We start from the raw sequence: 55,337 nt of genomic DNA, 5'->3' as shown, positions 1-55,337 counted from the left end.
GCGACGCGGAAGCCCACGAGCTTCCCGCCGGAGCGGCCCAGCCGGTCCCACAGCGGCATCACCAGCAGCGCCGGACCGACGAACCCGGCGAACAGCATCGACTGCAGGCCGGCGTCGCCCAGCACGTACCGGGCCACGTAGCTCACCCCGGCCAGCAGCGTCGCCACGCCCAGCGACTGGACGAAGTAGACACTCAGCAGCCAGCGGAAGGGCTTCCACTCCTTCATCGTGTCGAACAGCTCGCGCCAGGTCGGGCTCGGCTGCAGCAGCTTGCCCGCGGGCGCGCCCTTGATGCCGAAGTACACCGACAGCGTGCCCATGACGATCAGCACGGCGACGAATACGCCCATCACCCGGTAGCCGTCGACGCCGCCGATCGACTCGGCGATCGCCGGGGCCACGGCACCGGAGACGAGGATCGCCAGGGCCAGCACGCCGATCCGCCACGTGGTGATCCGGGTGCGCTCGTGATAGCCCTCGGTCAGCTCCGCGGGCAGCGCGTTGAACGGCACCTGGAAGAACGCGAACGCCGTGGCGCACACGAAGAACATCAGCACCACGTAGGCGGAGTCGAGGCCCACGTTGGCGAAGCCGGGGTGGGCGAACAACGCCGCGAAGAACACCGCCAGCACCAGCCCGCCGAGAAGCAGCGAGCGCCGCCTGCTGCCCCGCTTGGCCAGGCCCGCGTCGGAGATCCGGCCGGCGACGGGGTTGAACAGCACGTCCCACGCCTTGGGCAGCAGCACGATGGCGCCCGCCGCGGCGGCGGGCACGGCCATCGTGTCTGTCAGGTACGGCAGCAACAGCAACCCGGGCACCGTGCCGAAGGCGCCGGTGACGAACGAGCCGAGCGAGTAACCGAGACGGGTTCTCGTCCCCAGTGCCGACATGGTCCTCCTCGCCAGCGGATCAGGTGAGGGAATCGTTCCACCCTCCCGTGCTCGCCGGTGAGGCGGGCCACGGTCAGGACAGCACGTCGGCCACGGTGCGCAGGGTGGCCGCGTCGCCGCGCACGAGCAGCGTGGTCACCACCGACTCCTCCCATGCCGCCAGCTCGTCGCGGATCTTCGCGGGCGGGCCGATCAGCGCCGTGTCCTCCACGAGCTTCGTGGGGATGGCCGCGGTCGCCTCCGCCTTGTGCCCGCCGAGGTAGAGGTCCTGGACCTTGTCGGCCACCTCCTCGTAGCCCATGCGCGCGAACACGTCGTGGTGGAAGTTGACGTCCTTCGCGCCCATTCCGCCGATGTAGAGGGCGAGCGCGGGTTTGATCGCCTGTGCCGCCTCTTCCACGTCGTCGTGCACGATGACCGGCACCGACGCGGCCACCTCGAAGTCGCCGGCGGGCTCCGCGCGGCGGGCGAAGCCCTCCTCCAGCGCGGCGCGGTAGAAGCCGTTGGTGCGCGGCGAGAAGAACAGGGGCAGCCAACCGTCGCAGATCTCCGCCGACAGCGCCACGTTCTTCGGCCCCTCGGCCGCGAGGTAGATGGGGATGTGCTTGCGCAGCGGATGCACGGTCGACTTGAGCGGCTTGCCGAGCCCGGTGCCCCCGGCCAGCGGCAGCTGGTACTGCTTGCCGCTGTGGGTCACCGGCTCCTCGCGGGCGACGACCTTGCGCACGATCTCCACGTACTCGCGGGTGCGGGCGAGCGGCCGGGGATACGGCTGGCCGTACCAGCCCTCCACCACCTGCGGGCCGGAGGCGCCGAGGCCGAGCACGAACCGGCCGCCGCTGAGGTGGTCGAGCGTCATCGCGGCCATCGCGGTGGCGGTCGGCGTTCGCGCCGACATCTGGACGATGTTGGTGCCGAGCGTGACGCGCGAGGTCGACGCGCCCCACCACGCGAGCGGGGTCAGCGCGTCGGAGCCGTATCCCTCGGCCGTCCACACCGAGTCGAAGCCCAGTTCCTCGGCCGCGCGGATCGCCTCCAGCGCGCCCTCCGGCGGACCCGAGGACCAGTAACCGATGTGGTAGCCCAGCTTCACGTTGTCTCCTTCGACGGTCAGGCCGGCGAGTAGTGCGTCGGCGAGTCGCGTTCCTCGACAGGGGGTAGGTTACGCGCCGGCGTGTGCACCAGCGGGGCGTTCGCGGGGTCCTTGCCGAGTGCGCGGCGCCAGCCCGCGCGGGCGCGCGGGTGGTAGCGGCGCTCGAACGGCACGAACCGGAACGCGGCGCCGATCGCCTTGCCGACCAGCCGGTGCAGCCGTTCGTCGCGGGCGCTCCAGGTGTAGCCGAGCTTCTTCCGGATGGGCTCGTCGTACATCCCCACGGTGAGCCACACGAAGCCGCGCATCGCGGGCCCGCGCACGGCCCGCCACACCGCGTCCGGCAGCCAGGGCAGCGCGGCCGGCTTGGCGATCTCCTTGATGTCCAGCACGTCGCGCGTGGCCTTGTTGTCCTCCAGCACCTCGCGGCACATGTGGTCCCAGTACTCGCCGAACTCCTCCCACGTCTTCGGCACGGGGCGCATGGACATGTCGTACATCCGGTACCAGCGCACATGCTCGTCGAACAGCGTCCGCTTCTGCTGTTCGGTGAGCCCGCCCATGAAGTTCTCGGCGATCAGCAGGGTGCTGACGAAGAACGTGGCGTGCGCCCAGTAGAACGTGCCCGGGTTCAGCGCGTGGTAGCGGCGGCCCCGGGAGTCGACTCCCTTGATCGTGTCGTGGTAGCCGCGGACCTCCAGCGCGGTCTGGTGCGCCCGGTCGCCGTCGTAGACCACGCCGCCGATCGGGTAGAGCGACCGGAAGAGCCGTTCCCAGCGCTCGTTGAAAAACCGCGAGTGCTCCTCCACGCCCGCCCCCAGTTCGGGGTGCATGTTCTGCATGGAGCCCGCCCACAAGGCGATGAGCAGCCCACGCCAGTCGCCGAAGATCCGCCAGGTCAGCGAGTCGGGGCCCAGTGGCTCGACCTGTGTCATGTCCCACTCCCAAGTGACTACGTGTGTTGTCAGGCTAGGATTGACAACGTTCGTAGTCAATTGAGGGGCGAGGCGATGACCGTCGAGGGCCGCACGTGGGCGGGCACCACGCTGACCGACCGCAGGGCCATGCGGCGCCGCCAGCTGCTCGACGCCGGGCTCGACCTGCTCGGTTCCGGGGGCAGCGGCGCGGTGAGCGTGCGGGCCGTGTGCCGGCAGTCGAAGCTCACCGAGCGGTACTTCTACGAGAACTTCGCCGACCGCGACGAGCTGATCCTCGCCGTGTACGAAGGCGTGGTCCATGACGCCCACCGCACGCTGGTGGAGGCCGTGGACACCGCGGGGCGGGGCGCCGAGGCCAGGGCCGAGGCCGCCGTCACCGCGTTCGTCACCCTCATCCTCGACGACCCGCGCAAGGGCCGCGTGCTGCTGCTCGCCCCGCTCGCCGACCCCGCCCTCAACCGGCGCGGCACTGAGCGCATCCCGATGTTCGCCGAGCTCGTCAGAGAACAACTCTCCGACAAGGTGGACGAGGGCGACCGCGCCATGACCGCGACCGCCCTCGTCGGCGGCCTCGCCAACCTGTTCACCGCCTACCTCGGCGGCAGCCTCGACGTCAGCCGCGAGCGACTGATCGCGCACTGCGTGCGGCTCGTGCTCGGCGCCAACGCACTGCACAGCTGATCACGCGCTCTTGCTCTTCTTCTCCTCGGCCAGCTCCAGTGCGATGCCGATGATCATGTCCTCCTGGCCGCCGACGTAACGGCGCTCCCCCACCCGGTACAGGATCTCGTGAGCCGGCACGCCGTAGCGCTCGGCGGCGCGCTCGGCATGCAGCAGGAAGCTGGAGTACACGCCCGCGAAGCCCTGGACGATCGAGGATCGGTCCATCACGGGCAGGCGCGTGATGTAGGGCTTCACCACGCTCTCGGCCGCGTCCATCAGCACGTCCTTGTCCACACCGGTCTCGACGCCGAGCCGTTCGAACGTCGCCGCCAGGACCTCGGTCGGCGAGTTGCCCGCTCCCGCGCCGAGCGCGAGCAGGGACCCGTCGATCTGCCGGGCTCCAGCCCGGTAGGCGAGCACGGAGTTGGCGACGCCGAAGCTGAGGTTCTGGTGGCCGTGGTAGCCGACCTGGGCCTGGTCTCCGACCTCGGCGACCAGCGCCGCGACGCGGTCGGAGGCGTCCTCCAGGATCAGCGCGCCCGCCGAGTCCACGACGTACACGCACTGGCAGCCCGCGTCGACCATGATGCGGGCCTGCTTCGCGAGCGCCTCCGGCTCGGACATGTGGGCGAGCATCAGGAAGCCGACGGTCTCGAGCCCGAGCCCGCGCGCCTCGGTGAAATGCTGGATCGAGACGTCGGCCTCGGTGCAGTGGGTCGCGATGCGCACCGCTCCGGCGCCGAGATCCGCGGCGGCCTTCATGTCGGTGACCGTGCCGAGGCCGGGCAGCAGCAGCACGGCGATCTTCGCCTGCTTCGCCTCGTCGGCGGCCGCGGCGATCAGCTCCCGCTCGTCGACGAGCGAGAACCCGTAGTTGAACGTCGACCCGCCCAGCCCGTCGCCGTGGGTGACCTCGATGAGCGAGATCCCGGCGTCGTCGAGCGCGCGCACGGTGTCGCGCACGTTCCGTTCGGTGAACTGGTGTGCCATCGCGTGGCTGCCGTCACGCAGCGTCGTGTCGACCAGCCGGACCCGCCCGCTCATGCGCGCACCGCCTTGTTCTCGATGACCCGCCCGGCGAGCAGCTCGCCGACCCGCGCCGCCGCGGCGGTCATGATGTCGAGGTTGCCCGCGTACGTCGGCAGGTAGTCGCCGTTGCCTGCCACCTCCAGGAACACCGCGACCCTGGCCTTGCCGTTCCAGCCGGGCCGGGGGTCGTCGAACTGCGGGTCGGCCTTGAGGGTGTAGCCGGGAACGTAGGCCTGGACCTCGCCGACCCTGCGGTGGATCGACTCGCTGACGGCGTCCCGGTCGGCGTCGGGGTCGATCGCGCAGAACACGGTGTCCCGCATGATCATCGGCGGCTCCACCGGGTTGATGATGATGATCGCCTTGCCCTTGGCGGCCCCGCCGACCTGCTCGATGCCGTGCGCGGTGGTCTCGGTGAACTCGTCGATGTTGGCGCGGGTGCCGGGGCCTGCCGAGCGGGAGGAGACCGACGCGACGATCTCGGCGTAGGACACCGGCGTCACCGAGGAGACCGCGTGCACGATCGGGATCGTGGCCTGGCCGCCGCAGGTGATCATGTTGAGGTTCGGGGCGTCGAGCTGCTCGGGCAGGTTCACCACCGGGCACGTGAACGGGCCGACGGCGGCGGGGGTCAGGTCGATGGCCTGGATCCCCGCCTCGGCGTAGCGCGGCGCGCTCGCCAGGTGGGCTTTCGCCGACGTCGCCTCGAATACGAGGTCGGGCCGCTCGTCCTGAGCCAGCAGCCAGTCGACCCCCTCGGCCGAGGTGCGCACGCCCTGCGCCTCGGCGCGCGTGAGTCCCTCCGACGCCGGGTCGATGCCGACCATGTACCGCACGTCGATCCGCTCGCTGCGCCGCAGCTTGGCGAGCAGGTCGGTGCCGATGTTGCCGGGGCCGACGATCGCGGCCACCGCTCGGGCTTCGCTCATGGCCAAGGACGGTCCTCCAGGGCGTGAGGGATTATCAACGTATGTGTCCCGCTGACCGGAACGACTCGGACGCGTCCACCGCTGCGCGGCTGGCGGCGCTGCTGACCGCCTTCTCCCCCGGCGACGACGCGCTGGGGGTGTCCGAGCTGGCGCGCAGGACGGGCCTGCCGAAGTCCAGCGTCCACCGGCTGACGGGGCATCTCGTGACCCAAGGGCTGCTGGAACGGGAAGGCACGGGCGTACGGCTGGCGCTCAAGCTTTTCGAGATCGGCCAGCTCGCCGTGCGCCAGCGGGGCCTGGTGGACGCGGCGCGGCCGTACCTGGAGGACCTGCGGGAGGCAACGCGCAACACGGTGCACCTCGCCGTGCTGGAGGGCACCGAGGTGGTGTACCTCGACATCCTGCGCGGGCCCGACGCGCCCGCGTTGCCCTCGCGCGTCGGCGGCCGGTTCCCCGCGCACGCGACCGCCGTGGGCAAGGCGATACTGGCGTTCTCCCCGAAGTCCACTGTGGACACCGTGCTGGCGGCGGGGTTGCCGCGAGTGAGCGAGCGGACGGTGACGGCGCCGGGCATCCTGCGCAGGCAGCTGGCCAGGGTCCGTGAGGAGGGGCTCGCCTACGACCGCGAGGAGTCCGGTCTCGGCGTGGTGTGCGCGGCGAGCCCCTTGCGCGGTGCCGACGGCACCGCCCGCGCCGCGCTCTCCCTGTCGGGGTGGACGAACCGCCTGCGGCTGGACCGCGTCGCCCCCGCCGTCCGCACGGCGGCGCTGGCCCTGTCGCGCACCCTCCCCTGACGCGCGAGTCCCCCGCTCCAGCCCGCGAGTCCCCCGCTCCAGCCCGCGAGTCCCCCGCACCGGCCCGCGAGTCCCCCGCACCGGCCCGCGAGTCCCGCACTTCCGACCGCGAGTCGTGCGCTCCCGCAGCCAGAGACGCGGCGCATCGGCACGCCGCACCCACGCGCGACGCGAGCCACCGGCTCCGAGCGCACAACTCGGCGTCCCGAACGCACGACTCGCGGCTCTGGACGCACGACTCGCGAGCCTCAACGCACGACTCGCGCGGCTTCGAATCGGCAACTCGCGGCCGGGAGCGCGGAACTCGGCGACCCGAGCGCGGAACTCGGCGACCCGAGCGCGGAACTCGGCGACCCGAGCGCGGAACTCGGCGACCCGAGCGGGGAACTCGGCGGCCGGAGCGGGGGACTCGGCGGCCGGAGCGGGGGACTCGCGGGTCAGGCGGCTCCGACCAGGTGCTCGAAGGCCAGCTGTGACAGGGCGGCGAAGCCGTAGCCGCGGCGGCCCGCCGCCTCGGGGTCGAAGTCCTCGAAGGCGGTTCGGTCGGCGCGGAGGTCGGCCGGCGTCTCGCCGGGCGCCAGGGTCGGCGTCGCCAGCTCGGACACCCGCGACGCGGCCAGCGCCTCCTGCACGCGCGGGTCCGCGCGGTACGCCCGCGCCCGCTCCCGCAACAGCAGGTAGCTCCGCATGTTCGCCTCCGCGCTGGCCCACACGCCGTCGGCGTCCTCGGTGCGCAAGGGCTTGTAGTCGAAGTGCCTCGGTCCGTCGTAGCCGCCGTGCTCCAGGAGGTCGACGAGGAAGAACGCCGAGAGCACGTCGCCGTGCCCGAAGATCAGGTCCTGGTCGTAGCGCGGCCCGCGCTGCCCGTTGAGGTCGATGTGGAACAGCTTGCCCTGCCACAGCGCCTGCCCGATCCCGTGCACGAAGTTCAGCCCCGCCATCTGCTCGTGCCCGACCTCGGGGTTCACGCCAACCAGCTCGTGGTGCTCCAGCTGCGAGATGAACGCCAGCGCGTGGCCGATCGTCGGCAGGAAGATGTCGCCGCGCGGCTCGTTCGGCTTCGGCTCCAGCGCCAGCCGCAGCCCGTAGCCCTGGTCGAGCACATACTGGGCAAGCGTGTCGATCCCCTCGCGGTAGCGGTCGTACGCCGCCTTCACGTCCTTCGCCGCGTCCGTCTCCGAGCCCTCCCGGCCGCCCCACAGCACGTACGTCGACGCGCCCAGCTCCGCCGCCAGGTCCATGTTGCGCATGACCTTGCGCAGCGCGTACCGGCGGATGTCGCGGTCGTTGTTGGTGAGGGCACCCTCCTTGAAGACGGGCTGGCCGAACAGGTTCGTCGTCACCATCGGCACCACGAGCCCAGTGTCGTCGAGCGCCGCGCGGAACCGCTTGATGTGCTCCTCCCGCGCGGAATCGGTGCTGCCGAACGGGATCAGATCGTCGTCGTGGAACGTGATGCCCCACGCGCCAAGGTCCGAGAGCTTGTGCACCGCCTCCACCGGGTCGAGCGGCGCGCGCGTGGCGCCGCCGAAGGGGTCGACGGCCTGCCAGCCGACCGTCCAGAGCCCGAAGCTGAACCTGTCCTCGCGACGGGGTTGCACGACCACGATGCCCTCCAGGAGACAGAATAGTTTGGCGACTGAACTTATCGATCGGCGCGTCGCGAGGTCAAGGATTTCGTTCAGCGGGTGAACGATTATGCTCAGCCGATGCCACAGCCCGCAGGCCAGCACACCGTTCGCAGGCACAACTGCGCCCTCGTGCTCGGCGCCATCGCGGAGTCGCCCGGGCTGTCCCGGGCCGGTGTCGCCGCGCGCACCGGGCTCACCAAGGCCACCGTGTCCACCCTTGTCGACCGCCTCGCCGCCGCCTCGCTTGTCCGGGAGCAGGGCCCGCAGCACCGCGCAGGGCCGGGCAGGCGCGGCACCTCCCTGTCGCTGTCGCCGGAGGGCCCGCACGGGCTGGGGGTCGAGATCGCCGTCGACTACGTCGCTACGTGCCTGGTCGACCTCACCGGCGAGGTCCGCTGGTCCACGATCTCCCCCTCGGCCAACCGGGACCAGCCCACCAGCCGCGTCCTGACCCGCGCGGCCAAGGCCGTGCGCACCGCACTGGAGGAGTCAGGCAGGCGGGGCGTTGCCGTCGGCGGCGTCGGGGTCGCCGTGCCCGGTCTCGTCGAGGCCTCCACCGGGCTGGTGCGCCGCGCGCCGAACCTCGGCTGGCAGGACGTCGACGTGCCCGCCGAGCTGCGCCGCCGCACCGGGCTGGAGGCGGAGGTGCTGGTCGGCAACGAGGCCAACCTCGCCGCGCTCGCCGAGCTGAGGGCGGGCGGCCACGACGGATTGCGCGACTTCGTGCACGTCTCCGGCGAGATCGGCATCGGCGCCGGAATCGTCCTGAACGGTGAGCTCTACGACGGCACGCGCGGCTTCGGCGGCGAGCTCGGCCACTTCCCGGTGAGCTCACGCGGTCCGCTGTGCTCGTGCGGGGCGAAGGGCTGTCTCGAACGGCTAGCCGGGCAGGACGCGATCCTCGACCGCGCGGGCGCCACCGATCTCGGCACGCTGCTGAGCAGGCTGGAGGACGGCGACCGCAAGGCCGTCGCGGCGGTCCGGGCGGCGGCGCGCCCGCTCGGCTCGGCGCTGTCGGCCGTGCTCAACCTGCTCGACGTGCCCGCCGTCGTGCTCGGCGGCACCTACGCGCGGCTGTTCCCGTGGCTGGGCGAACCTCTGCGCACCGAGCTGAGCGGCCGGGTGCTGAGCGCGCCGTGGCAGCCGATCGGCGTGCTGCGCTCCCCGCTCGGCACCGAGGCCGCCGTGCGTGGCGCCGCGACGGCGGCCGTCCACACGATCGTCGCCGACCCCGAAACGTTCATCACCGCCGGTGTCCTCCCATAGGCTCCCGCACCACCAGCCCGGTGGGCAGCACGGTCGACGGGGCAGCTGCTCCTCCCCCGCCAGTACGCTGACCGCCATGCCGAGTGACGAGCTGATCGAGTTCTGGCGGGAGCGCCACCTGGGCACGCTCACGACCCTGCGCGCGGACGGCAGCCCGCACGTCGTGCCGGTGGGCGTGACCGTGGACGAGGCGCTCGAGGTCGCCAGGGTGATCTGCTCCCGAGGCAGCGTGAAGGCCCGCAACGTGCGGACGGCGGGAGCCGGCGGGGCGCGTGTCGCGGTCACCCAGGTCGACGGCAGGCGCTGGTCGACGCTCGAGGGCAGGGCCGTGGTGCGCGACGACCCTGAGTCGGTGCGGGACGCCGAGGCCCGCTACGCCGCGCGCTACCGAACCCCGCGGGTCAACCCGCAGCGGGTGGTCATCGAGATCACCATCGAACGCCGCCTCGGGCTGCGCTGAGCGTGAGCGCCCGGCTCAGCCGAACATCGCGCGCCACTGCTCCAGCGAGCTCGCACGGAACACGAAGTTGTCGCGCCGCACGTCAGACAGCGGCGCCGAGGGCTCGGCCGAGTACAGGTGCCCCGGGTAGACCACCGGGTCGCCGCTGAGGCCGGCGAGCCATTGCAGGCTGCGGAACATCGCGTCGGAGTCACCGCCGGGGAAGTCGGTCCGCCCGCAGCCCTCGAGGAAGAGCGTGTCGCCCGCGACGAGCCGCCCGCCGACGAGGAAGCACTGGCTGCCGGGTGTGTGGCCCGGCGTGTGCAGCAGCCGGATGCCGATCGCACCGACGTCGACCTGGTCGTCGTGGTCGTGCGCCACGAGGTCCGTGCCCGAGACACCGGTGGTGCGCCGCACCCACTCCGACTCGGCCCCGCTGACGTGCACCGGCACCTGCTCCTTCGCGAGCAGCTCGGCCAGCCCTGGCAGCGAGAAGCCCATGAGGTCGCCGCCGACGTGGTCGGGGTGGTGGTGGGTGACGAGCACGCCTGTGAGCCGCATGCCGTCGGCCGCGAGGACGCCGAGGAGGTCGTCGATCGCGTAGGCCGGGTCGACCACCACGGCCTCGCCGGTCTCGCGGTCGCCGATCAGGTAGGCGAAGTTGCGCATCTGCGTGGCGACGCGGTCGCCGACGGCGAAGTCGCGCCCCGCGAGCAGCTGACGGAAGTAGAGCCGGTCGGACATGGGCCGATCGTAGACGGCCTAGAGTGTCGCTCGATGAACGCGACCCGGCACTGGCGTGAGCAGCTGCAGGCGTGGCGGATCCCGGAGGAGATCCTCGCGCAGGCCGAGGACTCGCCGTGGGTGCTGCCCCGGCACGTCTTCTCCCGGCGGGCCGACGTGCTCGTGGCGGAGCCGGAGGGCGCGTCGTTCCCGGCGGCGTGGCGGGCGCTCGACCCGCCCGGCACCGTGCTCGACGTCGGCGCCGGAGCGGGCGCGGCGAGCCTGCCGCTGGCGGCGCGCAGCACGCTGATCACCGCGGTCGACCAGGACGAGGGGCTGCTCGCGGAGTTCCGCCGTCGCGCGGACGCGCTCGGGGTGGCCGCGCGTGAGGTCCAGGGCGGCTGGCCCGAGGTCGCGACCGGGGTACCACCCGCCGACGTCGTGGTGTGCCACCACGTGCTCTACAACGTCCCGGACATCGTCCCGTTCCTCACGGCGCTCACCGCACACGCGCGCAGGCTCGTGGTGGTGGAGCTGGCCGAGGCGCACCCGCTGACCTCGCTCAACGAGCTGTGGCTGCGGTTCCACGGCATCGTCCGCCCCGAGGGACCCACCGCCGGGGACGCCGTGGCGGTGCTCCGCGAACTGGGGATCGAGCCCGGGGTGTCGCGCTGGCGGCGAGGGCGGTCGGCCTCGGCGGGGCATCCCGACATGGCGACGCTCGCCGACGTCACACGGCGCCGGCTGTGCCTGCCCCGGTCCCGGCAGGAGGAGGTGGCCGAGGCGCTGCGCGAGGCGGGTGTGACGAGTGAGCACGACCTCGGCTCGTCCGGCGACGACATCGTCACCCTCACGTGGACTCCTTGACACGCCACGGATGGATCGGCCGCGGCGGATGCGACAATCCGTGAGCCTGGCCTCCGAGCGAAGGGAGCGCGCGAGTGGTGCGCGCGGTTCTCGCCGTCCTGATCGCCGTCGCCGTACTGGCGACCGGCGTGGCGAGCACGGCGTTCGCGCCGGCCGGGCGACAGCCCGCGGCCGCGCCGAAGCGCGCCCCACAGGCGCATGAGATCCGGATCATGGTGTCGGGACCCGACGACACGCTCATGCGCGTCGCGCGCGGCGCGTCCTGGACGCAGGTCGCGTTGCGCGGCAAGCCGTTCGACCACTCGTTCACCGAACCCGCGGGCGGCGACGGCTACCTCGGCATCCGGGTGGCGGCGGCCAGCGCACGCCCGGACGGCACACCGGTGCGGTGCGCGATCCGCGTGGACGGCGTCGTGGTGTCCGAGAAGTCGGCCGTTGAGCGTGACGAAAGCGGGCTCGCCCAGGTCCTGTGCACCATCCCGAGGCCCATCTAGCACCGTCTAGCACACTGCACGGCATGAGCGGAACGATTGTCGTCCTCGGCGGGCGAAGTGAGATCGGCCTCGCGGTGGCCACCAGGCTCGCGGCACAGGGCGCACGGGACTTCGTGCTTGCGGCGCGGCGCAGCGCCGATCTCGACGCCGAGGAGGCGGCGTTGCGGGAGGCGGGCGCCACCACGGTGACCCGCGTCGAGTTCGACGCCGACGACGTCGCCCGGCACGAGGAGGTGCTCGGCGCGATCATGACCGGGCACGGTCCGGTCGAGACCGTGGTGACGGCCTTCGGCATCCTGGGCGACCAGAGCAAGGCCGAGGCGGACGCGGGCCACGCGCTGGCGATCGTGCACACCGACTACACGGCGCACGTGAGCGTGCTGACGCACCTGGCGAACCTGCTGCGCGCGCAGGGCAGCGGCAACCTCGTGGTGTTCTCCTCCGTGGCCGGCATGCGCGTGCGCCGGGCCAACTACGTCTACGGCTCCGCCAAGGCTGGGCTCGACGGGTTCGCGAGCGGCCTGGCCGACGCGCTGCACGGCAGCGGCGTGCGCCTGCTGCTCGTGCGGCCGGGGTTCGTCATCGGGCGGATGACCGAGGGCATGTCGCCCGCGCCGTTCTCGTCCACGCCCGCGCAGGTGGCCGACGCGACGGTCGCCGCCCTGCGCAAGGGCCGCGACGTCGTGTGGGTGCCGGGGATCCTGCGCCTGGCGTTCGGCGTGCTGCGGCTGCTCCCCCGTCCGCTCTGGCGCCGCCTCCCCAGGTGACTCCGTCCGCAGTGAAGGCCACCTTCACTGCGTTCAATCGACACAGCTTCACTGCGTTCAATCGACACAGCGGCGCGCAGCGTCTCCGTTTGGGTGGCGGGGGGAGACGGGTGGGCGCAGGCAAGGTGGCCTTCACTGCGGTCAGCCGAGAGCTCGGTGCAGGGCGGGTTCCACCGCGGCGGGGTCGGTGAGCACGGCGGCGACGTGGGCGTCCGGGCGGATCACCCACACCTCGCCCTCCCCGGCTCCGAACGCGTCGGCGAGCGCGCCCGTGTGGTCGATCGCCGCCAGTTCGAGCACGCGCACGGGCGCGGCGCACGACTTGGCGGCGGCGGCCGCCGCCGCCAAGTCCGCACCGGGCGTGGTGAGCAACAGCAGGCCGTCGCGGGCGAGCTCCCGGAACCGGGTGTCACGCCCCTCGACCCGGACCGGACCGTCGGGCACGATCGTGCCCGGCCCCGCCGGGGGCACCGTGCCGCGCGGCGGCCTGCCCAGGAACGGCCTGCCGGGGCACGGCGTGGTCAGCGGCGAGTCGGCGTACCAGAACGGTTCCGCCAGCCTGCCGGAGTCCACTTCGGACCACGCGGCCCTTTCGGTGACGGCCCGGTCGAGCACCGCCCGCCGGTGCGCGTGTTGCTCTTCGTCCTGCGGCACCAGGAACCGCATCGTGGCGCTGGTGACGTCCAGGTTCTCCAGCGCCGCCGCGTGCCGTTCCGCGTGGTAGGAGTCCAGCAGCGACTCCGGCGCCCAGCCGCGCAGCACGAACGCCAGCTTCCACGCGGCGTTCTCCGCGTCGGCGACCCCGGAGTTGAGCCCGCGCGCCCCGAACGGAGCCACCAGGTGCGCGCAGTCCCCGGCGAGCAGCACCCGTCCGCATCGCATCCGGTCGGTGACCCGCGAGTGGAACCGGTACACCGACTTCCACACGATCTCGTAGTCCCGGTCGCCGATGATGGCCCGGATGCGCCGGTCGAGCCTGCCGTCGGCCTCCTCGGCGGCGAGGTCGTAGTCGCCGGGAACCTGCCAGTCGATGCGGAACGTCGAGCCGGGGCACGGGTGGATGAGCACCTGCCGCCCGGGATTCCACTGTGGATCGAAGTAGAACCGCCGCTCGGTGCTCCAGCCAGGCAGCTCGGTGCGGATGTCGCAGATGAGGAACCGGTCGTCGAAGGAGTGCCCTTCGAACGTGACGCCGAGCAGTGCCCGGACGTCCTCGCCGCGGGCGCCCGCGCACGCGAGCACGTAGGAGGCACGCAGGCTCGCCCCGTTCGCGCACCGCACGTCGACGCCGCCTTCGTTCTGCTCGAGGCCGGTGACGTCATGGCTCCAGCGCACGTCGATCAGCGGCTCGGCGGCGATGCGCTCGTCGAGGATCTGCTCGGTGCGCGCCTGCGAGACGTTGACGAACGGAGGGAAGCACGAGCTGCCGTGGTCGGGCAGCGTGTAGGCGAACAGCTCGCGGTCGCGGTAGAACGTGCGGGCCGTGGTCCACGTGACACCCTCGGCGGCGATGCGCCTGCCCGCGCCGACCGTCTCCCACACGTCCAGCACGTCCCGCTGCTGGCAGATCGCCTTCGACCCGATGGGGTCGCGTTCCGGACGGCGGTCCAGCAGCACGACCGGGACGCCCCAGCGGGCGAGCAGCAGCGCGGCGGTCTGCCCGACGGGACCGTTCCCGACGACGATGACGGGGTCGGCTGAGCCGATGGTGCTCATCATCAGCCCTGCAGCTGGTCCCAGACCTCGCGGTCGCGCTCAGCGGTCCAGATGACCGGGCGCTCGACCCCGGAGAGCTCGTCCCACAGCCGCGACACGTCGAAGGGCAGGCAGTGCTCGAAGATCGGCCACCGGCCGTAGCGCTCGTGCAGTGCCGCGTGGGCGTTCTCGAACGCCTCCTTGAGCGTGCCGCCGCGCGCGTGCACGGCGCCCACCTCGTCGATCATCACCCGCAGGAAGTGCCGGGTCTGCTCGATCGCCTCGTCCACGGCCTCGCGGCCCCGGCTCACCGCGCCGCGCCCGCCGATCAGCGCCTCCGCGCCGAACTCCTTGACCCGGTCGAGGGTGCCGCCCACCCAGTCGCGATGGAAGGCGTCGCCCGTGTAGAGCGCCGCCTGCGCCTCGACGAGGTCGCCCGCGAACAGGATCCTATGCTTCGGCAGCCAGCCCACGATGTCGCCCTCGGTGTGCCCGCGCCCGCAGTACTGCAGCACGAGGTCGCCGCGGTCGCCGCCGAGCTCGATGGTGAGCCGGTCGGAGAAGGTCAGCGTCGGCCAGGTCAGCCCCGGCACGGAATCGGCCTGCTTGGCGAGCCTCGGCATGCGGCCGAACTCGCTCTCCCAGTCCTCCTTGCCGCGTTCGGCGACGAGCGCGCGGGTGTTCTCGTGCGCCACGATCACCTCGGCGTCGAAGGCGGAGGCCCCGAGCACGCGCACGGCGTGGTAGTGCGAGAGCACGAGGTAGCGCACCGGCTTGTCGGTGTGCTCGCGCAGCTTCGCGAGCCACTCGCCGGCGGCGACGGGCGTGGCCATCGCCTCGAAGCAGACGAGGAAGTCCTCGCCCTCGATCGCTCCCACGTTGGGGTCGCCCTCGGCGGTGAGCGCGTAGACGCCGTCGGCGAGGACCTCGAGCGTCTGCTCCTTCTCCCCCAGGTCCGCCGACGACGCGAAAGCCTTCTGGGACACGGAGCCCCTCCTTTGATCAAAGCTTTGATTATCTGTCCCGGGAAGCGTAACGCCGTTGTCCGCGAAAGGGAAGGGGCTAGCCTGAACGCCATGACCGCGCACCCCGCCGAGCCCGACGAGCTCGACTTCCTGTCGTTCGTGGACTTCGCGGTGGCCAGGACGACCAGCGAGCTCGGCGCCGTGGATCCCGAGGCGATGCGGCTCGTGCTCACGCTGCACCGGCTGACCAGCGCGCTCGTCTACGACCTCGAGTCCGCGGTGCACCGGCCCCGTGGACTGAGCTGGCCCGGCTTCCGGGTGCTGTTCGTGCTGTGGCTCGCGGGGCCGCTGGAGTCCAAGCGAGTCGCGCAGCTGTCGGGGATGAGCCGGGCCGCGGTGTCCGCCCTGGTGAACACGTTGGAGAAGGGCGGGCTCGTTGAGCGGCGCCAGGCCGAGCACGACCGCCGCGCGGTGCTGCTCAGCCTCACCGAGGCCGGGCACGACACGATCACCAAGGACTACCAGGCCCACAACGAGCGTGAGCAGGCGTGGGCCAGCACGCTCAGCCCCGAGGAGCGAACGACCCTGATCGGCCTGCTGCACAAGCTGATGACCGGGTCCGCCGCGGCGGACGCCAAACGCCGTTTCTGACGGCGGGCTCAGCGGCGTCGCATGCTCCTGGCCGCGGCTCCCGCGCCGAACGCGATCAACAGCATCGTCAGTGCCCAGCGCCGCTTCTTCTCCGTCGGCGTCAGCTCGTCCGTCCGTCCCTGTTCCTCCGGCGGCGGTGGCGGCGCCGCGGCGGGCGGTGGCGCCGGTTCCGGAGGCCGGGGCGGTGGTGGCGGCGGCGCGGGTTCCGGCGGCCGGGGCGGTGACGGTTGGGGCGGCGGCTGGGGCGCCTCCGGCGATGGTGGCGGCCGCTCCGGGGTCGGGGCCGGTGGAGCGGGAAGGCGTGAGGGCGGCGTCGGCTCCGAGGTCGGAGCCGACGGGGCCGGGGGCGGTGGAGGCGGTGGCGGGGCCGGTCGCGGCGTGGTGGACGGGGGCGCCGGGTCCGGCTCGGGGATCGCGAGGCACGCCGTCGCGTCCGACCCACGCAGCGCCGGCCCGTCCGACAGCTCGATGACCTCCCCGGCGCCGTCCAGCGGGACGCGGTACAGCCTGCTGCGGCCACCGGCCACGTTCGCCGTCGCGTAGAGCGCGCCGTCGGGACCGAACGCCACGGCGCCGTACGCGGTGCTCGGCGGCAGCGCTGGCCCCGGCACCACGGACGCGGTGCCGCTGCCCGGGTCGATCCGCACCACGGGGCTGCGCGGGTAGTCCGCCGCGACCCCGTACAGCAGGCCCGTGCGCGGATCGACGTCGATGTCGTCGACCGCGCCGGAGAGGCCCTCCGGGGTCAACGGCACCGCCTCGGTCACGCGGAGGTAGTCCGGGCCGGCCGGATCGATGGCCACTGTGTACAGAACTTCGTCGTCGAGCAGGAACCACCGGTTCCCGCTGACCGCGGCCGCGGTCGGCCGCACCAGCCCGCCGCCCCTCGGCTCGTCCGGCAGCTCCCCGGCGACCGTGAGGTCACCGACGCGGTCGAACGTCACAACGTGAATCCCGGAGACACCGTAGGCCAGTTCCTGCTCGCGGGAGTAGCCGACGGCGTTGACCCGGTCGTCCAGCACGCCGATCGGCGTGAGCTCCCCGCCGGGCAGGCCCACGCGGCTCAGTCGCGAGTGACCTGCGGCCCAGCCGGTCTCGACGCGCAGGATCGAGCACGCGAACGCCTGCCCCGGCCGCGCGGGCCCGGCATTGAGAATCAACACCAGCAACACCAGCAACACCAGCGGCAGCGCCGGCAGCGCAGGCGACCACCGGGTGCGCACGCCCTCAGCCCAGCCGCTCGCGCGCGAGCTCGAACGCGTCCGGCCCGAGCTTCGCGTCGTCGCCGAAGGGGTTCTGCAGCTGGTAGATCGCGAACAGCAGCAGCATGATCATGCCGGCGAGCGTGGTCACGAGGATCATGTGCGTCCACAGCCGGGTACCTCCGAACAAGTTCGACAGCACCACCGTGATGAAGCTGCCGAGCGCCAGCACGAACCACACGACCGGCCCGAGCCCGCGGTCTGCCGACTCGGCGACCCTCGCCTCCCGTTGCTCGTAGAGCGTCACCAGCTGCGTCTGCGCCTCGGCCTTGCGCCCGGACTCCCACTCGTCGCCGGTGTCGATGCGGGCGTCGGCGATCGCGACGCGCATCCGGTCGAGTTGTGTCCACCCCGGACCGGTCACCTCCTGTTCCGCCTGCAGCTGCGGCCATTCCCGTTCGATCACCGTCTCCGCGTACTCGCGACTGAGCCGGAGCACCTCGGAGCGGGCCGGTTCGGGCAGCGCGTCGGCCGCCCACGCCGTGGCCACCAAGCTGTGCGCCTCACTGCTCGCGCCGTCACCGGCCTGCGTGACGCCGTCGAAAAGGGAGATCAGCACGAAGGACACGAGCACCGCCTGTAGCCCGCCGACGATCGTGAACACCTGCCCGGCCGCCTCATTGTTGTCCGGACGCCCCTCGTCGAGCCCGACCCGGCGCACCAGGAAAGCGATTCCCGCGCCCAGCGCCACGGCGCCGGCAACCCACAGCAGACCGGTCACGTAGACATTCAACGGGAATTTCCTTCCGCATCGGAAAGCGATATCCGCAGGTTAATGACAGCCGTCGGCGAGCACAAGGAGAAAATGGGAATACTCGTAAGGTGATGGACCGGTGCCGCCGAACCGGCGACGCACGCGGCGGCATCGGGCCCGAACGGGGCACACCGGCGGCCGCCCTCACCCGGGGTGACAAGTCCGCGCCCAAACCCTTTTGGAGCAACGGAATTACGGAGAGTCCACCGAGTCCCCACCGGCCGGCGCAGCCTCCCGGCATCCGGGGAGCACGACACGCCGCGCCTGCACCTGCGGCTCTACCCTGCCCAGTACCGCAAGCCTGCGAATCGAGTGAGAATTGCCCTCAATTCGAATTGATTCATTCGTGGCGGCGGGCATCGGCACCTTCGGGCGACTGTACGGTCGTCGCCGACCGCTGCTAGTGTCCATTCCATCGGCATTCGCCCCAGATATTCACGCCGGTTGCGGACCTGTCCTTGCCGCAGCCTTTCTCGAAAAAGCACACAGAAATGGTGGTGTGAATTGTGACGGTGACAGACCCCGGGACAGGCACCGAGCAGCAGAACCCGCTGAGCCTCGGCACGGCGGCGGCGCGCAACCTGGCGACCACGACCAAGACCCAGCCGCAGATGCAGAGCATCTCCTCGCGCTGGCTGATCCGCCTCCTGCCGTGGGTCCAGGCCTCCGGCGGCACCTACCGCGTCAACCGGCGGCTCACGTGCGTGGTCGGCAACAAGCGGGTGACCTTCACCGGCTCGGACACCGACCTGCGCGTGGTCCCGCCCGAGCTGCGGGAGTTCGCCGTGCTGCGCGAGTTCCCCGACACCGCGGTGCTCGACGCGCTCGCCGACCGGTTCGAGCAGCGCGAATACCAGCCGGGGGACGTGCTCGCCGAGTTCGGCGACCGTGCGGACGAGGTGGTGCTGATCGCACACGGCAAGGTGAACAAGATCGGCCCCGGCGAGTACGGCGACCACGTGGTGCTCGACGTGCTCGCCGGCGGCGAGTACCTCGGCGACGAGAGCCTGGCCGAACCGGACGCGCTGTGGGAGTACACGGCCAAGGCGGTCACCAGGTGCACGGCACTCGTGCTACCGCACCGGGCTTTCGAGGAGGTCCTCCAACGCTCGCCCGAGCTGCGCGCGCACGTGGACCAGGTGCGCAGCAGCCCGCAGGCCGCGGCCAACGACCACGGCGAGGCGGCAGTGGAGGTCACGTCCGGACACGAGGGCGAGGTCGCGCTGACCGGGACGTTCGTCGACTACGAGCTGCACCCGCGCGAATACGAGCTGAGCGTCGCTCAGACCGTGCTGCGCATGCACACGCGCGTCTCCGACCTCTACAACCAGCCGATGAGCCAGCTGGAGCAGCAGCTGCGGCTCACCATCGAGGCACTGCGCGAGCGCCAGGAGAACGAGCTGGTCAACAACCCCGGCTTCGGGCTGCTGCACAACGCCGACCTCGGCATGCGCAAGCCGACCCGGAACGGGCCGCCGACGCCCGACGACCTCGACGACCTGCTCGCGCTGGTCTGGAAGGAGCCCTCGTTCTTCCTCGCGCACCCGCGCGCGATCGCCGCGTTCGGCAGGGAGTGCAGCCGCCGGGGCATCTATCCGTCCAGTGTGGACGTCGGCGGGCACAGCGTGCCGGCGTGGCGCGGCGTGCCGATCTTCCCGTGCAACAAGATCCCGGTGAGCCGCACGCGCACCAGCTCCATCATGCTCATGCGCACCGGCGAGGAGCGGCAGGGCGTCGTCGGGCTGCACCAGACCGGCATCCCCGACGAGTACCAGCCCGGGCTCTCAGTGCGGTTCATGGGCATCAACGACAAGGCCATCACGTCCTATCTCGTCACGGCCTACTACTCGGCGGCCGTGCTGGTGCCCGACGCGCTCGGCGTCCTCGACGACGCCGAGCTCGGCAGGGAGAGCTGACCACACCGATCCCAGGAGGTTTTCCGGTGACCGTCACCGAAGAGGCCGTCGAGACCGCACCGAGGCAGAGCCTCGCCCCCGACGCCGCGCGCAACCTCGCCACCACCACGAAGACCGTCCCCCAGATGCAGGGCGTCTCGCCCCGCTGGCTGTTGCGCGTGCTGCCGTGGGTCGAGGCCTCCGGCGGCGCGTACCGGGTCAACCGGCGGCTCACCTACGCGCTCGGCGACGGCAGGGTCACGTGCGTCAACACCGGCTCCGAGGTGTCGGTGATCGCGGCCGAGCTGCGGGAACTGCCGCCGCTGCGCGGCTTCACCGACGAGGAGGTGCTCACCGCGCTGGCCGGCCGGTTCGAGCAACGCGAGTACGAGCCCGGCGAGGTGATCGTCGAGTTCGGACACGCGGCCGGCGAGGTCGTGGTGCTCGCCCACGGCAAGGTGAACAAGATCGGCACTGGCGAGTACGGCGGTGACACCGTGCTCGACGTGCTGGGCGACGGCCGGTTCGTCGGCGAGCAGGTGCTGCTCGACGCGCACGCGATCTGGGACTTCACCGTCAAGGCCGTCACCCCGTGCACGGTGCTGACCCTGCCGAGGCGGGCCGTCGAGGAGATCGCGGACGGCGCCGGCGGCCTGCGGGCCCACCTCGACGGGGTGCGGGCGGAGGTGCGGCCCGCCCACAACAAGCAGGGTGAGGCGGCCATCGAGCTGGCCTCTGGGCACACCGGCGAATCCGCGGTGCCCGGCACGTTCGCCGACTACGAGACCACGCCGCGCGAGTACGAGCTGACCGTGGCACAGACCGTGCTGCGCGTCCACAGCCGCGTCGCCGACCTCTACAACCAGCCGATGAACCAGCTGGAGCAGCAGCTGCGGCTCACCATCGAGGCACTGCGCGAGCGCCAGGAGAACGACCTGGTCAACAATCCGGACTTCGGGCTGCTGCACAACGCCGATCTTCGCCAGCGCCTCTACACCCGCACCGGCCCGCCGACCCCGGACGACCTGGACGAGCTGCTCAGCAGGCGCCGCAAGTCGGAGTTCTTCCTCGCCCACCCCCGCACCATCGCGGCGTTCGGCCGGGAGTGCACCCGGCTCGGCGTCTACCCGCAGACGGTGCAGGTGGAGTCGGCGACCGCGGTCGCATGGCGGGGCGTGCCGATCCTGCCGTGCGACAAGATCCCCATCTCCCGCACGGGCACCAGCTCGATCATCGTCATGCGCACCGGCGCCGACGAGCAGGGCGTGGTTGGACTGCACCAGACCGGCATCCCCGACGAGTACCGGCCCGGGCTCTCGGTGAGGTTCATGGGCATCGACGACCGGGCGATCCTCTCCTACCTCGTCAGCGCTTACTACTCGGCGGCGATCCTCGTCCCCGACGCGCTCGGCGTGCTGGAGAACGTCGAGATCGGACGGTGAGCGGAGATGTCCACAACCGAAGCGGCGCCGGGAATCCGTTCGGCGAAAGAGGTTCTCGGCTACGCGAAGTCCATCGTGGACCCCGCGTTGCGAACCGTGCTCGGCGGGCTGCCAGGGCCGATGCGCCACATCGGCGGCTACCACCTCGGCTGGTGGGACGAGCACGGCAGCGACACCGGCGGCTCCGGCGGCAAGGCGCTGCGTCCGGCGCTGGTGCTGCTGGCCGCGGAGGCCGTCGGCGGCAGGGCGGGCCGAGCCGTGCCCGGCGCGGTCGCCGTGGAGCTGGTGCACAACTTCTCACTGCTGCACGACGACGTGATGGACGGCGATGTGACCCGCAGGCACCGGGCCACGGCGTGGAGCGTCTTCGGCGCCGGTCCGGCGATCCTGGCCGGTGACTCGCTGCTGGCGCTCGCCTTCGACGCGCTCACCGAGGGCGGCGCGGGCGCCACCGCCGTGCGGACGCTGCACGCGGCCGTGCAGGACCTGATGGACGGCCAGCACGCGGACCTGGAGTTCGAGCGGCGCACCGACGTCACCCTGCCCGAGTGCGTCCGCATGGCCGAACGGAAGACGGGCGCGCTGGTGGGCTGCGCGTGCGCGCTCGGCGCGCTCGCCGGCGGGGCGGGTCCCGAGCAGGTCCTGCTGCTGCGCCGCTTCGGTGAGCGGCTCGGCCTCGCGTTCCAGCTGGTCGACGACCTGCTGGGGATCTGGGGCACGGAGTCGGTCACCGGCAAGCCGGCCTTCTCGGACCTGCGCAACCACAAGAAGTCCCTGCCGGTGGTGGCCGCGCTGACCTCTGGCACCCCGGCCGGCCGCGAGCTGGCCCGCCTCTACCTGCGCGAGGAACCGCTGGAAGGTGACGACCTGACCCGTGCGGCCGAGCTCATCGCCACCGCGGGCGGGCGGGGCTGGACCCAAGCCCGTGCCGACGCCCTGCTGGAGCAGGCCTGGCGCGACCTGACCTCCGCGGGCGTCGTGCCGAGGGCGACGGCCGAGCTCGGCGCGCTCGCCCGGCTCGTGACCCGCCGCGACCACTGAGCCCGCACCGACCGCGCACGACAGCAAGGAGCACGACGCGATGCCGTTCACCGCAGCGCAAAGCATCATGGCCGCGAACCGGCCAGGGCGCCCCGGCGCCGACGGGGTGCTCGTCGCCGACGAGCTGCTCACCCCTGGAGCCCCGCCGATCCCCTGCCCCGCCGCCGTCCTGCTCGCGGGTGAGCTGCGCCGCCGGGGCGTGCCACCGGTGCGCGGCAGGCTCCGGGCCGACAGCGCGCCCGGCCGCGGCGACAACGGGCTCACGCTGTGCGCCGTCCTGCCGGGGCGGGACGGCCCCTCGGGGCTGGGCCTGGCCGCGGCGGGCCAGGACGACGGCGTGCCGCCGGACGTGGTCACGGCGGCGGGCTCGGCGATGGCGTCGTGCCTGTCCGCCGCCGGGCCCCGCACGGTGCTACTGGCCTCGCCGCGCTCGTTCTGCGCCGGGGTGGAGCGGGCGATCGAGATCGTCGAGAGAGTGCTCGACCAGCGCGGCGCGCCGGTGTACGTGCGCAAGCAGATCGTGCACAACAGCCACGTCGTGCGCGGGCTGGAGCAACGGGGCGCGGTCTTCGTCGACGAGCTCGACGCGGTGCCCGACGGCGCGACGGTGGTGTTCTCCGCCCACGGCGTGTCCCCCGCCGTCCACGCTCAGGCCGCGCACAAGGGCCTCGACGTCATCGACGCGACGTGCCCGCTCGTGACGAAGGTGCACGCGGAGGCCCGCCGGTTCGCCGCCAGGGGGGACACGGTGGTGCTCATCGGGCACGAGGGGCACGAGGAGGTGGAGGGCACGCTCGGCGAGGCGCCCGCCCGCACGGTGCTGGTCCAGAACGCCGACGAGGTCGCGGGGCTGGAAGTGGAGGACCCGGAGCGGGTGTCGTACCTGACGCAGACGACGCTCGCCGTCGACGAGACGGCCGAGGTCGTCGACGCACTGCGGGAGCGCTTCCCCGCGCTGCGGGGCCCGGTGTCCGACGACATCTGCTACGCCACCACCAACCGCCAGCACGCCCTGTCCGCCATCGCCGGGGAGTCCGACCTGGTGCTGGTGGTCGGCTCCGGCAACTCCTCGAACTCGGCGCGGCTGGTGGAGCTGGCGCGCCGAGCCGGCACCGAGGCGCACCTCGTCGACGACGCCGGGGACATCGAGGCGGGCTGGCTCGCCGGGGCGGGCGTGGTGGGACTGACGGCGGGCGCCTCGGCGCCGCCCCGGCTGGTCTCGGCCGTGATCGCGGCGCTCGGCGGGCTCGGGCCCGTGACCGTCACCGAACGCGAGATCACCAGGGAGACCGTCCATTTCGCCCTCCCGTCGGCCGTCGCCCGTCGCTGACAAACCAGCGGGTCCAACGGCCCTACCGGAGCGGGCACGCGCGCAGCACCGTGAGTCGTGATCTTCGACCACAGGGGCTGTGCGTGATGCTGGACTCGTTCGGTCTCGAGGTGCTCCATCGCGACGAGTGCATCACGCTGCTCGGCGCGGTACACCTCGGGCGCGTGGTGTTCACCAGCCGGGGGCTGCCCGCCGTGCAGCCCGTGCGGTTCGCGGTGCGCGGTGAGGCCGTGCTGTGCGGCGCTCCCGTCGGCAGCGCCCTGTTCGCCGCCGCGAACGACAGCGTCCTCGCCTTCGAGGCCGAGGCCTTCTCCCCCGACCTCACCAGCGGCTGGTTCGTCACGGTGCTGGGCAGGGCGGGCGAACTGCGCGACGAGTACGTGGAAGCGGGCCTGCCGGAGCTGAGCTGGCGGCCCGGCCCCGACGACCGGCATCTGCGCATCCCGGTCGAGGTCATCTCGGGGCGCAGGCTCGGCTGACCCGGCGTTTTTCCCGGTTCCGGGCGGGCGCGGGCGCGCCTAGACTCGGGCGAGCACCTGCGCCGGCCGAGTTGGGGGGCGTCGTGAGCGAAGCCAGCGTCCGCCGCCTGCTCGCCGCGGTCACGACCGTCGGCGGCGACCTCAGCGCGCCCGAGGTCCTGCGCAGGCTCGTGCGCTCGGCGGTCGAGCTCACCGGCGCAGACCACGGCGCGTTCGTCGCGCACGGCGCCGAGCACGGGCTTCCCCCGCTCGTCGCCGAGGGCGGGGACGACCCGCCGCGCGACCGGCTGAGGGACGGCCTCGGCCGGTTGCTCGACGAGCGGCCGGGCCCTCGGCGGCTGACCGACGTGCGCGAACACCCCGTCGGCCCCGCGCTGGCGCCGCTGCGCTCCCTGCTCGTCGTGCCCGTGCGGGGCAGGGGCACCGTGTTCGGGCACGTGTGCCTCGGCGACGAGCGCGCGAGCCGCTTCGGCCAGGACGACGAGGACTCCGTCGGCGTGCTCGCCGCGGCCGCGGCCACGGCGCTGCGCCACGCCGCGCGGCTCGAGCGCACCGCTCTGCGCTCGCGCTGGCTGGAGGCCGCCCACGAGGTGACGACCGCGCTGCTCAGCGGTGAGGACCCCTCGGCGGCCCTGCACCTCATCGCCGAACGCGCCCGCGAGGTGTCCGGGGCGTCGGTCGGGGCGATCGCCCGCCCGAGCTCCGGCGACGAGGTCCGGCTGGTGTTCGACATCGTGGAGACCACCGACTCGACGGCCGAGCGCGTGACCGGCCTGTCCGTCTCAGCGCACGGCACGGCTACCGGCGAGGCGTTCAGCACGGGAAAGCCGGTGGTCGTGCGCGACTACGGCCGCAGGGCCGCCGACTACCAGCGGGACTCGGCGGGCGTGCGCGTGCCGCCCCCGGTGGCCGATCTCGACTCGGCCGTGGCCGTCCCGCTCACCGTGGGCTCCGCGACACTCGGCGTGCTGCTCGTCGCCAAGGTCAACGACAAGGTCCCCTTCTCCGACGAGGACGTGCGGCTCGTGCAGACCTTCGCCGGCCAGGCCGCGCTGGCCCTGGAGTTCGCCAGGGCCGGCGAGGACCGGCAGCGGCTCGCCGTGTTCGAGGACCGCGAGCGCATCGCGCACGATCTGCACGACCTGGTGATCCAGCGGCTGTTCGCGATCGGGCTCGGGCTGGAGGCGCTCGGCAGGCTGACCACCGACCCGAGGACGTCCGGGCAGGTCAGCGGCTTCGTCACCGACCTCGACCGGACCATCCGCGACATCCGCAACAGCATCTTCTCGCTCCAGGAGCCTGCGGAGGCGCCGGGCAGCCTGCGCTCGGAGCTGCTGCGGGTAGCGCTGGACCACGCGCCCGCGCTGGGCTTCGAGCCGAGGATCGGCTTCGAGGGCCCGCTCGACACCGCGGTGCCCGAGGTCGTACGGCCCGACCTGCTGGCGGCGCTTCGCGAGGGGCTGGCCAACGCCGCCCGGCACGCGCGGGCCACGTCCGTCGCCGTCGAGGTGTCGGTGGACCGTTCGGGCCACACGGTCACGCTCACCGTCACCGACGACGGCGCCGGCGTGCCTGAGGACCTGCCGCCGCGCGACGGGCTGCGGGAGCTCGCCGGGCGCGCGGCCCGCTGGAGCGGCACGTCGTCGGTGCGCCCGGCCCCCGGGCGTGGTACCAAGCTGGAATGGACGGCCCGCCTGCCGCGGTCAGGAGAGTGAGCCATGACGATCTCGGTGTTCCTGCTCGACGACCACGAGGTGGTGCGCGCGGGCCTGCGCACGGTGCTGGAGGCCGAGGGCGACATCCGGGTGACCGGTGAGGCGGGCACGGCGGCGGAGGCGCTCGCGCGCATCCCGCTGGTGCTGCCGGACGTCGCGATCCTCGACGTGCGGCTGCCCGACGGCGAGGGCGTCACGGTGTGCCGCGACATCCGGGCGTCGATCGACCATCCGCCGGCGTGCCTGATGCTGACGTCGTTCTCCGACGACGACGCGCTTTTCGGCGCGGTGATGGCGGGGGCGGCGGGCTATCTCCTCAAGCAGGTGTCGGGCGCCTCGGTGGTGTCGGCGGTGCGCACGGTCGCCGAGGGAGGCACCCTGCTCGACGCGCACCTGACGGAGTCCGTGCTGAGCAGGCTGCGGGGCGAACGCGAACCGGACCCGCGCTACGCGGCGCTGAGCCCGCAGGAGCGGCGGGTGCTCGACCTGGTCGCGAAGGGCCTCACCAACCGGCAGATCGCCGAGCAGCTCGTGCTCGCCGAGAAGACGGTGAAGAACTACGTGTCGTCGGTGCTGCACAAGCTCGGCTTCGAGCGCCGCACCGAGGCCGCCGTCTTCGCAACCCGCCGCCGCCAGCACTTCGGCCACTGAACGCTCCCCAAGGTCACCTTTGTTGCGTTGAACGCACCCAAGGCCACCTTTGTTGCGTTGAACGCACCGAAGGTGGCCTTGGGGGACGGTCAACGGGCGGTGGGGCTCCGTTCACAGCGCGTCGCGGTCGAGCAGTTCCCGGATCGCGCGGCGGGGGCTTCGCGGCACCGCGACGGCGGGGTGGCCGACGCGCATGAGCAGTTGCGGGTACCCCGGCAGGCCCAGGTTCTCGATCAACGCCGAACGGGCTTCCGCCAGGTGCAGCGGCTGCGTCTGGACGGCGGCGGCGAGCCCCATGTCCACCGCGGCGAGCCAGGTCTGCTCCATCGCGACGCCGGTGCGCACGTGGTCGAGCCGCGTGTCGTCGGTGGTCACGAACACGAGCACGGTCTCCCGGCCCAGCCTGGCCGCGAGCGTCTCCCGGTCGGGCAGCGCCGTGCCGGGCCGCACGAGCCCGGCCCACGGCAGCGTCGACGCCACCGCCGCGAGCGCGAGGCCGTCCCCGGCGCGCTCAATGTCGCGGGCCGTCCACAGCGCGAGCTCCCGCTGGTAGCCGTCGTCCTGCCGCACCGCGGCCCCGGCGTACTCCAGCACGTCGGCCAGGGCGGTCAGCTCGGCGGCGCCCCGCAGTGGGCGCGCCGTGACGCCCTCGGCCGGTGAGGCGGCCACCAGGTCGGCGAGGTCGTAGTCCGACACGCACTGCCCGGTGAACGCGTGCCGGTAACTGCGCCTGCGCGCGATCGCCGAGTACCGGTGCAGGTCAATCCCGCTCGGCAGGCGCACCTCCCCCGCCGTGATCCGCGCGACCAGGTCCGGCCGGTCCGGGTCGGGCAGCAGCGCGAGCCGGGTCGCCCGCCCCAGTACCCGCATGCCGAGCTCGAGGTTGGCGGCCGCGGCGCCGCAGGAGACCGCCCGGTCCCGGCCCGCCGGGTCGTGGCACGGCAGTGCGAGATCCGTGCGCTCGACCAGCAGTGCCTCACCGTCGGGCAGCTCCAGCGACCAGGGCTGCATGTTGTGCACCGACGGCGCGTGGACCACCGCTCTGGCGAGGACGTCGATTTCACCGGCCGACCACTCGGCCGCCGCGCTCTCCATACCCTGAGAATCCCGCAATCACGCCGCGTCAGCACCATCCGGAAGTCCCTTCCCCTAGGGCCTTCCGGCCCTCGGCCGGACAGCGGCGGGTGTGCGTGGCCGCGATCGGCGCTATGGTGGCTGAGATGTCCATCCGAGTCTTCCTCGTGGACGACCACGAGATCGTCCGCCGAGGCCTCGCGGACCTGCTCGACGACGAGTCCGACATGGAGATCGTCGGCGAGGCGGCCTCGGTGAGCGAGGCGCTGACGCGGATTCCCTCCTCCGGAGCCACCGTCGCGGTGCTGGACGTGCGGCTGCCCGACGGCAACGGCGTGGAGCTGTGCCGCGAGCTGCTCTCGCGGTTTCCCGGCCTGCGCTGCCTGATGCTCACGTCCTACGCCGACGACGAGGCGCTGTTCAACGCGATCATGGCGGGGGCTTCGGGTTTCGTGCTCAAGCAGGTGCTGGGCTCGGACCTGGTCTCGGCGGTCCGCACCGTCGGCTCAGGAGGCTCCCTGCTGGACAGCCGCACCACCGCTGCGCTCATGAGCCGGATCCGGCGGGAGCGCGCCGACGCCGATCCGGTCGCCGCGCTCTCGGAGCAGGAGCGCGCCGTGTTCGACCTGATCGGCGAGGGGCTCACCAACCGGGAGATCGCCGAGCGGTTGTTCCTCGCGGAGAAGACCGTCAAGAACTACGTGTCGCGGCTGCTCGGCAAGCTCGGCATGCAGCGCAGGACGCAGGCCGCGGTGCTGGCGACGGAGCTGCGCCGCCCGGCAGGCCCCAAGCCGCAGGTGGAGTAACCGCCTCAGCCGCCCAGGACCAAAGCCGCCCAGGGCCTCAGCCACCCAGGGGTGCCCGCCACAGCACCCTGGTGCCGCCCTCCCGCGCGGCCCTGATCGCCGCGCTCCCCCCGCACTGGCGGGCCCGGCGCTCGATGTTGTCCAGGCCGCTGCGGGCGACGCCCGGCGGGATGCCGACGCCGTTGTCGGTCACCTCGATGCGCAGCTCCTCGGCGGTGGCCTCGACCGACACCGCGACCTCGTCGCCGCCGGAGTGCCGCAGCGCGTTGCTCAGCCCCTCCCGCAGCACCGCCTCGGCGTGCTCGGCGACCCGCTGCGGCACGAACGTGTCCACCGCGCCGGAGATCCGGATCGACGGCGACACCACGGAGTCGGCGGTGAGGTCGGCGGCCACGTCGAGCAGCCTGCGCCGCAGGCTCGCCGGCCTGTCCGCGGCCGTGGTGTGCAGGTCGAAGATCGACGTCCGGATCTCGCGCACCGTGCGGTCGAGCTGCTCGACCGAGTGCTGGACCCGCCCCCGCGCGTGCTCGTCGGTGATCCTGCGCAGGGTGCCCTGCAGGCTCATGCCGGTGGCGAACAGGCGCTGGATCACGTGGTCGTGCAGGTCCTGCGCGATGCGGTCGCGGTCGGCGAGCAGGTCGAGCAGCCGCTGGTTGCGCTGCTTGTCGGCGAACTCGAGCGCGACCGCGGCCTGGTCGGCCAGCGACGCGAGCATCGGCAGCTGCTCGTCGACGAACGCGGCCGAGCCCTTCGGGCGTGCGACGACGAGCATCCCGCCCGCGCCCGACGCGCTGCTCACCGGCACCGCGACGGCGGGCCCGAACCCGCCGGAGCTGACCCCCGGCTCGGACAGCGCCAACGAGAGATCGGGCAGGATGCGCGGGTCGCCCCCGCGCAGGATCTCGGCCAGCACGGACCCGCCCCGCGTGTCCACCGCCAGCCCGGAGAGCCCCTCGGCCCTCGGCCCGGAGACCACGCTGACCGACACGACGTCCAGCGCCTCGCCGGGCAGCAGCAGGAGCGCGTCCTCGGCCCCGGCCAGCTCGCGAACGCGCCGCACGATCAGCGCCAGCGTCGCGTCGACGGAGGCTCCCCCGAGCAGCTCGCCGTTGATCTCGGCGACCGCGCCGAGCCAGCGCTCCCGCATCCTCGACTTCTCGAACAGCCTGGCGTTGTCGACCGCGACCCCGGCCGCGGCGGCGAGCGCCTGCAGCACCACCTCGTCGTCGGCCGTGAACTCGGCACCGTCCCGCTTCTCGGTGAGGTAGAGGTTGCCGAAGACCTTGTCACGCACGCGGATCGGCACGCCGAGGAAGCTGTGCATCGGCGGGTGGTTGCGGGGAAAACCCACGGAAGCCCGGTGTTTCGACAGGTCCGCGACGCGCACCGGCCGCGGGTCCTCGATCAGCACGCCGAGCAGGCCCCGCCCCTCTGGCAGGTGCCCCATCGACGCCCTGGTCTCCTCGTCGATGCCGACGTAGACGAACTCCGACAGCCCGCCCTCGTCCGACAGCACGCCGAGCGCGCCGTACTGGGCGTCCACCAGGTCCGCGGCGGCCTGCACGATCCGCTGCAGCGTGGAGTCCAGTTCCAGCCCGGTCGCGACCGCGAGGACGGCGTCGAGCAGGCCCTGCAGGCGGTCCCGCGTCCTGACGATTTCCGCGAGCCGTTCCTGCACCTCGTGCAGCAGCTCGTCCAGCCGCAGCCCGGCGAGCGCGCTCGCCTCGGGCTTGCGGCCGCCGGTGTCCCCCGACGGCGCCGAATCTGTGGGCATGCGGTCTCCGATCGTGCAATGGCCCCCTGCTTCACACCACCATTGACGTCGTGCGCTGCGCTCACGTTATGCCTGTCCGCACGCCTGCTCAACCATCGTCACCTACCCAGTCGCAGGAGCAGCTGAGGACTGCCGCCCAGCCCGCACGAGCGGACCAGCCGCTGCCGGAACTCCCGGAACTGAAACGGGCTGATCTGGGGGGCCGCGGTGAAGCCGAGCGCACGGGCGGCGAGTGACGCCTCCTGCATGGCGGCACCGGCGAGCACCTGGTCCCTTCGCCCGTCGGACGTGGTGACGACGAGCAGCCCGGCCTCGAGGGTCTGCTTGCGACGCGCCGGGGCGAACGAGCGCACCGGCACCAGCCGCACGCCCGGCATCGTGCCGGTCCGCACCACCTCGGCGAGGGGCTCCTCGGGCAGTTCGGCGAGATCGACGGCGTGCCGGTGCCGCGTGCGGTCGAAGATCGCGCGAAACCGGCGGACGTCGGTGCCGGTGGGGCGATGCCTGCCCGGCGCCGTGACCCTGGCGACCAGCGCGGGCCGCCCGGGCTCACCCAGCAGGACCGTCTCGGGAAGCCAGCCCAGCACCCGCGCGGCCACCACCACACCGGCAAGGGCCGCGCCGCAGGCGATGACCCGGTCGCGGCCCACGCCCTCGGGGTGCCAGCTCGACGCGCCGAACCGCTCGGAGAGCTCGGCCCGGTCGCCGCGGACCTCGAGTGACCACGGGCGGCCGACACCGCAGGGGTAGGAGTTCATCGCCGCGCGCACCAGCACGTCGCGCTCCTGGGCCGACCACGCGTGCAGCGCGGGGCGGGTGAGCAGGGGGCCGGTCGTCATCGGCTCGCTCCTTCTGCCGGGGGGCTGCGTCCCTGGTCACCAGGATCGGCTTTCCCCGGCCGTCAGGGCAGCGGCACTCGTCACCGGCCACCAGGGCACAAGGTCCCTACCGGCCGCCGCGTGACCGTCCACAATGGTGTGGCCGGCCGCCTGCCCGCGCGGCCGCCGGGCTTCGGGCGCGAGAAACACGTACCGTGCGTAGTAGTGCCAGCAAGATCACGCGCGAAGGGCGACGATGACTCCGAACACAGCCACCGTCGAGCGCATGGGGACGGGCGACCTCATGACGCTGGCGTCCGATCTGGGCGTACCACCCATGCAGATCGCCGGGATCCTGGTGCTCGACGGCGGGGCCGCGCTCGACGTCGACGCCGTGCGCAAGGCCATCGCGGAGCGGGTGCGGGGCGTCCGCCGCTTCCGGCAGCGCCTCGTGCGCACCCCACCGGGGTTCGGCAGGCCGTACTGGACCGACCACGCCGGGTTCCGCGTGGACGACCACGTGCGGCACGTGCACTGCCCGGAGCCGGGTGACGACACGGCACTGCTCGCCGTCGCCACGGACGCCGTCACCGAGCGGCTGCCCCGCGACCGGCCGCTCTGGTCGGCCACGTTCGTCACCGGGCTGGCCGGCGGCGACGCGGCGCTCGTGTTCGTCCTCCACCACGTGCTCACCGACGGCATCGGCGGGCTCGCCGCGCTCGCGCGGATCGCCGACGGCATACCCGCGCCGGACGACCCGGCGTTCCCCCGACGACCGCCCGGCAGGTGGCAGCTGCTCACCGACGCCACGCGCGACCGTGTGCGGGCGCTGCGCGGGCTCGGCGCCGTGCCGCGGCGGGTGAGAGGCGCGCTGAGGGAACTGCGGCTGCGGGAGACCTCGTCGGCGCCCCGCTCGTCACTGAACCGGCCGACCAGCCCGAACCGGCGCTTCGCCGTGGCAAGGGCCGACGTCAAGGCGCTGCGGGCCACCGCGCGGACGCACGGCGGGACGCTCAACGACGCCGTGCTCGCCGCGGGGACCGGCGCGCTGCACGGGCTGCTGCGTGCCCGCGGCGAGCACGTGGACAACCTCGTCGTGTCGATGCCGGTGTCCACCCGGGGCCGCGACGCGGGCGCGCACCTGGGCAACCACGCGTTCTCGGTACCGATCGAGCTGCCCGCGGCCGGGGACACGCTGGAGCGGCTGACCTCGATCGCGTGGCTGACCCGGCGCCGCGTCGGCGTCGCCCGCGGCGCCTCGGGCCGGCTCGTGAGCCCGGTCTTCCGGCTGCTGGCGCGGCTCAAGCTGCTGCAGTGGTTCGTGGACCACCAGACCGTGCTGTCGACGTCGATCACCTACCTGCGCGGCCCGTCGGCGCGGCTGTCGTTCCTCGGCGCGCCGATCCGGGAGGTCATCCCGATCTCCACGGTCAAGGGCAACATGACGGTGTCGTTCGTGGCCCTGTCCTACGGCGGGCGGCTGACCGTCACGGCGGTCACCGACCCCGAGCAGGTCACCGACCTGCCGGTGCTGATGGACGCGCTGCGCGACGAGCTGGCCACGCTCTCCGGCGGGCCGGGCACGGGGGCCCCGGCCACGCCGGCCACCACCGAGCACGCCGACGCAGAGAAGGAGCGATCGTGAGCATCCCCGAGCTGGGCAGCGGCCCCGTCGTCGCCGGAGTCGACGGCTCGTCGGCGGCGCTGCGGGCCGTGCGGTGGGCCGCCGACGCGGCGGCGCGCCACCGCGTCCCGCTGTACCTCGTGCACGCCGCGGGCTACCCCGACCTCTACGCGGGCGAGAGCATCCCGCCCCCCGCGGCGTTCAGGGAGGACCTGCGCAGGCAGCGGTGGGAGTTCCTGCACACAGCACGCGCGACGGCCGCGGAGGCGGAGCCGGGACTGGACGTCCACACACTGTTCGAGACCGACCCGCCCATTCCCACACTGATCCACGCGTCGAAGTCGGCGCGCATGCTCGTGCTGGGCTCGTCGGGGCACGGCGGGCTCTACGGCCTGCTGGTCGGCTCCACCACGCTGGCGCTGGTGAGCCACGCGCACTGCCCTGTGGTGTCGGTGCGCGGCGACGGTCCGCCGCTGCCCGCCAGGGACGACCAGCGACCCGTGGTCGTCGGCATCGATGGCAGCCCGCTGAGCGAGCGGGCCATCGGCCATGCGTTCGACGAGGCGTGCTTCCGCGGCGTGGAGCTGGTGGCCGTGCACACGTGGAGCGACGCCGACACAGAGGTCTTCAGCGAGGCACGGATGGCCTTCGACTGGGAGCCGATGCGCGACGCCGAGGAGCGCCGCCTCGCCGAGCGGCTCGCGGGTTGGCGAGAGCACTACCCCGACGTGAGCGTGCGGCGGGTGCTGGTGAAGGACCGGCCGAGGCACGAGCTGCTGGAGTGGAGCCGGCGGGCGCAGCTCGTGGTGGTCGGCAGCAGGGGCCGGGGCGGTTTCCGCGGCCTGCTGCTCGGATCCACGAGCCAGGCTCTGATCCACAACGCCGAGTGCCCGGTGATGATCGCCCGCCCTCGTCCCGCGAAGGGCTGAACCCGCCGGTCAGCGCGGCACGAGCAGGATCCACACGGGGCCTTCCGCGAGCGGCAGCGGCTCGCCGGAGGCGGTCGTGAACGTGGTGCCCTCCCCCGCCGAGGGCCGCGACCACGTGCCCGGGAAGGCCCTGCCGTCGCGCAGGACGGTCACGGGGCCGGTGCCGACCGTCCGCGCGACCGGCGACACGGAGCCCGCCGCGTCCTCGACGGCGCCCTGGCGGATCGCGACCCGTTGCACGACCACGGTCGCGGCGGCCGCCTGCCCTGCCTCCGTCGTGAGCAGCGGCGATCCGTCGAGCCACACGTGCCAGCGGGCGTCCCGCCGCGCCCAGCGGAACTCGTAGGAGGCGGCCCGGAAGCCGACCGCGTGGCTCGCGGTGGGCGTTCCTCCGCCCGGGGCGGGACCGGTGTCGAGGACGTGGCGCGGCCCCGGCCCGGTGCCCGCCGGCAGCAGGTCCGGCCGCGCGAAGAGGTTGTGCGGCCTGGGCCGGGCACCGTCCCGGAAGTACGCGCGGGGCACGCGCCGCTCGGTCACCGTGGTCATCGAGGCGCGGCGCAGCAGCGGCAGGATCTCGGGTGCGGCGCCGGAGAAGGCCAGCGTGGGATGCCCGTACTGGGCGAGCAGCTCGACGTCGGTCTCCCGCGCGCTGCGCACCGGGCCCACGACCCGCGGCAACCGCGAGGAGTACACGGCGGCGAGCCGGGTCAGGCCGCCCTCGACCGGTTCGACGTAGACGACGTCGGCGGCGGAGAGCCCGGTCTGCGGGCGCGCAGCGGCGACGTTGTCGATCTTCACGACGAGGACGCGGTCGGCGGGCGCGGGCGTGGTGACCGCCGAGGAGCCCCGCTGGGGCGCGCCGGGGCGGGTGGGGGCGTCGTCGCCGAACAGCAGGAGCGCGGCGACGGCGGCGCCCACGACGGCGAAGACGGAGACCGCGGCGATGAGCTGGCGGATGGGCTTGCCGGGCACGGGCCACCTCCTCCCGGATGCTGTCCGCTCACTAGCACGACAACGAGCGAGCGGACGGCCGGATCCGCTCGGTGGGGTTTCCGGGAGCGTGGGCGCCGGGTTCACCCGGTCGGCGGCAGAGGTCTCGACCACCGCCGGTGTGTCAGCGGCGGCTCCACTCGCGCTCGACCCGCGCCCATTCGCGTGCCCACTGCGCCGCGCGCAGCCGCGCGAGCACGCCGCGCACGGCGAGGAACACCAGCCCGCACAGGGCGACGACGCCGAGCCATGCCGAGATCGCGACGCTCGCGGCGTCGGTGGCCGCACCGGCCCTGGTGATCGGCGGGCTCGTCAGCTCGCCGCTGTCGTCGAGCCAGACGGGGACCTCCGTGCCGCGCGTGCTGCCCCGGTAGGCGCTCACCTCGCCGACCTGCTCGGTGCCGTCGGGCCGTTCCCAGCGCGCGAGGACCCCAACGCTCTCCAGCTCGCCCGTGGTCATGCTCACGGGCGCGTCGGCCAGCAGCACCGCCGTGGCCCGGTGTTTGGACTCCGCCTCCTGCTCGGCAACCGCGAGCCTGCTCGCGTAGGTCTCGCTGCCCAGCGAGGCGACCACGGGGATCGAGAACAGGACGAGCAGGAGGAGAATCACGAGCAACCGCGACTCGAGGCGGTCCCCCGGCCTCGCCAGCGGATTACGGCCGACGAACAGCCGCCGCCACAACCGCGCGGTTCTTCCAGATGATGCCACCAGTGACCGACCCCCTTCGCCCGGCGGCCCCATCGTCAGTCGCCGGTTCAACATCCGACACCGACATTATTCCCGGGACGAGGTCTGGTGTTTCAACGTAATCGTCCGCTGGACCACACCAATGTGTTGTGAGAATGGCGACAGACACACGCTGTGTCACCGCTTTGGCCCAATCGCAGCCCGCTCAGAGAAGTGTCCACAATGGATCGGACCAGCGTCGGGGCCGGACGACGGCGACCGGGCAGCGCGCCCCGTGCACCAGTTCACGGGCCGCGGCCGGCTCGGGCGCGACGCGCGGATCGAGCGGCGGCACGTCGCACACGTGCGTCAGGCGCAGGGCGGCGCCGGTCCGCGCGGCCTCGAACGCCGTCCAGCGCACCGCGGCGAGCGCGGCGGCCGAGCCGTCGACGCCGACCACGATCGGCAGCGGCAGCGGGCTCTCGCGGGCCGGCGCCTCCAGCGGAGCGGACTGGTCCAGCGGGGTCAGGGTGCTCAGAGGGTCCAGCTCTCACCTCGCGCTCTCCGCGTCCAGGCTCCCGTCCCAGCCGGAGCGCGACTTAGGCGCTGTCCGGCGGATCATGTACTTGTGATGGCGCCGAGTTGCTTATCGCAGGCCTGGTCGCGCTCAGCGGCAAGGCTTCCTTTCCCCGGGTGCGGGCAGGACGGCCAGTACGGTGTCCGCGATGTTCCGCAGTGTCTCCGGGGTCAAACCGGCCTTGCCTACCGCCTCGATACCGCGAACCACCGACAACAGCAGTGCCCCCAACTGCTCGGGGTCTGCGGCCCTATCGATGTCGCCATGACGCTGGGCGGCGCTGACCTCCGCTCGCAGCAGGGCCAGGAGTCTCGTCATGGTATCGGCCGTACGTCCGGCGATCGCCGGATCGTGCTGGGCCAACTCCGCTGCACCTTTGGCCACCAGGCACCCCCGGCGTTCGGTGTCGGAAGCGGCGTTTTCAGCCATCAGGCGCACGTATCCCGACAGCCGGGCCAGTGCCTCTGCGTCCGGGCCGCCTGTCAGTTGCCCTTCGGCCACCTCGACGACTGAGGCACACCAGTCATCGAACACGCGATGGAACAGCTCGCGCTTCCCTCCGAAGGCGCCGTACAAGCTGCCTTTGCCCAGGCCGGTCGCCTGGGCAATGTCATCCATCCGCGTTCCGGCGTAGCCGGTCGTCCAGAACTGCTCCCGGGCCCTGGCTAGGACTTGCTGTTCGTCGAATGCGCGTGGCCTGGGCATGGCCTGAGCCTACCCATTCTTGACTCGATCGTCCATTACGCTTACGTTGTGGACGATCCATTCCATAACTTGAGGGGTTCGACATGCCGGGTGTACTGCGGGAGAAGGTCGCTGTGATCACCGGAGGGACCAGCGGGATCGGACTGGCCATAGCCCACCGCTTCGCCCGAGAGGGCGCACGGGTCTTTGTGACAGGCCGGGACGCCGACCGCCTCGATGCGGCGGTCAAGGAGATGGGTCCGGCGGCCACCGGCGTACGAGCGGACGTCTCGGCGCTGGCCGACCTGGACGCCCTCTACACGCGAGTCCGTGACGAGGCTGGACGCATCGACGTGCTGGTGGCAAATGCGGGAATCGCCGCGGACGCCGCTCTCGGCTCTCACACCGAGGCGAACGTTGATCTGGTCCTCGCTGTCAACGTCAAGGGCCCGCTGTTCACCGTTCAGAAGGCGCTTCCGCTGCTGGCGGAGAACGCCTCCATCCTGGTCATCGGCTCAAGCAACAGCGTGCGGCCCAATGAGGGCCTCGAGGTTTACAGCGCCTCGAAGGCGGCGGTGAGCAACCTCGTGCACAACTGGGCGCGCCAGTCACGGGAACGTCGGTTCCGGGTGAATGTGCTCAGCCCGGGACCCACCAGGACCCCTGGCCTGCTGAGCGCCGCAGGGTCGGCTGCCGACCAGTTCGCCGAAGCCACCGTGCCACTGGGGCGGCTGGCCGAGCCCGAGGAAATCGCCGATGCTGCCCTGTTCCTGGCTTCGGACGCCTCGTCGTTCATCACCGGTGCCGAACTCTTCGCCGACGGCGGCTACACCCGGGCCTGAACGACGGAAATGCCCTAGGCGCGACCCATGCCCCACCCAACGAGCGGCTGGTCGGAAAGTCACATGATCCCGCCGGACGATGCCTGGGGACGAACTGCCCTGGTTCGCCCACGTCCCGGCCTGGCGGCCAAGGCCGAGCGGTATAGGGCGTTATACGGGCCATTTCGGTACTCGGCAGATCTTCCCGTGTCACTCACAACGGTGACAGACTGTTGACCTGTTCCAGTCCTGGCCGGTTCACGCATGGCACGAGGGAGTGCCCCATGACCCAGGCACGTGCACTGATCTCCGGACCCCGACGGTTTCTCTCGGCCGCGGCCGCCCTGCTGGCCACGCTCACGGTCACCACCGCCTGCGGAGGTGACGGGGGCGGCGGCGACCAGCAGGGCGAGGGTCCGGTCACCGTCCGCGTCGGGGTCATCCCCATCTCCGATGTCGCCCCGCTCTACGTCGGCAGGGAGCAGGGCTTCTTCGCCGACGAAGGCCTGCGGGTGGAACCGCAGGAGTTCGCGGGCGGCGCCGAGATCCTGCCCGCCGTGCAGAGCGGCGACCTGCAGTTCGGCTTCTCCAACACCACGTCGCTGCTGATCGCGGCGAGCCGGGGCCTGCCCGTGCGCATCCTCACGCAGGGCGTGCAGGAGGCGGCCACCGAGCAGCAGTCGTGGTCGCACATCTGGGTCCGCGCCGACAGCGGCATCACCACGCCGAAGGACCTGGAGGGCAAACGGATCAGCCTCAACACCCTGCGCAACATCACCGAGGTGACCGCAAAGGCGGCGCTGGAGAAGCACGGCGTGGACATCTCGACGCTGCAGTTCGTGGAGGTGCCATTCCCCGAGGCGAACGCCGCGCTCGAACAGGGCGAGGTGGACGCCATCTACGTCGTCGAGCCGTTCGACACGGTCGCCAGGCAGAGCGGCGCGCGCCCGATCGTCGCACCGCTGTACGAGACGGAGCCGAGCCTCACGGTCGCCACGTACTTCACCACCGAGCAGTACCTCGCGGACAACGCCGACGTGGCTGAGCGCTTCGCGCGGGCCATGAACAGGTCGCTGGAGTACGCCGGCAGCCACCCCGGCGCCGTGCGTGAGGCGCTGGGCACCTACACCCAGATCCCGGACGAGCTGATCGGCGAGGTCCGGCTCGCGCAGTGGGGCACCGACCTCAACCGGCCCTCCATCGAGCTGATGAGCGAGCTGAGCCAGAAGTACGGCCTGCTGGAGCAGCCGCCGGACCTCGACGAGCTGATCTGGACCCCCGGCGGGAACTGATGGTGGCCCAGCGGGTGCGTGCCGCCCGGCCGCGGGCGCGCACCGTCGCGCAGACGTGGTCCGGGGTCGCGGCCGTGCTGTTGCTCGCCGAGGTGGCCGCCCGGACCGGACTGCTGCCCCGGCGCTACTTCCCGCCGGTGACCGAGATGTTCGCGGAGCTGGGCCGGCAGACCACCGAGACGTCGTTCTGGTCGGCGGTCGGGCAGACGCTGCAGGGGTGGGCGCTCGGGCTCGGAATCGCGGCGGCGTTCGCCGTGCCGATCGGGATGCTGCTCGGCACGAGCGCCGTGCGGTACCGGGCGTTCCGGGTGATCATCGAGTTCCTCCGGCCCATCCCGTCGGTGGCGCTCGTCCCGCTCGCGATCCTGGTCTACGGCGTGGGGCTGGAGAGCAAGGTGTTCCTCGCGGCCTTCGCCGCTTTCTGGCCGCTGCTGATCCAGACCCTCTACGGGATGCAGGACGTCGACCCGGTCGCGCTCGACACCGCGCGCGTGTTCCGGCTCGGCCGCGTCGAACGGCTCACGCGCGTGGTGCTGCCGGGCGCGGTGCCCTACGTCGCGACGGGCCTGCGCATCTCGTCGTCGGTGGCGCTGATCCTCGCGGTGACGGCCGAGCTCGTGATCGGCTCCCCCGGACTCGGCAGGGAGATCAACGCCGCGCGCGTCGGCGGGGCCACGGACCTGCTGTACGCGCTCATCATCGTCACCGGCCTGCTCGGCTGGGTGCTCAACGCGCTCTTCGCCGCGGGCGAGCGGCGCGTCCTGCACTGGCATCCGTCCCAGCGGGGTGCGCGATGAGGGGATCCCGCCGCGGGTTGCTGCTCATCGCACTCGAGATCGCCGTGCCGCTCGCCGCGCTCGCGGCGTGGTGGGTGTGGTCGGCGGGCGCGGACAGCTTCTACTTCCCGCCGCTGGCGGACATCCTCGTGACGTTCGCGGACACGTGGGTGTTCGAACGGGTCGGCAGCGACGTGGTGCCGAGCCTCGCGCGCCTGGCCGCCGGGTTCGGAATCGCCGTGCTGGCCGGGGTCGCGCTCGGCACCGCGCTCGGGCTCTCGGAGACGGCCCGCCGTGTCGCCGGCCCGATCGTCGAGTTCGGCCGGGCCGTGCCGCCGCCCGCGCTGCTGCCGTTCGGGATGCTCGTGCTCGGCGTCGGCGACACCATGAAGATCTTCGTCATCGCCGTGGTGTGTGTCTGGCCGGTCCTGCTCAACACCGTCGACGGCGTGCGCGGGGTCGACCCGACGATGCTCGACACGGCGCGGGTCTACGGCATCACGGGCACGGAGCGGCTGCTGCGCATCGTCTGGCCCTCGGCGCTGCCGCAAGTGTTCGCGGGCATGCGCACGAGCCTGTCGCTCGCGCTGATCCTCATGGTGATCAGCGAGATGGTGGCCAGCACCGAGGGAATCGGCTACTTCGTGCTGGAGTCACAGCGCTCGTTCGCGATCCCGGAGATGTGGTCCGGAATCCTGCTGCTCGGCCTGCTCGGCTACCTGCTCAACGCGGGGCTTGCGCTCGTCGAGCGGCGCGTGCTCAGGTGGCATCGAGGGGCCAGGGCCAGTGCGCTGCGGTGACTGCGAGGAAAGGGTCCGTCGATGCTCGACGTGAGCGGTCTGTCCAAGACGTACGGCGAGGGCGAGCGGGTGACGCACGCCATCGCCGAGCTGAGCTTCTCCGTCGCCGAGGGCGAGTTCGTGTGCGTGGTCGGGCCGTCCGGCTGCGGCAAGACCACGCTGCTGCGATGCATGGCGGGGCTGCTGGCGCCGACGTCGGGGCGGGTCACCCTGCGCGGGCACGTGGTGGACGGGCCGCCGGAGCAGATCGGCTTCGTGTTCCAGGAGTACAGCCGCTCGCTCATGCCGTGGCTGTCCCTGCGCGACAACATCGCCCTGCCGCTGCGGCACAAGGCGCTCGGCAGGGACGAGCGGAACCGGCTCGTCGAGGACGCCGTCGAGTCGGTGGGGCTCACCGGGTTCATGGACCACTACCCGTGGGAGCTCTCCGGCGGCATGCAGCAACGCGTCGCGATCGCGCGGGCGCTGGCCTACCAGCCCGAGATCCTGCTCATGGACGAGCCGTTCGCGTCCGTGGACGCGCAGACCAGGGCCGACCTGGAGGATCTGGTGCTGCGCGTGCGCACCGCCTACGGCGTCACCGTCGTGTTCGTGACCCATGACATCGACGAGGCCGTCTACCTCGGCGACCGCGTCGTGGTGCTCACCCCGCCGCCCACGGCGGTGCAGGAAGTGCTGCCCGTCGGCCTGCCGGAGCCGAGGGACCAGGTGGAGACCAAGGAACTGCCCGAGTTCGCCCACCTGCGCGCGCACATCTTCCGTTCCATCAAACGCAAACAGCCCGACGCCCCAGACCTCCCGACCCCCACCTGAACCCGCGAGTCCCCCGCTCCAGCCCGCGAGTCCCCCGCTCCAGCCCGCGAGTCCTGCGTTCCCGACCGCGAGTCGTGCGATAACGAACTGGACAGTCGGCTTTACACCCCTCTGTGTGAAGGCCAGACTGCTGGGCGTCACCGTCAAGGGCCGACGTACTTGGGGGGAACCGTGTCATCGCCGAGTCCCGCGCGGGGTGGCGCTCCGCGCAGGAGTGTGGCCGCCGGTGCCGCGCTCGCCGCACTCGTGCTGCCCGTCGCCGGCGCACTGGTACCGGAGGCGGCCGGCACCGTCGCGGTCGCCCTCGCCGGCCGCGGCCAGGCGGTGCCGCTGCCGCCGGAGACCGCGGACGCGGCCTGGTGGAACCTGCTGTTACTCGCCTGCGTCGGCACCGCGCTGTGGCTGGGCGCCTCCGCGGCCCGGTGGTGCGCGTGCGGGCCGAGGTCGTTCCAGGCCGCGTGGCTCGCCCGGGTCGCGACGGTCGTCACCGTGGCCGCCGGGGCGCTCGCGAACCTCCTCCTTCTGCTGGTGACCTCGTGGCCTGGCACCGCGGCATGGGCGCTGGACGGCGCGGCCGCCGCGACCGTGCTGGAGTTCAGCGCGCTGCTGCCGGCCGCCGCGATCGGCCTCGCCGGAGTCGGCGCACTGCTGTGGCGCTGCGTCGCCCACTCCCCCCGATCACTCGCGGAACGCACCGCGCAGCGGCCGCGGACGTGCCCGCCCCGGCCGCTGGAGGCCGACGACCCGCCCGCCCCGCGCGACGGCGAGCCGGGCGCGACCCGCTGGCGCGACGCCTACACCGTGCCCGGTGTCGACCCCGCCGAGATCAGCAGGAAGTGGGCGGAAGGCACCGACACCAGCGGCGTGTGCCTGTCCGGCGGAGGGATCCGCGCGGCGAGCGTCGCGATGGGCGCGCTCCAGTCGCTGCGCACCGAGCTGCTCGAGGCCGACCACCTCGTGTCGGTCTCGGGCGGCGGCTACACGGCGGGTGCGCTGCAGCAGGCGCTGACCGACGCCGGCGCTCCGCCGCCGGGCGAGCCGGTGCGCGATCCCGCCACCGTGTTCACCGAGGGCAGCGCCGAGCTGCACCACGTGCGCAGGCACTCCAGCTACCTCGCCGACACCCCGGCCCGCATGCTGGCCGCGCTCGGCCGGATCGCCAGGGGCCTGCTGCTCTCCCTGACCGTCCTGTTCGGACCCGCCGTGGTGCTCGGCGTCCTCATCGGACTCTTCTACCACGCCGTGCCGCTGACCGAGCTCACGCTCGACCCGCTGCGCTATCCGGTACCGCGCACGGGCTCGCTCGTCGCGCTCGGCGTGCTGTCGGCGGGCACGTTCCTGCTCGCGCTGTTCACGCGCGGCGCCGCCGATCGCCGAGCGCGCTCGGCCCGCGTCGTGCCGCCGCTCGTCGCGATCACGGTCGTGCTCGCCGCCCTCACCCTCGTGGTGCCGCTGCTGGTGTGGACGGCCGAGTGGCTGCTGACGCACGCGGGCCGGGTCGCCGGAATCGGCGGTCCACTCGGGACGGTGATGCTGACCTACCTCGCCGCCGTCGCGTCGATGTTCTGGCGGCACCGGGCGTTCCTCGGCAGGCAGGCGCGAGGACTGTTCCGGCGGGGCACCGGCGGCATTCCCGCTGCGCTACCGGGCGGGGTCCTGCAACGGCTGCTGGTGATCGTCACCACCGGCGTGCTCGCGGTGGTGTGGCTGCTGCTGTTCGCGGGCTCGGCGACGACGCTGGGCGACGAGGCCGCGCTGTGGTCAGCCGCGCTCGTCGCGGCGGTGGTGCTCGTGCTCGGCGGGGTGTTCGACGTGACGTCGCTGAGCCTGCACCCCTTCTACCGGCAGCGGCTCGCGTCGGCATTCGCCGTGCGGAGGGTCCGCCGCGACGCCGACGGCCAGGTGGTCGCCGTGCCCTACGACCCCGCCGAGCGCACGTCGTTGTCGCACTACGGCGCCAGGCCACGGGGGTTCCCCGAGGTCGTGTTCGCCGCGTCGGCGAACCTCACCGGCGAGAACCGCACTCCCCCGGGTCTCGACGCGGTGTCCTACACGATGAGCGCCGAGTGGACGGGCGGGCCGGACGTCGGCTGGGTCCGCACCGGCGACCTCGAGGCGGCGGTGACGCCCCGCTTCCGCCGCGACCTCACCGTGCAGGGCGCGGTGGCGGTGAGCGGTGCCGCGTTCGCCTCGGCGATGGGTAGGTCGAGCCGCTGGTTCCAGGTGCTGCTGGCCGTGTCCGGCGCCCGGCTCGGCGCGTGGCTGCCGAACCCGAAGTTCGTGCGGCACGCCCACCAGGCCGCCGAGGAGGGCAACTGGGCGCATCCGTGGTTGCCGAGGGCGCGCAGGCTGCCGTACCTGCTGCGGGAGGTCTTCGGCGTCCATCCGCACCGCGACCCGCTGCTGCACGTCACCGACGGCGGGCACTACGACAACCTCGGCCTCGTCGAGCTCTTCCGCCGCCGCTGCACGCTCATCTACTGCGTCGACGCGAGCAACGACGCGCCACCGACCGCGGGCACGCTGGCCCAGGCGCTCACACTGGCCAGGCACGAGCTGGGCGTGCGCGTGGAGCTCGACGACCCGTGGCCGGCCGAACCCGGCCAGGTGGACCACGTGCCCGGAGCCGAGCAGCTCACCCTCGCGGGCAGGCTCACGGCCTCGCCGCTCATCACGGGCACGGTCCACTACCCGCCGGAGAGCGGGCTCGCGGCCGAGGTCACGGGCAGGCTCGTGGTGGCAAGGGCCGTGCTGTTCCCGGAGCTGCCGTACCAGCTGCTCTCCTACGCCGCGCACCATCCCGAGTTCCCGAACGACAGCACGGGCGACCAGTGGTTCGACGACGCCAAGTTCTCCGCCTACGCCGAGCTGGGCAGGCGCATCGGCGCGAAGGCCCGCGAGGCCGCGCGGCCCCCGGTGGAGCCGAGCCCGGAGCCGGCGCTGGCCACGCCCTGACCGCGGCGTGCGCTGGGCGACTCCGGCCTGGTCGAAATCACCGGTGATGGCTACCGGCTCGCCGTGGCCGCGAGCGCCAGGCAGCCTGGGGGCCCCTGCAGTGAAGGCCACCATCACTGCGTTGAACGCAGTGATGGTGGCCTTCACTGCACAGCGCTTGCCCCTAGTTGAGGCTTGCCAGATACCGCTGCAGCTTCTCCGGCTCGAAGAACCACTCCGCGAGGTCGGCCGGGTTGTTCATGCCGTTGGCGAACCGGTCGGCGACCGCCTGGTTCTCCTGTGCGATGCCGAGGACCTGCTGGACGTGCTCGGGCGGCGGTTCGAGCATGGTGTTGGTGAACTTGGTGACCCACTGCGCGTGGTCCCAGTAGGACTCGAAGGTCTGCCGCATCCAGTCCGCGTCGAACGGCCGGTCACCGCGCGACAGGATTCCCTCGAGGTAGTACTGAGCGCACCGCGCGGCGTTGTTGGAACCCTGCCCGGTGATCGGGTCGTTGGCCACCACCACGTCGGCCATGCCGAGCACGATCTGGCCCGATGGGAGCTCGCCGACGGGGTTGCGCACGATCGGCGTGTAGCCGCCCACGAGCGTGCCCCGCTCGTCGGTGAGCTCCGCGTCGCGGAACCGTTCGTACTCCCACGGGAAGTGCTTCCGCATGTTCTCGAGCTGGCGCCGCCACACCTCCTGCGAGCCGGGCTGGTCGCGGAAGCAGTCGAAGTCGCCGCCGGGGATGCCGGCCATGAAGACGATGTCGCACGCGCCGCTGAGGGTGTAGCCGGGGATGTTGATGTTCTCCCCGGTGCCAGGCGAGTTGTTCATCCACACGTCGATGGAGCCGGGGGGCCGCTCCGGCCGCTGTCCGGCACCGTGCACATAGGACACCGACAGTGCCCGCTGCGGCCGGGTGTACCGCGAGCGCTCGTTGTCGCGGTCGAAGAGCTGCACGAGCTCACCCTTGCCCGCCGCGACGATCGTGAGCTCGTACATGCGGGCGAGCGCGTTCAGGTCGGCCGTGGTGACGCCGTGGATGACGACCTTGCCGCTCCGCTCCTCGAACAGCTCGAGCCACTCGGCCATCTTCACGCGCTGGTCCACCGACTGCGCGGGCCCCACCCACTCGCCCTCCCAGTTGAGGAGGCGGTTGCCATCGGGACCCGCGAGCGAAAGACCCTGATGGGTGATCGCCGGAGCCTTGTCGTCCCAGAGGTTGAGCCCGTGCGACCGCTCGATCGTCAGGGCGTCGTGGAACATACACTGGGTGGACAACACCCGGCCTGCCCGGATCTCGTCAGGAGTCCGCGCCGACATCATCGTGACGTCGTATCCGTGCTGCCGCAGCGTGAGCGCCAGCTGCAGCCCCGACTGTCCCGAGCCGACAATCAGAATCTTGCGCATCGAGACGCGAACCCTCCCAGTGTTCTGTTGTCCCGTCGCCCGTCCCCGTCCCTCAGCCCGAGACGCTCGCCAGGTACGCGGCGGCCTTCTCCGGGTCGAGGAACCAGTGCTGGAAGTCGGACGGATCCGTGAAGCCGTTCGCGAACCGCTTTGCCACGGCGGGGATCTGGCCAGCGGCTCCGATGATCTCCAGTACGTGCGGGGGCGGCGGCTGCAGCATCGCGTTCGTCCACTGTGTCACGTGCTGGGCGTAGTCCCAGTAGCGGTCGAACGTGCCCTGCATCCACTCACGGTCGAACGGCTTGTCGCCCCGCTCCAGGATCCGCTCGAGGTACACCGCCGCGCACTTGGCGGCGTTGTTGGAGCCCTGGCCGGTGATCGGGTCGTTGGCCACCACCACGTCGGCTATGCCGAGCACGGCGTTGCCCGACGGCAGCTCGCCGACCGGGTGCCGCACCACCGGGGTGTACCCGCCGGCGAGCGTCGCCTTCGGATCGGTGAGCTCCGCGTTCGCGCAGCGCTCGTACTCCCACGGCAGGTACTTCTGGACGAGACCGAGGAACCGCTCGAAGTGCTCCTGGGGCCCGGGCCGGTCCTGCCAGCAGTCCAGCGGACCGCCGGGGATGCCCTCGAAGAACAGGATCTCGCAGTTCCCGCTCAACGTGTAGCCGGGGATGACGAACAGCTCCCCGACCCCGGGGATGATGTTGAACCGCACCGCGGAGAAGTCCGGGTGTTCCGGCCTCGGCGTCATGCCGTGCACGTAGGCGACCGACAGCGCGCGCTGCGGCGTCGTGTACGGCGAGCGCGACGGGTCGCGGTCGAAGAGCTCCACGAGCTCGCCCTTGCCCGCCGCGACCACGACGAGGTCGTACATCCCGGCGAGCTTGTCCAGGTCGGCCGTGGTGACCCCGTGGATCACGAGCTTGCCGCCACGCTGCTCGAACAGCTCCAGCCAGCCGGCCATCTTCACGCGCTGGTCCACCGACTGCGCGTAGTCGTCCAGCCGCCCGACCCAGTCCAGCACCCGGCTCGAGTCGGGGCCCGCGATGGACACGCCGAGCCCCTCGACCTTGACGGTCTGCTCCTCCCACAGGTTCAGGCCGTACTTGCGCTCGTGCTCGAGCGACTCGTGGAACATGCACTGCGTGGACATGACCCGGCCCTTGCGGATCTCGTCCGGCGTGCGCGCCGACATCACCGTGACGTCGTAATCGTGCTCCCGCAGGCTCAGCGCGAGTTGCAGGCCGGACTGACCCGCGCCGACCACGAGGACCTTAGGCATGTGCTCTTACCCTTCCCGGTTCCGTCAGTTCCGCCAGCGACAACGTATACGTGACCAGCGCACGCAACGCCTCCGCGGTGGACGCCGGATCGCGAGCGTCACAGGTGATCAGCGGGACCGACGGGTCGAGGGCGAGGGCGTCCCTGACCTCGTCCAGGTCGTGCTCGATGGTGCCGTCGAAGCGGTTGACCGCGACGATGAACGGCAGGTCCGAGTCGTTCTCGAAGTAGTTGATGGCCGCGAACGACTGGTCGATCCGCCGGGTGTCCACCAGCACGATCGCGCCGAGCGCGCCGCGCGAGAGGTCGTCCCACAGAAACCAGAACCGAGCCTGCCCCGGCGTGCCGAACAGGTACAGCAGCAGGTCCGAGTGCAGCGTGATGCGGCCGAAGTCCATCGCCACCGTGGTGGTCGACTTCGTGCCGTCGGGCGGCAGGTCGTCGACGCCGGTGCCTGCCTCGGTCATCCAGGCCTCGGTGTTGAGCGGCGGAACCTCGGAGACCGAGCCGACGAACGTCGTCTTGCCGACCCCGAAACCACCGGCGATCACGATCTTCGCGGAAACCGTGAGCAGCCCGGCGTCGGCGTCGGTGTCCGAGGCCACGGCCGCCGCCTCAGACCGGTAGCCGCTTGAGTCCATCGAGGATCCTCTCGAGTACGTTCCGGTCGTGCTGGTAGGCGTGTGCCGTCGGGTGGATGTAGATCGCACCCTGCGCCGCGAGGTCGCTCACGAGGACCCGCACGACACCGAGCGGGATCGTGAGCAGGACCGACAGCTCGGCGATGGACACACGCGTGCGCGCACGCTCGTACAGCATGCGTGACTCCGGCATCAGCGAGTCACTCAGGCTCGGGTCGTAGTGCGGCACCGAGATCAGCGTCTCGACCAGCAGGTCGTACCGGGCCTTCGTTCTACCCCCGGTCAGCGCGTAAGGGCGGATCCGCTTGCTGCGCATCTTCTTGTGGTGCGCGGATCCGTTCTCTGTGGACACAGTGATCACTTCCTCGCCCGGGTCACGCCTGCGCCCGCCGGGCGGTCAGCACGCGTCGCAGATCGGCACGGATCTCGGGGGTCAGCGCGTGGCCGGCGTTCCGCACGAACTGTGTCATCTCGTACGCGACGACCTTCATGTCGCAGTCGGGGCCGGTGAGCACGGCGAGGCCGGCTCCGGAACCGATGCCCATGAACAGGAAGTAGCCGTGGGTGAGCCGGATGATGATCTGCTCACACGTGCCCTTGTCGAACAGCGTCGCGCTGTTGCGGGCGAGGCTCAGCAGGCCGCTCGCGATCGCGGCGAGCTGCTCCGCGTCCTCGTTGCTCACCGCCTCCGAGGCCGTCAACGGGAAGCCGTCGGCCGACATGATCAACGCGTGCGTGACACCGTGGACCTTGCGGACGAAGTCGTTGATCAGCCACGAGAAGTTCTGGCCCTGGGAGCTGTCGATGTCGGCTGTCACTGCTTTCCTTCAGAACTCGGGTCGGCTTCGTCACTGCTGCGCTGCTCGTCCCGGGCCGCCTGCTCCCCGTCGGAGAACGCGCCGAGGTCGGCGAGCAGCTGGTCGTGACCGGCCTCGATCGACTCGGCGTCGTCGGCCGGCGATGCGGCCGGCGTGACGTCCTTCTCCCCCGAGGGGTTCTTGAGGCTGCGCGACACGCGCCGGGGCAGCCCGCTGGCGGTGGTGCCGCCGACGACCGGCGACGACGGCACGTGCCGGGGCCGCGGCGACGGCGTGTCGTTGCGGTGCGCCCCGCGCCGGGGAAGCTCGCCGGAGATCGCGCCGGGCTCCTCGGTGAGCACGGCCGACGGCACCGGCTCTGGCTGGTCCTGCGGCGTGGAGTGGTTTCGGCCACCCTGCGCGAAGATCACGGTCTGGGTGCCCGACCACGTCGCCTCGGGCAGCTCCGACACGAGGCTCGCGGGCAGCAGCACGGTCGCGGTGGTGCCGTGGGGGACGCGGCGGTCGAGCGTCACGCGCATGTCGTGCCTGCCCGCGAGCCTGCGCACCACGGCGAGTCCCATGTGCCGCACGGCGTCGTCGTCGAGCACCGGCGCGTGCGAGAGCCGGTCGTTGAGCTCGCGCAACCGCTCCGGGGGGAGGCCGATGCCCTCGTCCTCGATGCGGACGAGCACGCTGCCCTGTTCCGTCAGGTGCGCGCTGACCCGCACCGGCGAGTTCGGCGGCGACTGGTTCGCGGCGTTGTCGAGCAGCTCCGCCAGGAGCCTGCTGAGGTCCTCGGCCGCGAAGCCGACCACGCCGAGGGAGACGATGCGCCCGATGGTGATCCGGGAGTACTGGTCGATCGACGACATCGCCGCGCGCACCGTGTCGACCAACGACGACGTCTCCGAGGACGTCTCGCTCGCGTCCCGGCCGGCCAGCACACGCAGGTTCTCCGCGTTGCGCCGCAACCGCGTCGCGAGGTGGTCGAGCCGGTACAGCTGGCTCAGGCGGTCGTGGTTGTCCTCCTTGGTCTCCATCTCCTCCAGCTGGGAGAGCAGGGAGTCCACGAGGTTGAGGTCACGCAGCGCGATGCTCGCGCAGATGTCGACCAGTGCTGTCTCGGGTGCGCCGTCCCGGATGTCGGGCTGATCGTGCTGTGGCGCCGCCGGAGCGGCCTCCAGCGCCGGTCTTTCCGAGAGGTACCGCGGTGGATCGAGAAACTGTGCCGCCGCCACCCGGGAACGGTCGAGCAGCACACGTGAGCGATCCAGGAATTCTCGCGCTCTCGCCCGCCTCGCCATGCATCCACTACTTTCTCGTCGCGTACGGGCCCTGTGGATTGGCCACCCCCGATGGCCAACGGACGCTATGCAAGCAGACACCGCGGTGCTTGTCCACAACCGGTCCCCGTTTCGTCGCTGGCAGTGAAACCCCGCTCCGCCGCTGGCCTCGGGCGATGCGCGCGGCCGTCACGGTCGGTACCGAAAGCCCCCGTTCCTCACCCGGATGTCGTAGTCGCGTTATGTGACCGGGCAACACCACCCTGCGTCGACAACCGGGTTCGGGCCTTGGCAAGATACGGGCCTCCGGGAGCAGCTTGCAGCTCGAGTGGCACGCGACCGTGGAAGGATCCTGAGTGAACTCCCAGACCACGCAGGTGGACGATCTCCGGCTCGTCGCACTGCCCAGCGCCCTCAACTGCAGCGACCTCTTCGTTCGCTTCTCGCTCACCGAGTGGTCGCTGCCCGCCATGCGCGACGACGTCACGAGAGCGGCACGCAGACTCGTGCAGGCCGTCATCGACACCACCGACCCGCGCGCGCCTGGCTTCGTGACGCTGCGGCTGCGGCTGGCGGGCGACTGCCTGGTCATCGAGGTGGAGGACGACCAGCTCGCGCGCAGGCACGACCGCGCGCCCACGGTGGACGGCAGGCAGACGGGCGCGGTGCCCATCGACGGCAGGGGGAAGCTCGTGTGGTGCGAGATCCCGTTGCCGGGCGGGATGTCGGCCTCGGGCGTGCGACTGCCGAGGCGGGACGAGCGACGCTCGCCGCTCGCGGGCGCCGACCTGCCGCCCGAACCGCCGCGGCCGGGCGGTCCCGATCCCGCACTGGTCGACCGCGTGCTGGTCGGCCTCAAGCGCAACGACTGGTGAGCCGGCTCCCGCCCGGCGAGGCGTTCTACGACGTGCTGCACCGGCGCCGCGACGTCCGCGCCGAGTTCACCGGCGAGCCGGTGGACGACGCGGTGCTGCACCGGATCCTCGGCGCCGCGCACGCGGCGCCGAGCGTGGGCATGAGCCAGCCGTGGGACTTCGTGCTCGTGCGCGATCTCGCGACGCGGCAACGGTTCCGCGACCACGTGCTGGCCGAGCGGGCGGTGTTCGCGGACGAGCTGACCGGTGAGCGCGCGGAGACGTTCTCGCGCATCAAGGTCGAGGGCATTCTCGAGTCGACGCTGTCGGTGGTCGTCGCCTACGACCCGGAACGCGGCTCCCCCGCCGTGCTCGGCAGGCACGCGATCGCCGACGCGGGGCTGTACTCGGTGTGCCTGGCGATCCAGAACCTGTGGCTCGCGGCGACCGCCGAGGGCCTCGGCGTCGGCTGGGTGAGCTTCTACCGCGAGCCGTTCCTGCGCGACCTCCTCGGCATGCCGGACCGGGTGCGGCCCGTCGCGTGGCTGTGCCTTGGCCCGGTGACGCGGCTGGCCGAGGTCCCCGACCTCGAACGGCACGGCTGGCGCGACCGCCTTCCGCTGGAGGCGGTGGTGCACGCCGAGCGCTACCCCGAGGAGGCCGACGCCGCCACCCGCAGGATCGCCTCGGCCGAGCGGTCGACGTCGGCCTCGGTGGTCGACCAGTTCGACACGGACACGCGCAGGTAGCGCCTGCCACGCCAGGTGGTGCCGCCCAGCCAGCACGTGCCCTCGCGCTGCACGCCGTCCACCACGCGGTCGGTGCGCGCGTCGTCGTCGAAGCGCACGAGCACCTGGTTCAGCACCACGTCGTTGCCGATCTCCGCGCCGCCCTCGGCGAGCGCGGCGGCGAACCGCCTCGCGAGCAGGCAGCACCGGTCCACGAGCTCCGCGACGCCGTCGCGGCCCAGCTCCCGCAGCGCCGCCCACACCGCGAAACCGCGGGCCCTGCGCGACGACTCCAGCGTGTAGTCGGCGGGGCCCATGGTGCCGCCCTCGGTGACGAGGTAGGGCGCGGTGTAGGACACGGCGGCGGTGTGCACGTCCGGCCTCGCGCAGAAGGCGAACCCCGAGTCGTAGGGGACGTTGAGCCACTTGTGCCCGTCGGTCGCCCACGAGTCCGCCAGCTCGATGCCGTCGACGAGCGCGGCCGTTCGCGGGCTCGCGGCGGCCCAGAGCCCGAACGCACCGTCCACATGGGACCAGCCACTGTGGTCACGCACGAGCGAGCACGCCGTGCGCAGCTCGTCGCACGCTCCCGTGTTGACGTTGCCCGCCTGCAGGCACACGATCGCGGGCCCGCCGCGTGCCAGCACCTCCGCGAGCGCACTTGTGTCGATCGCGCCGTCGCGGCCGGCGGGCACCTCCTCGACGGCGGCGGTGCCGAACCCGAGCAGCCGCAGCGACCGGTCGATCGTCGCGTGCCGCTCGGCGCTCGCCACGACGCGGACCGGTGGCGCGCCCGCGAGCCCGTCGCGCTCGACGTCCCAGCCCGCCTCGGCGCAGAGGTGGTGCCGCGCGGCGGCCAGGCCGACCGTGTTCGCCGACTGCCCGCCGATCACGAAGCCGACCGACGCCGAGGCGGGCAGGCCCAGCAGGGCCTTGAGCCACTCCCCCGCGCACTGTTCGGCCGCCGCGGCGGCGGGCGAGGCGACCGTCAGGCCCGCGCACTGGTCCCAGCCCACGGCGAGGATGTCGGCCGCCGTCGCCGAGGGCAGGGAACCGCCGGTGACGAAGCCGAAGAACCTCGGCCCCGTCGTGGCCACGAGCCCGCCCTCGGCGGCGCGGCGCAGCTCCTCGAGCACCTGTCCCGGCGGGCAGGGCTGCGACGGCAGCTCGCCGCCGAACGCCTCCCGGATCGCGGCGGGGTCAACCGGTCCCGCGACCGGCCGGCCGGACAACGTCTCCCGGTAGCGGATCGCCGTCGCCGCCGCCTCCCCGAGCAACTCCCACGTCTGCTCCATGTCGCTGGACTCTACGCATGCTCACGGCTCCGGCGCTCGCTCCGACGACGAGCGCGATGCCGACGAGCTGGGCCGGCGCGAGGCCCTGGTCCAGCACGAGGAACCCGGCGAGCGCCGCGATCGCCGGCCCGAGGCTCATCAGCACCGCGAACGTCGCCGCGGCGAGCCTGCGCAGGGCCAGCAGCTCCAGCGTGTACGGCAGCATCGAGGACAGCAGCGCCACCACGGCGCCGAGGCCGAGAGTGACCGGGTCGAGCAACGCGGGGCCCGCGCTCACCAGGCCGGACGGCAGGCTCACCACCGCCCCGATGCCGAGGGCCAACGCCAGCCCGTCGGCCCGCGCGAACCGCCTGCCCACCCGCGCGCTGAGGACTATGTAGCACGCCCACAGCACCCCGGCGGCGAGCGCGAACGCGACCCCGGCGCCGTCGAGGTCGGTGAGCCCGCCCCGGCCGAGCAGCCCCACGCCGGCGAGCGCGAGGGCCGCCCACACGACGCTGAGCATGCGCCGCGACGCCGCGACCGAAAGCACCAGCGGGCCGAGCACTTCCAGCGTCACCGTCGCACCGAGCGGGATGCGCTCGATCGCTTGGTAGAACAGGGTGTTCAGGCCGGCGAGCGTGAGCCCGAACGCGGCGACGAGCGCCCAGTCCCGGCGTGAGTGGCCGCGCAGCCGCGGGCGGCAGACGGCCAGCAGCAGCACCGCGGCGAAGCAGAGCCGCAGAGTCACGACGCCGAACGCGCCGGCGCGGGGGAACAGCAGGGCGGCGAGCGCGGAGCCGAACTGCAGCGACAGCGCGCCGCCGAGCACGAGCGCCACGGAGGTGGTGGAGGACCGGGTCACGCCATCCGAAGCTAGGCACCGCGAGGACGGCTGTGAAATGCCGATCCAGCTCGGGTTATGCTCGGCACGCATGACTGTCGAGCTGCGGCACTTCCGGTGCTTCCTCGCGATCGCCGAGGAGCGCAACCTGACGCGCGCGGCCGCCGTTCTCCATCTGACCCAGCCCGCGGTGTCGCGCACGCTGCGCCAGCTGGAACAGCGGCTGGGTGTGCGGCTCGTCGACCGCTCCACCCACCACCTGACGCTCACCGCGCAGGGCGAGGCGTTCCGCGAGCGCGCGGCCGCGGTGGTGGCCGCCGCCGACGCGGCGCTCGATCCCGCCTCGCTCACCCGCCCGCCGCTGCGACTCGGGCACGCCTGGTCGGCACTGGGCGCGGCGACGGCGACGCTGCTCCGCCGCTGGGAACGGGAACACCCCGGCACGCCGCTGGAGCTGCTGCGCGTCGACGACCGCACGGCGGGTCTGCTCAGTGGGCGGGTCGACGCCGCGCTGCTGCGCGGGCCGGTGGCCGCGGAGGGAGTCGTCACCCACTTCCTCGGCACCGAACCGAGGGTCGCCGCGGTGCCCACGGGCAGCCCGCTCGCCGCGCGGAAGTCGCTGACGCTCGCCGACCTCGCGGACGAGCCGATCGCGCTGAACTCCGTTTCCGGCGTGACGTCGCTGGAACTGTGGCCGCGGCAGATCCGCCCCGGCCGCGTGGTGACCGTGGCCAACACCGACGACTGGCTGGCCGCGGTCGCGGCGGGCAGGGCGGCCGGCGTGACCTCGGCGGCCACCGCCGGGGTGCACAAATATCCCGGTGTGGCGTTCGTGCCCGTCACCGACGCCGTGCCGATCCCGCTCGTGCTGGCGTGGCGACGCGGTGACGCGCACCCCGCGACGCCCGCGCTGGCCCGGCTGGCGCGCGAGATCGTCCGGGAGCAGCTGGACGAGTAAGGGACCCCGAACCTATGCAGTGAAGGCCACCATGCCTGCGTTGAACGCAGGCATGGTGGCCTTCACTGCATTCGGCCCGATCCGCGAACGGCACCGTTGGGGAGGTCAGGCTGCGGGCCGCGCGCGCGCCGCGGCCATCACCAGTTCCAGCGGGTGCCGGGCCTGCCGGGTGGTGCCGTGGGCGATCTGCTGGCGGCACGACACCCCGGTCGCCGCGATCACGGTCTCCGCCGGCTCCGCCCGCACGGCGGGGAACAGCCGGTCGGAGCCGACGCTCATCGACACGTCGTAGTGCTCGGCCTCGAACCCGAACGAACCGGCCATGCCGCAGCAGCCCGCGTCCAGCTCCACCACCTCGGCGCCCGGGATGCGCTGGAGCAGCCCCACGGTCGCCGCGGTGCCGACCTCCGCCTTCTGGTGGCAGTGGCCGTGGAAGAGCACGCGCCTGCCCGAGGGCCACGCGCCGGGGTCGAGCTCGAGGCGTCCGTCGTCGATCGCCTCGGCGAGCACCTCCTCGATCTGCCGCACCCGCCCGGCGACCTCCCGGGCGGCGGGGTCGCCCGGCAGCATCGACAACGTCTCGTCCCGCAGCGTCAGCACGCACGACGGCTCGCAGCCCACGATCGGCGCGTCGGTCTCGGCGAGCTGCCCGACGAGCGCCGCCGCCTTGCGCTTGGCGTCGTCGACGAGCCCCTTGGACAGGCTCGACCGGCCACAGCATCCGCGCGTGACCATCCGCACGGCGTACCCGGCCCGTTCGAGCAGCTCCACCGCCGCACGGCCGATCGCGGGCTCGGTGTAGGTGGTGAACGAGTCGGCGAGGAACACGATCTCCCCGTGTGGCGCGGGTTTCCCCGTGCCGCCCCGCTTGCGGAACCACGCGCCGAGGTGACTGCGCTCGAAGTGCGGCAGCGGGCGGTTCGCGGTGATCCCGAGGTAACGCTCCAGGAGCCTGCGCACCGGGCGCAGGCGACCCGGCAGGTTCGACAGCGGTGCCGTGGCCGCGCCGAGCCGGTTCAGCGCCCGGATCGAGCCGAAGACCCGCGAGCGCATCGGCACACCGTGCACGTCGTGGTGGTGCGCCAGTGTCTCGCTCTTGAGCTTGGCCATGTCGACGCCGAGCGGGCACTCGCTCTTGCAGGCCTTGCACATCAGGCACAGGTCGAGCACCTCGTGCAGCCGCTCGTCACCGAGCGCCGCCTTCGGGTCCGGTTCGGACAGTGCCTTCACGAGGGCGTTCGCCCGGCCGCGCGTCGAGTCCTCCTCCTTGAGCGTGGCCATGTAGGACGGGCACATCGCGCCGCTCTCCTGCTTGCGGCACAACCCGATGTTCATGCACCGGTCGGCCGCGGCGCGCATGCCGCCCACCACCTCGAACGACAGCTTCGTGCGCAGCGGTCCCGGCTCGGGCAGCGCGGGGTCGCGCAGGTTGTCGGTCATCGACGGCGCGTCGACGATCTTGCCGGGGTTGA

The 55,337-nt window shown here is 72.4% G+C and carries 54 protein-coding genes (2 of these 54 only partly in view); 27 read left to right on the top strand and 27 right to left on the bottom strand.

What is annotated here, in order from left to right:
* The 3 genes from FCN18_RS13920 to FCN18_RS13910 form a co-directional block, all read right to left on the bottom strand.
* A protein-coding gene (locus FCN18_RS13920; RefSeq protein ID WP_112268962.1) for an MFS transporter crosses the window boundary here: on the bottom strand, positions 1 to 890 show its 5' portion. Its footprint begins 436 nt before the window's first position; only the first 890 of its 1,326 coding nucleotides appear in the window; the start codon lies at positions 888 to 890; its stop codon lies off the left edge, out of view.
* A gap of 73 nt (positions 891 to 963) precedes the next feature.
* The gene (locus tag FCN18_RS13915; RefSeq protein WP_113641418.1) at positions 964 to 1,983 is read right to left on the bottom strand and encodes an LLM class F420-dependent oxidoreductase; all 1,020 of its coding nucleotides are present in this window, start codon (positions 1,981 to 1,983) and stop codon (positions 964 to 966) included.
* Positions 1,984 to 2,000: 17 nt separating this feature from the next.
* Positions 2,001 to 2,918: an oxygenase MpaB family protein gene (locus FCN18_RS13910; RefSeq protein ID WP_137095301.1), complete on the bottom strand. Its 918-nt coding sequence runs from the start codon at positions 2,916 to 2,918 to the stop codon at positions 2,001 to 2,003.
* 75 nt (positions 2,919 to 2,993) lie between these two features.
* On the opposite strand from FCN18_RS13910, the gene FCN18_RS13905 reads away from it, so the two are divergent.
* Positions 2,994 to 3,602 carry a TetR/AcrR family transcriptional regulator gene (locus tag FCN18_RS13905; RefSeq protein ID WP_112268957.1) on the top strand — a complete coding sequence of 203 codons (609 nt, stop codon included), beginning with the start codon at positions 2,994 to 2,996 and terminating at the stop codon, positions 3,600 to 3,602.
* Here FCN18_RS13905 and dmpG read toward each other — a convergent pair whose 3' ends face one another.
* Together dmpG and FCN18_RS13895 are read right to left on the bottom strand one after the other, a co-directional pair.
* Positions 3,603 to 4,628, bottom strand: a complete 1,026-nt coding sequence (gene dmpG, locus FCN18_RS13900) for a 4-hydroxy-2-oxovalerate aldolase (RefSeq protein WP_112268955.1) — start codon at positions 4,626 to 4,628, stop codon at positions 3,603 to 3,605. It abuts the gene before it with no gap.
* A complete protein-coding gene (locus FCN18_RS13895) occupies positions 4,625 to 5,542 on the bottom strand; it encodes an acetaldehyde dehydrogenase (acetylating) (protein ID WP_112268953.1) in 918 nt (305 codons plus the stop codon). Before FCN18_RS13895 ends, dmpG begins: the two co-directional genes overlap by 4 nt.
* A 41-nt stretch (positions 5,543 to 5,583) precedes the next feature.
* Between FCN18_RS13895 and FCN18_RS13890 the strand changes: the two genes are divergently transcribed.
* Positions 5,584 to 6,336 (top strand): IclR family transcriptional regulator, encoded by a 753-nt coding sequence (locus tag FCN18_RS13890; RefSeq protein ID WP_112268951.1) that lies wholly within the window; start codon positions 5,584 to 5,586, stop codon positions 6,334 to 6,336.
* A gap of 437 nt (positions 6,337 to 6,773) precedes the next feature.
* Here the strand turns inward: FCN18_RS13890 and xylA are convergent, their stop codons facing one another.
* On the bottom strand, positions 6,774 to 7,943 hold the full coding sequence (xylA, locus tag FCN18_RS13880; protein WP_112268949.1) for a xylose isomerase: 1,170 nt from the start codon (positions 7,941 to 7,943) through the stop codon (positions 6,774 to 6,776).
* Positions 7,944 to 8,045: 102 nt separating this feature from the next.
* Here xylA and FCN18_RS13875 point away from each other — a divergent pair, with 102 nt between their 5' ends.
* Positions 8,046 to 9,233, top strand: coding sequence for an ROK family transcriptional regulator (locus FCN18_RS13875; protein ID WP_137095300.1), 1,188 nt, complete (start codon positions 8,046 to 8,048; stop codon positions 9,231 to 9,233).
* Between the two features lie 76 nt (positions 9,234 to 9,309).
* On the top strand, positions 9,310 to 9,693 hold the full coding sequence (locus FCN18_RS13870) for a TIGR03618 family F420-dependent PPOX class oxidoreductase (RefSeq protein ID WP_113641482.1): 384 nt from the start codon (positions 9,310 to 9,312) through the stop codon (positions 9,691 to 9,693).
* A gap of 15 nt (positions 9,694 to 9,708) precedes the next feature.
* Here the strand turns inward: FCN18_RS13870 and FCN18_RS13865 are convergent, their stop codons facing one another.
* The gene (locus tag FCN18_RS13865) at positions 9,709 to 10,416 is read right to left on the bottom strand and encodes an MBL fold metallo-hydrolase (protein WP_112268945.1); all 708 of its coding nucleotides are present in this window, start codon (positions 10,414 to 10,416) and stop codon (positions 9,709 to 9,711) included.
* A gap of 33 nt (positions 10,417 to 10,449) precedes the next feature.
* Between FCN18_RS13865 and FCN18_RS13860 the strand changes: the two genes are divergently transcribed.
* The 3 genes from FCN18_RS13860 (at position 10,450) to FCN18_RS13850 (ending at position 12,523) form a co-directional block, all read left to right on the top strand.
* Complete coding sequence (locus tag FCN18_RS13860; RefSeq protein ID WP_112268943.1) at positions 10,450 to 11,262, top strand: class I SAM-dependent methyltransferase; 813 nt, start codon at positions 10,450 to 10,452, stop codon at positions 11,260 to 11,262.
* Between the two features lie 74 nt (positions 11,263 to 11,336).
* Positions 11,337 to 11,756 (top strand): hypothetical protein, encoded by a 420-nt coding sequence (locus FCN18_RS13855; protein ID WP_112268942.1) that lies wholly within the window; start codon positions 11,337 to 11,339, stop codon positions 11,754 to 11,756.
* Positions 11,757 to 11,779: 23 nt separating this feature from the next.
* Entirely contained in the window at positions 11,780 to 12,523 is a 744-nt protein-coding gene (locus tag FCN18_RS13850) for an SDR family NAD(P)-dependent oxidoreductase (protein ID WP_113641412.1), read from the top strand.
* A 141-nt stretch (positions 12,524 to 12,664) separates the two neighbouring features.
* Here the strand turns inward: FCN18_RS13850 and FCN18_RS13845 are convergent, their stop codons facing one another.
* Entirely contained in the window at positions 12,665 to 14,242 is a 1,578-nt protein-coding gene (locus FCN18_RS13845; RefSeq protein ID WP_228713937.1) for an FAD-dependent monooxygenase, read from the bottom strand.
* Positions 14,242 to 15,204: an MBL fold metallo-hydrolase gene (locus FCN18_RS13840; protein WP_113641410.1), complete on the bottom strand. Its 963-nt coding sequence runs from the start codon at positions 15,202 to 15,204 to the stop codon at positions 14,242 to 14,244. The genes FCN18_RS13845 and FCN18_RS13840 overlap by 1 nt, the downstream gene beginning before the upstream one ends.
* Before the next feature lie 90 nt (positions 15,205 to 15,294).
* Between FCN18_RS13840 and FCN18_RS13835 the strand changes: the two genes are divergently transcribed.
* Positions 15,295 to 15,834, top strand: a complete 540-nt coding sequence (locus FCN18_RS13835) for a MarR family winged helix-turn-helix transcriptional regulator (RefSeq protein WP_112268934.1) — start codon at positions 15,295 to 15,297, stop codon at positions 15,832 to 15,834.
* 8 nt (positions 15,835 to 15,842) lie between these two features.
* Here the strand turns inward: FCN18_RS13835 and FCN18_RS39075 are convergent, their stop codons facing one another.
* On the bottom strand, positions 15,843 to 17,057 hold the full coding sequence (locus FCN18_RS39075) for a DUF6923 family protein (RefSeq protein WP_158303099.1): 1,215 nt from the start codon (positions 17,055 to 17,057) through the stop codon (positions 15,843 to 15,845).
* Between the two features lie 4 nt (positions 17,058 to 17,061).
* Positions 17,062 to 17,829, bottom strand: a complete 768-nt coding sequence (locus tag FCN18_RS13825) for a bestrophin-like domain (protein WP_113641409.1) — start codon at positions 17,827 to 17,829, stop codon at positions 17,062 to 17,064.
* Between the two features lie 527 nt (positions 17,830 to 18,356).
* Here FCN18_RS13825 and FCN18_RS13820 point away from each other — a divergent pair.
* The 7 genes from FCN18_RS13820 (at position 18,357) to FCN18_RS13790 (ending at position 26,403) form a co-directional block, all read left to right on the top strand.
* Complete coding sequence (locus FCN18_RS13820) at positions 18,357 to 19,766, top strand: family 2B encapsulin nanocompartment shell protein (protein ID WP_137095298.1); 1,410 nt, start codon at positions 18,357 to 18,359, stop codon at positions 19,764 to 19,766.
* A 26-nt stretch (positions 19,767 to 19,792) separates the two neighbouring features.
* Entirely contained in the window at positions 19,793 to 21,187 is a 1,395-nt protein-coding gene (locus tag FCN18_RS13815) for a family 2B encapsulin nanocompartment shell protein (RefSeq protein ID WP_228713935.1), read from the top strand.
* Positions 21,188 to 21,193: 6 nt separating this feature from the next.
* Positions 21,194 to 22,228, top strand: a complete 1,035-nt coding sequence (locus tag FCN18_RS13810) for a family 2 encapsulin nanocompartment cargo protein polyprenyl transferase (RefSeq protein ID WP_137095296.1) — start codon at positions 21,194 to 21,196, stop codon at positions 22,226 to 22,228.
* A gap of 40 nt (positions 22,229 to 22,268) precedes the next feature.
* Positions 22,269 to 23,558 (top strand): 4-hydroxy-3-methylbut-2-enyl diphosphate reductase, encoded by a 1,290-nt coding sequence (ispH, locus tag FCN18_RS13805; RefSeq protein WP_137095294.1) that lies wholly within the window; start codon positions 22,269 to 22,271, stop codon positions 23,556 to 23,558.
* Between the two features lie 86 nt (positions 23,559 to 23,644).
* Positions 23,645 to 24,037 (top strand): pyridoxamine 5'-phosphate oxidase family protein, encoded by a 393-nt coding sequence (locus tag FCN18_RS13800; RefSeq protein WP_112268932.1) that lies wholly within the window; start codon positions 23,645 to 23,647, stop codon positions 24,035 to 24,037.
* An 83-nt stretch (positions 24,038 to 24,120) separates the two neighbouring features.
* Entirely contained in the window at positions 24,121 to 25,752 is a 1,632-nt protein-coding gene (locus tag FCN18_RS13795; RefSeq protein WP_137095292.1) for a sensor histidine kinase, read from the top strand.
* A 3-nt stretch (positions 25,753 to 25,755) separates the two neighbouring features.
* Positions 25,756 to 26,403 (top strand): response regulator, encoded by a 648-nt coding sequence (locus FCN18_RS13790; RefSeq protein WP_112268928.1) that lies wholly within the window; start codon positions 25,756 to 25,758, stop codon positions 26,401 to 26,403.
* 111 nt (positions 26,404 to 26,514) lie between these two features.
* Here the strand turns inward: FCN18_RS13790 and FCN18_RS13785 are convergent, their stop codons facing one another.
* Positions 26,515 to 27,498: an Acg family FMN-binding oxidoreductase gene (locus FCN18_RS13785; protein ID WP_112268926.1), complete on the bottom strand. Its 984-nt coding sequence runs from the start codon at positions 27,496 to 27,498 to the stop codon at positions 26,515 to 26,517.
* A 125-nt stretch (positions 27,499 to 27,623) separates the two neighbouring features.
* On the opposite strand from FCN18_RS13785, the gene FCN18_RS13780 reads away from it, so the two are divergent.
* Positions 27,624 to 28,283, top strand: coding sequence for a response regulator transcription factor (locus FCN18_RS13780; RefSeq protein WP_199542527.1), 660 nt, complete (start codon positions 27,624 to 27,626; stop codon positions 28,281 to 28,283).
* Positions 28,284 to 28,320: 37 nt separating this feature from the next.
* On the opposite strand, the gene FCN18_RS13775 is transcribed toward FCN18_RS13780, so the two are convergent.
* Both FCN18_RS13775 and FCN18_RS13770 read right to left on the bottom strand, forming a co-directional pair.
* Positions 28,321 to 30,057, bottom strand: coding sequence for a sensor histidine kinase (locus tag FCN18_RS13775; RefSeq protein WP_112268922.1), 1,737 nt, complete (start codon positions 30,055 to 30,057; stop codon positions 28,321 to 28,323).
* A gap of 98 nt (positions 30,058 to 30,155) precedes the next feature.
* Positions 30,156 to 30,896, bottom strand: coding sequence for a hypothetical protein (locus tag FCN18_RS13770; protein ID WP_112268920.1), 741 nt, complete (start codon positions 30,894 to 30,896; stop codon positions 30,156 to 30,158).
* A 235-nt stretch (positions 30,897 to 31,131) separates the two neighbouring features.
* Between FCN18_RS13770 and FCN18_RS13765 the strand changes: the two genes are divergently transcribed.
* Both FCN18_RS13765 and FCN18_RS13760 read left to right on the top strand, forming a co-directional pair.
* Entirely contained in the window at positions 31,132 to 32,520 is a 1,389-nt protein-coding gene (locus FCN18_RS13765) for a wax ester/triacylglycerol synthase domain-containing protein (RefSeq protein ID WP_113641404.1), read from the top strand.
* The gene (locus FCN18_RS13760; protein WP_112268916.1) at positions 32,517 to 33,428 is read left to right on the top strand and encodes a universal stress protein; all 912 of its coding nucleotides are present in this window, start codon (positions 32,517 to 32,519) and stop codon (positions 33,426 to 33,428) included. The genes FCN18_RS13765 and FCN18_RS13760 overlap by 4 nt, the downstream gene beginning before the upstream one ends.
* 9 nt (positions 33,429 to 33,437) lie before the next feature.
* Here the strand turns inward: FCN18_RS13760 and FCN18_RS13755 are convergent, their stop codons facing one another.
* The 4 genes from FCN18_RS13755 to FCN18_RS13740 all read right to left on the bottom strand — a co-directional run bounded on the left by FCN18_RS13755 (position 33,438) and on the right by FCN18_RS13740 (position 36,367).
* On the bottom strand, positions 33,438 to 34,400 hold the full coding sequence (locus tag FCN18_RS13755) for a DUF3048 domain-containing protein (protein ID WP_112268914.1): 963 nt from the start codon (positions 34,398 to 34,400) through the stop codon (positions 33,438 to 33,440).
* Positions 34,401 to 34,542: 142 nt separating this feature from the next.
* Positions 34,543 to 35,127 carry an Rv1733c family protein gene (locus FCN18_RS13750; protein WP_137095289.1) on the bottom strand — a complete coding sequence of 195 codons (585 nt, stop codon included), beginning with the start codon at positions 35,125 to 35,127 and terminating at the stop codon, positions 34,543 to 34,545.
* Between the two features lie 184 nt (positions 35,128 to 35,311).
* Complete coding sequence (locus FCN18_RS40535) at positions 35,312 to 35,545, bottom strand: universal stress protein (protein WP_267285362.1); 234 nt, start codon at positions 35,543 to 35,545, stop codon at positions 35,312 to 35,314.
* A 207-nt stretch (positions 35,546 to 35,752) separates the two neighbouring features.
* A complete protein-coding gene (locus FCN18_RS13740; protein WP_137095287.1) occupies positions 35,753 to 36,367 on the bottom strand; it encodes a TetR/AcrR family transcriptional regulator in 615 nt (204 codons plus the stop codon).
* A gap of 83 nt (positions 36,368 to 36,450) precedes the next feature.
* Between FCN18_RS13740 and FCN18_RS13735 the strand changes: the two genes are divergently transcribed.
* The 6 genes from FCN18_RS13735 to FCN18_RS13710 all read left to right on the top strand — a co-directional run bounded on the left by FCN18_RS13735 (position 36,451) and on the right by FCN18_RS13710 (position 43,803).
* Positions 36,451 to 37,188: an SDR family NAD(P)-dependent oxidoreductase gene (locus FCN18_RS13735; protein ID WP_112268906.1), complete on the top strand. Its 738-nt coding sequence runs from the start codon at positions 36,451 to 36,453 to the stop codon at positions 37,186 to 37,188.
* Between the two features lie 263 nt (positions 37,189 to 37,451).
* The gene (locus tag FCN18_RS13730) at positions 37,452 to 38,459 is read left to right on the top strand and encodes an ABC transporter substrate-binding protein (RefSeq protein ID WP_112268904.1); all 1,008 of its coding nucleotides are present in this window, start codon (positions 37,452 to 37,454) and stop codon (positions 38,457 to 38,459) included.
* Entirely contained in the window at positions 38,459 to 39,256 is a 798-nt protein-coding gene (locus tag FCN18_RS13725; RefSeq protein ID WP_112268902.1) for an ABC transporter permease, read from the top strand. Before FCN18_RS13730 ends, FCN18_RS13725 begins: the two co-directional genes overlap by 1 nt.
* Entirely contained in the window at positions 39,253 to 40,035 is a 783-nt protein-coding gene (locus FCN18_RS13720; RefSeq protein WP_112268900.1) for an ABC transporter permease, read from the top strand. Before FCN18_RS13725 ends, FCN18_RS13720 begins: the two co-directional genes overlap by 4 nt.
* Positions 40,036 to 40,056: 21 nt before the next feature.
* Entirely contained in the window at positions 40,057 to 40,848 is a 792-nt protein-coding gene (locus FCN18_RS13715) for an ABC transporter ATP-binding protein (RefSeq protein WP_112268898.1), read from the top strand.
* A gap of 216 nt (positions 40,849 to 41,064) precedes the next feature.
* On the top strand, positions 41,065 to 43,803 hold the full coding sequence (locus FCN18_RS13710; protein ID WP_137095285.1) for a patatin-like phospholipase domain-containing protein: 2,739 nt from the start codon (positions 41,065 to 41,067) through the stop codon (positions 43,801 to 43,803).
* 163 nt (positions 43,804 to 43,966) lie between these two features.
* Here the strand turns inward: FCN18_RS13710 and FCN18_RS13705 are convergent, their stop codons facing one another.
* Genes FCN18_RS13705 through FCN18_RS13680 form a run of 6 tightly spaced genes read right to left on the bottom strand, consistent with a single transcriptional unit; the run spans position 43,967 to position 49,228 of the window.
* Complete coding sequence (locus FCN18_RS13705) at positions 43,967 to 45,199, bottom strand: styrene monooxygenase/indole monooxygenase family protein (RefSeq protein ID WP_137095283.1); 1,233 nt, start codon at positions 45,197 to 45,199, stop codon at positions 43,967 to 43,969.
* Positions 45,200 to 45,251: 52 nt separating this feature from the next.
* Positions 45,252 to 46,484, bottom strand: a complete 1,233-nt coding sequence (locus FCN18_RS13700) for a styrene monooxygenase/indole monooxygenase family protein (protein ID WP_112268892.1) — start codon at positions 46,482 to 46,484, stop codon at positions 45,252 to 45,254.
* On the bottom strand, positions 46,477 to 47,124 hold the full coding sequence (locus tag FCN18_RS13695) for a GTP-binding protein (protein WP_112268889.1): 648 nt from the start codon (positions 47,122 to 47,124) through the stop codon (positions 46,477 to 46,479). Before FCN18_RS13695 ends, FCN18_RS13700 begins: the two co-directional genes overlap by 8 nt.
* Positions 47,099 to 47,440, bottom strand: a complete 342-nt coding sequence (locus FCN18_RS13690; RefSeq protein ID WP_112269582.1) for a DUF742 domain-containing protein — start codon at positions 47,438 to 47,440, stop codon at positions 47,099 to 47,101. Before FCN18_RS13690 ends, FCN18_RS13695 begins: the two co-directional genes overlap by 26 nt.
* Before the next feature lie 58 nt (positions 47,441 to 47,498).
* Complete coding sequence (locus FCN18_RS13685; protein ID WP_168213907.1) at positions 47,499 to 47,942, bottom strand: roadblock/LC7 domain-containing protein; 444 nt, start codon at positions 47,940 to 47,942, stop codon at positions 47,499 to 47,501.
* Entirely contained in the window at positions 47,939 to 49,228 is a 1,290-nt protein-coding gene (locus FCN18_RS13680; protein WP_112268887.1) for a sensor histidine kinase, read from the bottom strand. The genes FCN18_RS13685 and FCN18_RS13680 overlap by 4 nt, the downstream gene beginning before the upstream one ends.
* A 335-nt stretch (positions 49,229 to 49,563) precedes the next feature.
* Between FCN18_RS13680 and FCN18_RS13675 the strand changes: the two genes are divergently transcribed.
* Both FCN18_RS13675 and bluB read left to right on the top strand, forming a co-directional pair.
* A complete protein-coding gene (locus FCN18_RS13675) occupies positions 49,564 to 50,082 on the top strand; it encodes an ATP-binding protein (protein WP_137095281.1) in 519 nt (172 codons plus the stop codon).
* The gene (gene bluB, locus FCN18_RS13670) at positions 50,079 to 50,810 is read left to right on the top strand and encodes a 5,6-dimethylbenzimidazole synthase (protein ID WP_206077887.1); all 732 of its coding nucleotides are present in this window, start codon (positions 50,079 to 50,081) and stop codon (positions 50,808 to 50,810) included. The genes FCN18_RS13675 and bluB overlap by 4 nt, the downstream gene beginning before the upstream one ends.
* On the opposite strand, the gene FCN18_RS13665 is transcribed toward bluB, so the two are convergent.
* Both FCN18_RS13665 and FCN18_RS13660 read right to left on the bottom strand, forming a co-directional pair.
* The gene (locus FCN18_RS13665) at positions 50,708 to 52,084 is read right to left on the bottom strand and encodes a pyridoxal phosphate-dependent decarboxylase family protein (protein WP_137095279.1); all 1,377 of its coding nucleotides are present in this window, start codon (positions 52,082 to 52,084) and stop codon (positions 50,708 to 50,710) included. The two genes, bluB and FCN18_RS13665, sit on opposite strands and share 103 nt — an antisense overlap.
* Entirely contained in the window at positions 51,990 to 52,928 is a 939-nt protein-coding gene (locus FCN18_RS13660) for an EamA family transporter (protein WP_228713934.1), read from the bottom strand. The genes FCN18_RS13665 and FCN18_RS13660 overlap by 95 nt, the downstream gene beginning before the upstream one ends.
* 70 nt (positions 52,929 to 52,998) lie before the next feature.
* Between FCN18_RS13660 and FCN18_RS13655 the strand changes: the two genes are divergently transcribed.
* The gene (locus FCN18_RS13655) at positions 52,999 to 53,865 is read left to right on the top strand and encodes a LysR family transcriptional regulator (protein ID WP_112268879.1); all 867 of its coding nucleotides are present in this window, start codon (positions 52,999 to 53,001) and stop codon (positions 53,863 to 53,865) included.
* A 105-nt stretch (positions 53,866 to 53,970) separates the two neighbouring features.
* On the opposite strand, the gene FCN18_RS13650 is transcribed toward FCN18_RS13655, so the two are convergent.
* Positions 53,971 to 55,337 carry the 3' end of an FAD-binding and (Fe-S)-binding domain-containing protein gene (locus FCN18_RS13650; protein ID WP_137095276.1) on the bottom strand. 1,522 nt of this gene lie beyond the right edge of the window, so 1,367 of the gene's 2,889 nt are visible here — the last part of the coding sequence; the start codon falls outside the window, past its right edge; its stop codon occupies positions 53,971 to 53,973.

Source organism: Prauserella endophytica (assembly GCF_005146945.1).
In the GTDB taxonomy this organism is placed as follows: Bacteria; Actinomycetota; Actinomycetes; order Mycobacteriales; family Pseudonocardiaceae; genus Prauserella_A; species Prauserella_A endophytica.
This window is presented reverse-complemented; position numbering and strand designations above follow the sequence as displayed.

What these genes read in the sequence shown, in the direction of transcription:
- FCN18_RS13665 (WP_137095279.1), bottom strand. Translation starts at nt 52,084, where the DNA reads ATGGAGCAGACGTGGGAGTTGCTCGGGGAGGCGGCGGCGACGGCGATC.
- FCN18_RS13715 (WP_112268898.1), top strand. Translation starts at nt 40,057, where the DNA reads ATGCTCGACGTGAGCGGTCTGTCCAAGACGTACGGCGAGGGCGAGCGG.
- FCN18_RS13705 (WP_137095283.1), bottom strand. Translation starts at nt 45,199, where the DNA reads ATGCGCAAGATTCTGATTGTCGGCTCGGGACAGTCGGGGCTGCAGCTG.
- FCN18_RS13835 (WP_112268934.1), top strand. Translation starts at nt 15,295, where the DNA reads ATGACCGCGCACCCCGCCGAGCCCGACGAGCTCGACTTCCTGTCGTTC.
- FCN18_RS13865 (WP_112268945.1), bottom strand. Translation starts at nt 10,416, where the DNA reads ATGTCCGACCGGCTCTACTTCCGTCAGCTGCTCGCGGGGCGCGACTTC.
- FCN18_RS13910 (WP_137095301.1), bottom strand. Translation starts at nt 2,918, where the DNA reads ATGACACAGGTCGAGCCACTGGGCCCCGACTCGCTGACCTGGCGGATC.
- FCN18_RS13775 (WP_112268922.1), bottom strand. Translation starts at nt 30,057, where the DNA reads ATGCCCACAGATTCGGCGCCGTCGGGGGACACCGGCGGCCGCAAGCCC.
- FCN18_RS13720 (WP_112268900.1), top strand. Translation starts at nt 39,253, where the DNA reads ATGAGGGGATCCCGCCGCGGGTTGCTGCTCATCGCACTCGAGATCGCC.
- FCN18_RS13765 (WP_113641404.1), top strand. Translation starts at nt 31,132, where the DNA reads ATGACTCCGAACACAGCCACCGTCGAGCGCATGGGGACGGGCGACCTC.
- FCN18_RS13790 (WP_112268928.1), top strand. Translation starts at nt 25,756, where the DNA reads ATGACGATCTCGGTGTTCCTGCTCGACGACCACGAGGTGGTGCGCGCG.
- ispH (WP_137095294.1), top strand. Translation starts at nt 22,269, where the DNA reads ATGCCGTTCACCGCAGCGCAAAGCATCATGGCCGCGAACCGGCCAGGG.
- FCN18_RS13890 (WP_112268951.1), top strand. Translation starts at nt 5,584, where the DNA reads ATGTGTCCCGCTGACCGGAACGACTCGGACGCGTCCACCGCTGCGCGG.
- FCN18_RS13690 (WP_112269582.1), bottom strand. Translation starts at nt 47,440, where the DNA reads ATGCGCAGCAAGCGGATCCGCCCTTACGCGCTGACCGGGGGTAGAACG.
- FCN18_RS13725 (WP_112268902.1), top strand. Translation starts at nt 38,459, where the DNA reads ATGGTGGCCCAGCGGGTGCGTGCCGCCCGGCCGCGGGCGCGCACCGTC.
- FCN18_RS13740 (WP_137095287.1), bottom strand. Translation starts at nt 36,367, where the DNA reads ATGCCCAGGCCACGCGCATTCGACGAACAGCAAGTCCTAGCCAGGGCC.
- FCN18_RS13700 (WP_112268892.1), bottom strand. Translation starts at nt 46,484, where the DNA reads ATGCCTAAGGTCCTCGTGGTCGGCGCGGGTCAGTCCGGCCTGCAACTC.
- FCN18_RS13800 (WP_112268932.1), top strand. Translation starts at nt 23,645, where the DNA reads ATGCTGGACTCGTTCGGTCTCGAGGTGCTCCATCGCGACGAGTGCATC.
- FCN18_RS13870 (WP_113641482.1), top strand. Translation starts at nt 9,310, where the DNA reads ATGCCGAGTGACGAGCTGATCGAGTTCTGGCGGGAGCGCCACCTGGGC.
- FCN18_RS13730 (WP_112268904.1), top strand. Translation starts at nt 37,452, where the DNA reads ATGACCCAGGCACGTGCACTGATCTCCGGACCCCGACGGTTTCTCTCG.
- FCN18_RS13850 (WP_113641412.1), top strand. Translation starts at nt 11,780, where the DNA reads ATGAGCGGAACGATTGTCGTCCTCGGCGGGCGAAGTGAGATCGGCCTC.
- FCN18_RS13810 (WP_137095296.1), top strand. Translation starts at nt 21,194, where the DNA reads ATGTCCACAACCGAAGCGGCGCCGGGAATCCGTTCGGCGAAAGAGGTT.
- FCN18_RS13860 (WP_112268943.1), top strand. Translation starts at nt 10,450, where the DNA reads ATGAACGCGACCCGGCACTGGCGTGAGCAGCTGCAGGCGTGGCGGATC.
- FCN18_RS13655 (WP_112268879.1), top strand. Translation starts at nt 52,999, where the DNA reads ATGACTGTCGAGCTGCGGCACTTCCGGTGCTTCCTCGCGATCGCCGAG.
- FCN18_RS13680 (WP_112268887.1), bottom strand. Translation starts at nt 49,228, where the DNA reads ATGGCGAGGCGGGCGAGAGCGCGAGAATTCCTGGATCGCTCACGTGTG.
- FCN18_RS13695 (WP_112268889.1), bottom strand. Translation starts at nt 47,124, where the DNA reads ATGGACTCAAGCGGCTACCGGTCTGAGGCGGCGGCCGTGGCCTCGGAC.
- FCN18_RS13875 (WP_137095300.1), top strand. Translation starts at nt 8,046, where the DNA reads ATGCCACAGCCCGCAGGCCAGCACACCGTTCGCAGGCACAACTGCGCC.
- dmpG (WP_112268955.1), bottom strand. Translation starts at nt 4,628, where the DNA reads ATGAGCGGGCGGGTCCGGCTGGTCGACACGACGCTGCGTGACGGCAGC.
- FCN18_RS13735 (WP_112268906.1), top strand. Translation starts at nt 36,451, where the DNA reads ATGCCGGGTGTACTGCGGGAGAAGGTCGCTGTGATCACCGGAGGGACC.
- FCN18_RS13895 (WP_112268953.1), bottom strand. Translation starts at nt 5,542, where the DNA reads ATGAGCGAAGCCCGAGCGGTGGCCGCGATCGTCGGCCCCGGCAACATC.
- FCN18_RS13770 (WP_112268920.1), bottom strand. Translation starts at nt 30,896, where the DNA reads ATGACGACCGGCCCCCTGCTCACCCGCCCCGCGCTGCACGCGTGGTCG.
- FCN18_RS13845 (WP_228713937.1), bottom strand. Translation starts at nt 14,242, where the DNA reads ATGATGAGCACCATCGGCTCAGCCGACCCCGTCATCGTCGTCGGGAAC.
- FCN18_RS13780 (WP_199542527.1), top strand. Translation starts at nt 27,624, where the DNA reads ATGTCCATCCGAGTCTTCCTCGTGGACGACCACGAGATCGTCCGCCGA.
- FCN18_RS13785 (WP_112268926.1), bottom strand. Translation starts at nt 27,498, where the DNA reads ATGGAGAGCGCGGCGGCCGAGTGGTCGGCCGGTGAAATCGACGTCCTC.
- FCN18_RS13905 (WP_112268957.1), top strand. Translation starts at nt 2,994, where the DNA reads ATGACCGTCGAGGGCCGCACGTGGGCGGGCACCACGCTGACCGACCGC.